Here is a 57,671-nt window from a genome sequence, read left to right on the forward strand (position 1 = left end):
CCGATCAGAAGATCTTTTTTCGGATGCGGCACCGTCACCTTGCCCTGCTTCGATGGGTGCTTGAACTGGTGATGCGAACCAACTGTGTTCACCAGGAACCAGCCGTCGGCCTTCAGGAGCTTCATGAGGTGTGCGCTGTTCGTTTGTGTAATTGTACACAACAGTTCTAACGAAATCATCAGGCACGGCCGCGCCATTACGGCCATTACGGCCGATACGGCCGTGCGGTTGGGCGCCTTCTTTGGCGTTGCTCCGCAAAGCTGGATGCACCTTCAGACGCACTACGACACGGAGATGGCGCACGGGCGGTCATGACCCCGTGCCGTCCTGGTCGTGACATCCGCACGCAACCCCATGCGCATGCTCGTGCCGATCATCCCACGCGGAGCCGAGAATGATCTCGCAGAAGTTGAGGCGCTTGTAGGTCGGATTGCGCAGCGCGAGCACGTCGGCTTTCACGTTTCCGAACGTGGTCTCCGGCTTCTTGACCGTGCCGCGCGTGAACGCGTCGATGATGTCGTTCTTGAATGTCTCGACGCGCGGATGCGCGGCAACCACCTGAGTGCGCTGCGCTTCCGTGAACGCGTCGTATGCGAGTCCGAGCACATCCATTTCGACGCCTGCCGTCACTAAAGCGACAACGGGCTTCATGTGCTTCGGGATGCCAGGCGTCGTATGCAAGGCAATGGAAGTCCATACCTGCTCGATGTCGTATTCGCTCACGCCGTATTGCTTGAGAAAGTCCCGCGCCGCGTTCGCGCCATCGACTTCGAACCGTTCGGTCGCGCTGCTATAGGCCTCGACCAGTCCCACGTCATGGAACATCGCTCCGATATAAAGCAGCTCTGGATCATATTTGAGACCTTCGCGTTCGCCCGTCAACGCGCCGAATAGAAAGACGCGCCGCGAGTGGTGATAGAGCAAGTCGGGCTCCGTATCGCGAACGAATTCGGTGGCCGCGCGGGCCATGGCGCTATCGGGGATCTTGATGCCTGCGATCGTCGTGCTCACGGTTAGGACTCCTTGAGGATGCCGGAGCGCTCGTGGCTTTTTGCGCATTTTGATATGCTGCTTGGCCAAGCGTCCGTAGGTTGTCGGTGAAATCGAGTATTGGCGAAGCACAGCCGAGCGGCAACGCAAGACAACCATCGAACCCTGCCAAGCGCACGACGATTGCTGCCATCGGGCAGCATTGCCCGATGCAGCCTTCGAGCGTAAAAGGAACGCCCGTTTCGACGAGAAAGGCAACGAGAATGAAGTCCGTAGCGGTCGCCATATTCCCAGGCGTACAAGCGCTCGATGTCGCCGGCCCAATCGATGTCTTTTCCGAGGCCAACCGCTTTCTCGCGCCGGCCGATCGTTACCAGGTGACGCTCGTCGCTGCGACGCAGGATGCGCTACGCGCGTCGAACGGCATGACGCTCGTGCCCGATGCGACGTTCGAAGCGACGTTCGATGATATGTCGAGCGGAACGCTGAAGGACGCATCGACCCGCCGCCCGGGGCCTTTCGACCTCGCACTGGTGGCGGGCGGGCCGGCGCTGCCCGACGGGCCACCCGATCCGCCGCTATCGGAGTGGCTCAACACAGTGGCGTCGCAGTGCGAGCGCTACGGCTCGATTTGCACTGGGGCATTTGCATTGGGGCACGCCGGGCTGCTCGACGACCGTCAAGTCACGACTCACTGGCAGCACGCTCGAGAGCTCGCTCAACGATTTCCGCGCGCGCGAGTCGACTTCGACAGCATCTATCTCCGTGATGAGCGACTCGTCACGTCAGCCGGTGTCACGGCCGGCATCGATCTCTCACTCGCGCTCGTCGCCGAGGACCACGGCGCGAGGACGGCGCTCGCGGTCGCGAAACGTCTTGTCGTGTTCGCCCAGCGACAAGGCGGGCAATCGCAATTCAGCCCTTATCTGACGGCGCCCGCCGATGAGACTTCACCGATCGCCAAGGTCCAGGCTCATGTGATGGCGCACATTCACGATAAGTTCACGGTGCGTCAGCTCGCAGCGGTCGCCGGCATGAGCGAGCGGAACTTCGCACGCGTTTTCGTGCAGGAAACCAAGCTCACGCCGCATGAGTTCATCGAACGCGCGCGCCTCGATGCGGCGCGGCAGTTGCTCGAGGGCGGCGACGCGCCGCTCAAGGTGGTTGCGTGGGAGAGCGGGTTCGGGATCGCGGACCGCATGCGGGCCGTGTTTGCAAAGCAGCTCGGGGTCACGCCGCTGCAATATCGTGAGCGGTTTCGGCGCAAGCCTTCGATTGAGCGCTGATGCTGGCGATCGGCATGCGCGTCGACACCTTCGCGTCAAGCCACGGCTCGCGCGTCACGGGTCGCATCACCAAAGGTGGCGTTTGTCGTAGCGCGGCGGGATGCGGGATAATCGCGACTTGCCCTCACTTTGCTCTTGATTCATGAACGACCGTCCAACAAGCCGCCTGAACGAAATCGAATGGCGGTGGAAGCCGTTTTCCGAACTAAGCGGCGCCGACGTCTACGAGATGCTGGAGGCGCGCAGCAAGGTCTTCGTCGTCGAGCAGAACTGCGTTTATGGCGATATCGACGGGATCGACAAAGACGCATGGCATCTTTTCGCTTTCATGCCGATTGAAGGCCAGTCGACGCTTGCGGGCTATCTGCGCGTTCTGCTACCCGACGAGACGCACCCTGATGTCCGTATCGGCCGCGTGCTGACCACGGCGGAGTTTCGCGGCATCGGGCTCGGCAACGCAATGCTCGAGCAGGCGCTGAAGCATATCGCGTCGCAATGGCCGAACGCGGCGATCAGCCTTCATGCGCAAGCTCATCTGCAGCCGTTTTATGGCGCATTCGGCTTTCGACCGACATCCGATATTCACGACGAGGACGGTATTCCTCACGTCTGGATGCGCTCGGCCTGACGCGTGCCCGCTCAAACGTCGCTCGCATCGCGCGTGCGTGCCAACGAGACCGACGTGAACTGGCTGCGCCAACTCAAAGCCGACTCGCCTCACCGCCTTCCGTGCGATTCGGCGAACTCACCGGCAGCTCCCGAGGGGCCGGTTGTGGGCGCTGACCGAGCGATGCACGCTCCTCACGCAATCGCGCACGGGCCGAAAGCCGCATCCAATGGCGCAGCGCGACCAAGGCGCCGATGACGCTCATCATCGAACCCGGGATCCAGATCAACAGTCCGCCGATTTGTTGATCGCGAATCGGGCTGATCCAGGTGAACGCACGGCCGCATATCGAGTAAATGGGATATAGCTCGCGCGGCGTGAAGAAGATCAGCGCACCCAGCACGATCTGCGGCGGGATCGCTGCGATGACCATCATGATGCGTCGGCCCGGAGCGAGCCGCGCCGGCGGGGCGGGGCGCGGGTCGAGCACCAGCCACCAGAAGAGCAGGCCGTCGATCGCCATGCTCCAGTTCATGACGCGATAAAGCCGCCAATCGAGCATCGCCTTGAAGTGGATCGGCGAGAGTAGCCAGAAATAGATGAGCCCGACGAACAGCACGACGGCGACGACGGGATGAAAGATCACGTCGAACGCGATGCGCATCGGCTTCGTCCGCGTGGCCCGCTTGAGAAAGCGTTGTCGCCAGTTGAACGGAATGCCGGCCCTGAGCGCGGCACCCGGGTACGACCAGGCGATGAAGAACGGACCAAGGTGGTGCAGCACGAGATGCTGCAGGCGATGCATGAAGAACTCGTGCTCGAAGTAATAATCGAGCCGGGTGTGCAGCACGACGTAGAGCGCCACGAGCCCAAACCAGAATGAGGCCTGCCGCAGCGGCGATACGCGCGCATGCCGCACGCCGCGAACGAAGAGGATCGCGGCGCCGACAATCGCGATGACGACGGTGGGCGACGGCTCCCAAGGTTCGAGCCAGACGAGCAGATCCATCTCTATCGCCCGATCGGCTTACTGGGCCGCGCCAGGGCTCTTGACTTTGAACGGCGTCTCGAGCTCGGTGCCGTCGGAGAACTGCAGCTTGAGCCGGACGGTATCGCCCGGGGCGACCTTGTGACGTGCTTGCTCGAGCATGAAGTGATAGCCGCCCGGTGCGATCTTGAGCGCTCCGTGTGCGGGTACCGTTGCCTTGTCGACCATTTGCATTTGCGAGGTCGATCCGTTGGACACGGTTTCGTGCAGCATGACGCTGCCGTAGTCAGGGCTCGAGGCGGCGGTGAGGTCGACGGGTTTGTCGCCGGGATTCGTGATCGTCACGTAGCCGGCGGCAGGCAGGTTGTTCGGTAGCCAGCGCACCCAGCCGTTCTCCGCGGTCAGGCGCGAAGCGCCAGCCGCATGCGCGGCCGCCGCGAAAACGAGCGTGATGGCGCAGCCGGCGGCCGCGAGTACGGTACGGTGAGCGATCGCTTGCGGTTTCATCGTCATTTTGATCGGGCAGGAGCACGGTCCTTAGGCTGGTGGAAAACGAATTCCTCGGCAATGGTCTTGAGAATCACGATGTTGTCGTATCGATGACGCGGCGTAGATCGTGCGCAATCGCGTCCGGCGTATCGCTGCTTGTCGCTAGGAGTCGAGCGCGGCCTTGGGCGTCGAAGATGTAGACAGCCGAGCTGTGCGTCACCTCGTAATTGCCATTTGGATCGCGCTTTTCCATCTGATAGGCCACGCGATAGCGGCGCGCCAGGGATTCAATCTGCCGATCGGTGCCCGTCAGGCCCCGTGCATGCTTGGCGTCGAATGCGTCGACGTACGCGTGCAGGGCCTGCGGCGTATCGCGCGCCGGATCGACGGAGATGAACAGAATCCGCACATGCTGTGCCTCGTTGTCGCCGAGCTTGGCGAGCACCTGCATCAGGCGCGCCATCGTCTCCGGGCATACGTCGGGGCAATGCGTGTAGCCGAAATAGACGAGCGTCGTCTCGCCTTTGAAGGTGGATGCGTCCACCGGCTTGCCGTCGTCGTCCGTCAGCGAGAACTTCAGGTCAGGCAGGTGGCCCGTCACGTTGGTCAATTGCCACGGTGGGCCGCTCGGCGAACAGCCGGCAGCGAGCGCCGCGCAGGCGAGCGCGGCGGCAAGGCGCTTGGCAGAGCGGATCGCGATGCCTGGCGAGCCAAGCGGCGAGGTGGCGGAAGAAAGAACGTACGGTTTGCCTGACGGCGAACGCACTCGAAGACGTAGCGACATCCGTATCTCGAAGAGGGGCAGCGGCGCCCGTAGGTCGTCTCCTCAGGAGGCGGCGAGCGTGGCGTTTCGCTTCGGCCGCGGCAAGCTCGGCGTCCTGGCACGGCGGCAGCGACTATAGCGCAAAAGCGGCCGCGCCGCAGGCGAGCGCACGGTTTAGGCCCTAAGGAGAGACAATTTGACGCAGAAAAAGTGCAAGATAGCTGTTCGTCCGCACCTTGCCGCCGCCCGGCCGCCGTTCCTCGAAATCGGCCGCAATGCGCGGTAAGATGCGCAAACCTTACCGGCTCGAACGGCGGCGGACGCCGAGTGAGCCGTTACACGAAGAACGCTGATGCAATCGTTACCGGCTTTTTTGTCTCCGAGCGAGACTGCATTTTTCTTCGATTTCGACGGCACGCTCGTCGAGATCGCGCCGACGCCCGACGGCGTGCTCGTACCGCCTGCGATGGTCGAATCGCTCGCCGAATTGCGGCGCTTGTCCAAGGGGGCGGTGGCCGTGGTCTCGGGGCGCGGCCTCGATAGCATCGACGCTTTTCTCGGCATGACCGATTTGCCCGCGGCCGGGCTGCATGGCGCCGAGCGGCGCGACGCGAACGGCGACGTCGTCCGTCTCGGCTTCGACGACGACCGGCTGCTGCGCATGGAGCGCGAGCTGGCCGACGTCATCAAGGCCAACCCGGGCACGCTGCTCGAAATCAAGGGGGCCTCGCTGGCGCTCCACTATCGCAATGCGCCGCTCGTCGAGCCCATCGCTCGAGAGGCGACGAAACGCCTCGTCGAGCGGCATGCCGACGCGTTCGTGCTGCAGCCGGGCAAGATGGTCTATGAGATCAAGCCGAAGAACGTCGACAAAGGCCGCGCGATCGCGGCGTTTCTCGACGAGCCTCCATTTGCCGGACGCATGCCGGTTTTCGCGGGCGACGATCTCACGGACGAGAAGGGCTTCGCCGTCGTCAATGCGCGGGGCGGTCTGTCGATCAAGGTCGGCGCGGGCGAAACGGCCGCGCGGGCGCGGATCGAGTCTGTCGGCGCTTTCCACGCATGGCTCGCGTCATTGGTCGCAACCGCAAAAAAACATACATGAGCCGCCTGATAATCGTTTCGAACCGCGTCGCGCCGATTTCCGAAGGCGGCCCGGCCGCGGGCGGTCTTGCGGTGGGCGTCTACGACGCGCTGAAGGAAACCGGTGGCATGTGGTTCGGTTGGAGCGGCGATGTGCTTTCGTCGGGCCAGCCGCATATGCAGGTGGTCGAGCGCGGCCCGGTGACGTTCGCCACCATCGGCCTCGTGCGCCGTGACTACGACCAGTACTATCGCGGTTTTTCGAACGCCACGCTTTGGCCAGCGTTTCACTATCGGCCCGACCTGGTCCAGTACGATCGTCATGACTTCGAGGGGTACTGCCGCGTGAACGCCTGGCTCGCGCAGCAGCTCGTGCCGCTTCTGCAGGCCGATGACGTCATCTGGGTCCATGACTATCACTTGATCCCGTTCGCCGAGGCATTGCGGGCGGCCGGCGTGAAGAATCGGATCGGCTTCTTTCTTCACATCCCTTTCCCCGCCGCGCAAGTGCTGCTGTCGGTGCCGCCGCATCGCGAGCTCGTCAAGGCGCTTTGCTCGTTCGATCTGCTCGGTTTTCAGACGCAGCGCGATCTGCGCGCGTTCAGCGAGTACATCCTCAGCGAAGCGGGCGGCGAAGTCGAGCCCAGCCTCGCGCCCGCGCCAACAACGGTGCGCGCGTTCGGCCGATCCCTGCGCGCGGCCGCCTATCCGATCGGTGTTTATCCCGACGAAATCGCGCAACTGGCGAAAGCGGGCACGCGCGGCAAGCCGGTACGGACGATGAAGGCGACGCTGCACGACCGCAAGCTCATCATGAGCGTGGACCGGCTCGACTACTCGAAGGGGCTCGTCGAGCGCTTTCGCGCGTTCGAGCGCCTGCTCGACCGCTCGCCCGCCTGCCGGAACCAAGTGTCGTTCGTGCAGATCGCCCCGCCCACGCGGGCCGACATGCACGCCTATCAGGACATTCGGTTGAGACTCGAAGCGGAGTCAGGACGGATCAACGGTCGGTTCGCCGAGCTCGACTGGACGCCGATCCGCTACATCCATCGCCAGTACGAGCGCTCCGTGCTGGCCGCGCTGTTCCGCCAGTCGCATGTCGGCTATGTGACTCCGCTGCGCGACGGAATGAATCTGGTCGCGAAGGAATATGTATCGGCGCAGGATCCGGACGACCCTGGCGTGCTCGTGCTGTCTTGCTTCGCCGGTGCGGCGGAGGAGCTGTCGGGCGCGCTGATCGTCAATCCGATCGATATCGACGGCATGGCCGACGCGCTCGGGGAGGCGCTCGCCATGCCGCTCGCGGAGCGCCGCGCGCGCTATCGCGACATGATCGCGCAACTGCGCGAGAACAACGTCTCGGTGTGGCGCGACAATTTCATGCGGGATCTGCGCGCCGCCGGCGAAAAGCGGCGGACGGTCAAGACCAGGTCGACACGCGGCGCGATTGCCGCGTGACGCCGTAGGTCACTGCGAAACGAACGACGGGTCCGACTGCGCTCAGGCGACCCGTTCGTCGACCTTGTGCCCGCCCGGATGCGGCAGCGCGCTCTTGCCGTGCTGCTTTGCCAGCAGATCACGGTAGATCCCGGGACGGTTGCGAAGCGCCTCGGGCGTGCCGTCGTCGATGACTTTGCCGGCGCTCATGACGATGATGCGATCGAAGTTCTGCAGTGTGGAAAGCCGGTGCGCGATCGCAATGACGGTGCGGCCTACCATCAACCTGTCGAGCGCCTGCTGGATCGCCTCTTCCGAGGCGCTGTCGAGCGCGGAGGTCGCCTCGTCGAGCAGCAGGATCGGTGCGTTCTTCAGGATCGCCCGGGCGATGGCGATCCGTTGCCGCTGGCCGCCCGAAAGCTTGACGCCGCGATCGCCGACGATCGTGTCGAATCCCTCGGGCATTGCCTCGATGAAGTCCGTGCAACGCGCTTCGCGCGCGGCGGCATAGACTTCGTCGCGGCTCGCCTCAGGCCGGCCGTAGGCGATGTTCTCGTAGACGGTGCGGTGAAAGAGGGCGATGTCTTGCGGCACCAGCGCGATGGTATGACGCAGGCTGTCTTGCGTGACCGAGCCGATATCCTGGCCGTCGATCTTGATCGAGCCGCCCTGCGCGTCATAAAAGCGCTGCAGCAGCGCAAGCACGGTCGATTTGCCGGCGCCGGACTTGCCGACGAGCCCGACGCGTTGACCGGCCTCGATCTGCAAGTCGAAGTGATCGAGAATCGGGCGCCGCCGCGGATAGGCGAACGTGACCTTCTCGAACTCGACGCGCCCGCCCTTGGCCATGAGTTCCGTGGCGTTCTCGCGATCAGGCATGCCGTGCGGTTCGAGCAGCGTCTTGACCGCCTCGGCGAGCCGCGCGACGTGCTGCGTCACGTCGACGAGCGCCACGGCGAGATCGCGCGTGCCGTGCAGGATCGTAAAGCCGAGCGAGCTGACGAGCACGATGTCGCCCGAAGTCGCCCGTCCCTGGTTCCAGAGCCAGAGCGCCCAGCCGAGCAGCCCGGCCGACAGCAGCGCGGTGATGGCGGCGTGCAGAAGACGCAGCCGCTCGAGGTAGAGCAGACTTTGCTGGCGCGCGTCCATTTCCGCCTTGACCGTCGCGCCGAACCGGCGTTGCTCGCGAAAGGTCATGCCGAACGCGCGCACGAGGCTCATGTTGCTGATGACATCGACGAGCTCGCCGTCGACGGCCGCCGCTTTCGACGCAAAGTTCTGGTGTTTCGAGGAGCCTCGACCGGCGAGCCGGTACAGCACGAGGGCCAGTATTGCCGAGCACAACAGCAGGCAACCGGCCATGACAGGGTTGACGGTGATCGTCATGACGATCGCGCCGATCACGGCGATGCATGGCGGCAGGACGTTCCATGCCATCGTGTTCTCGGACGTGTAGACCGCATTCGACGTCGCCGTGATGCGGCTCGCGAGCGTACCGGGCTGGCGTTCGGCGAAGTAGGTCGGCGCGTGGCCGCTCAGGTATTGGAAGAGGTCGCGGCGCAGATCGCCCGTGACGTTGACGAACGCATGCGCGGCGACCCAGCCGCCGACGCGCCAGAGCAAATTGTCGGCGGCGATCAGGCCGACGAGGATGGCGAAGGCGGCCCAGAGCGGCCCAGGATGGTTGCGCCCCATGCCGAGCACGTCGATGAGGTGCTTGATGGCGTATTGCGACGCGAGCGCGCAGCCGACCGCCGCGAACACGCTCGCGAGCACGATGGTGTGCGCGACCGGGTGGCGTCGGATGTAGCTCAGCAAAAAGGCGAGCGGCCGGTTCGCGTAGCTCGAAAGCTTGGCGTTGCGGGCGTTACGCTCGGCGACGGTCAGGTGTTCCAAGGGTTCGTGCGGTGAACGCAAAACAGAATGAGTCATGAAAAAGGATAGTCTGCGGATCGCGCACCGCGAGCCAATATCGAGATAGTTTGGCAGCCGCCATTGTAAACGTCCGCGTAATCCTGCCTAGCTTCACGGGTTGCATTGCAATGGGCGTTGGATGCAAACAACGGGCCTTGGCGGCGCCCGCGCCGCGCTGAGCCGGCCGCTAAGCGCGGTATGCGGTTCTAACCGAGAAACCGGCGCAATGTGGAAACGGGTTCGGGTTACAATAGCAAATTCGTCTGAACGCCCACGGGCGTTGGCGCGCGGAGCGTTCCCAGGGAGCGCGATCGCCGGTTCGGCCAACGACGCGCTTTCGATCGGCTCTGCCGGTAACAGTGGTGCGGTGAACACACAGAGCAAGAACGAGTGGTAACAGCGAGCCAGTCTAGGCGAGCCGCGCAATAACGAGATCGACAGAGTGTTACTCGCTTGTAACAACGTAAATTTTCTGAAAGGCTGTACGCCGCAGCATCGCGGGGGACCGATAATCGCCTCCGGGTTTGCCCTTAGACCTCTCTGCCGGGGCGGTCAACGAATGTTCCGGAAATGCGTTTACGAGAGCACTGCGACCAATGCAGAGAAAGGGTGTTCCGAATGAAGCGAACCACCGCGGAGCTTTTCGGGAAAGACGCGCAAGGCGGTCACCACCTTCGGGCCTGGTTCTTGCGCTTTGGCGGGCGATTCGCTTTTCTAAAACAGTAGTCCTCTTTGCCTGAATTTTTATTAGGAGTTCATCACTATGCGGATCGCTCAAATCGCTCCTTTGCATGAGGCGGTTCCACCGAAACTTTACGGCGGGACGGAACGCGTGGTGTCGTACTTGACCGAAGCCCTGGTCGAACTCGGGCACGATGTGACGCTGTTTGCGAGCGGCGATTCCAAGACGTCGGCCAAGCTGGAGGCGTTCTGGCCTCAAGCGCTGCGACTCGATCCGTCGATTCGCGACACGATGGCGCCGCACATGCTGCTCCTCGAAGAAGTGCGCCGCCGCGCGGACGAGTTCGACATTCTGCATTTCCATATCGATTACTACCCGTTCTCGCTGTTCTCGCGCCAGCCCACGCCGCATCTGACGACGCTGCACGGCCGGCTCGATCTGCCCGAGCTGCAGCCGATCTTCAACACGTTCAACGAAGTGCCGGTCGTCTCGATCTCGGATAACCAGCGCACGCCGCTGCCGCAGGCCAACTTCCTGACGACGGTCCACCACGGGCTGCCGGAAAACCTGCTGACGCCGCGTACCGACGTCAAGCCGAGCTATCTTGCCTTCCTCGGCCGGATTTCGCCCGAGAAGCGCGTGGACACGGCCATCCGGATCGCCGAGAAAGCCGGCATGCCGATCAAGATCGCGGCAAAGCTCGACAAGGCCGATCGCGCTTACTATGAGGAGCAGATCAAGCCGCTGTTTGCCTTGCCGCACGTCGAGTACATCGGCGAAATCAGCGAATCGGAGAAGGCCGAGTTCCTCGGCGGCGCCCACGCCCTGCTGTTCCCGATCGATTGGCCGGAGCCGTTTGGCCTCGTCATGATCGAATCGATGGCCTGCGGCACGCCCGTCATCGCGTTCAAGCGCGGCTCGGTGCCCGAAGTCATTGAAAACGGCGTGTCGGGATTCGTCGTCGAGGACGAGCTTTCGGCGGTCGCGGCCGTCAATCGGCTGCACACGCTGCCGCGTGAAACGGTCCGCAACGCATTCGAAGCGCGCTTCACGTCGAAGGTGATGGCGAAGAACTACCTGGCCGCTTACGAGAACCTGCTGCACCGCAAGCGCCGCGCCGTACTGCGCGAAGTCGCCGCCGGCTAAGCACGCGCCGCCCGCCGACTGGCGGGCTGCGAGTGGCGAGCCGCATCGAAACGCCCCGTCTGCCTGCACGGCAGTCGGGGCGTTTCGATTTGCCGGTGTCGAAAACCGCATACCGATCGCCGCATCGAGTCACACGAACTCCATATAATGGCAGGCTGACGCGGCCGCGTACGACACGGCAGCGCGTCGATATCCAGGAGCACGACTTGACGAGAGCCCAACCCACGCCAGAGGCGCCGGCACCCGGCGCCGGCACGATGTTCGCGTTGCGCGCGATCGGTCTCGTGCTTCTCGCGCGCTGGCTCTACTCGATGTCGGAGATGGGCTACGGTGCGTCTTTCTCGGCGATGACTTCGTCACCGTGGGCGTCGATCAATGCCGTCCTGATCTTTCTGTTGATGGTGTTGCCCGGCGCGCAGGCGCGCGCCGACCGCCCGTTCCATCCGTTGCCGCAATGGCTGCGCCAGGCACTGCGGTTCTTCGCTTTTCTCGGGCTGCTCTTCGCGCTCTGGTCGATCGGCGTTTTCGTCTGGGCCGCCGGAGGCCGCCGCACCGTTCATGCGATCGCCGAGACGAATGGATGGCTCGTCGTCGCGCCGGCGCTTTATGCGGCGGTCTTATGGATTTGTCGCCCGCGCGCGCTTTGGCGCACGAACATCGCCGCACGGCGCTTCGCGATCGGACGCTACGCGGTTGCACTGGATCCGGCGACGCGCACGGTCGTCGTTTGGGTCGAGAGCCGCAAGCTGGGACAGTATGATGCGCGCGAGCTGTCGGTGAATTGGCCCGCGGCGGAGGCGCTCGAGCGCGAGGCTTTGATGCCGCAAGCGGCCGGGCATCCGGGCGCGCAGGTGTCGGCGCCCGACGTCGACTCATCGCGTTCGGTCGCGGCGTCGCCGGAGCCCGTCGATTCGCCGCGTTCCGCCAGCGCCGCGTCGCCGCGGCCCGGCGTCGGTCCGCGTGGGCCCGGCGCGGCGGCGCACGGCCCGCGCACGACCGGGCGGGCACGTCGTTCGCGCGTCGAGCTATTATGGGATTCGCCTGCCGCCGCCGGCCATAATCGGGAAACCGTGTTCCGCGTTGCGCTGACGACGGAGGGCGATCGTGCCGCCGCCCGGGCGCTGGACGCGACGCTGCGGCGGGGAAGTCATCTTTAGGAGGGCGCTCTGAGGGGAGTACCGTTGGGGACTCCCCAAGAAGCACTCCCGACGAGTGCGTCCCGGGGGAAGCTCTGCGGACGCTCGACTTGTTGCCATGAAAAAGTTGCAAATCGGTCTTGCGCGGGCCTACGACCCTCCGGGGGACGACCAGGGAGCCCGCTATCTCGTCGATCGCGTCTGGCCGCGCGGTGTGACCAAGGAAGCGTTGCACATCGAGCAATGGCTGCGCGACGTCGGCCCCACCACGGCGTTGCGTCGCTGGTTCGGCCACGATCCCGAACGCTGGAATGAGTTCACCCAACGCTATCGGGCCGAGCTCGACGCCAACGCCGAGGCTTGGCAACCGCTCGCCGATGCCGCGAAACATGGCCGGATTACGCTCGTCTACGGCGCGCGTGATCCGGAGCACAACCAGGCCGTCGTGCTGCGAGATTACCTCTTCGAGAAGCTCTCGGCGCGCTGACCTTCGCCTCGTCGAGCCGTTTTCGTTTTCCCCATCTCACCTCATTTGATGTCCGATCCCGATTCATCGCAATTGTCCTCGTTGCTGTTCGAAATTCGCGCCTGCCGCGCGTGCGAACCGCATCTACCGTTGGGTCCGCGCCCCGTGCTGCAGGCGGGACGGTCCGCGCGCGTCCTCGTGGTGGGGCAGGCACCGGGTGCGCGCGTCCATGAGACGGGCATACCTTGGGACGACCGCAGCGGCGAGAGGCTGCGTGAATGGATGGGCATAGGCCCGGAGATCTTCTACGACGAAGAACGCATCGCCCTTCTGCCGATGGGCTATTGCTACCCAGGGCGCGGAAAGTCGGGCGATCTGCCGCCGCGTCCCGAATGCGCCCAGCGCTGGCTTCAGCGGGTACTGGCCGAATTGCCCCGGATCGAACTGACGCTGCTCGTCGGCGCCTATGCGCAGCGTCATTTTCTTGCGGGCGAGCGGCGCGCGACGCTGACCGAAACGGTCTCGGCCTGGCGGGACTATGGCGAGAAGCGCATGCCGATGCCGCATCCGTCCGGCCGCAACCAGGGCTGGTTCAAGCATCATCCTTGGTTCGAGCGCGAGTTGTTGCCGGTTTTGCGCTCACGCGTCGCCACGGTGCTCCGTCTGGCGCGCTGAAAACAAACAGCTCCCGCTCACCGAATGTCAGCAGCGCGCCATTAGCCGCATCGGCCGACCAATCGATGCGGTGAATGCGGGCGCGGACTCGCTCCCGAAATAAACGACGAAACGTCGAGTCGCGATGCGGCGCGCCCGTTCGCGCGGGACTATCATTGCAGCCCTGATGCGCCGTTTTATCTCAAAAATGGCGCGCGAGCCGCTTGGCCGAGCGTACCGAAGCGCCCGGCCGTACTAGCCGTAGAAGAGGAAAACCCATGACTTCCGGAGTGATCCGCATCCGCGGAGCTCGCCAGCACAATCTCAAAAATATCGACCTCGACCTGCGCACCGGCGAGATGGCCGTCGTGACGGGGCCGTCGGGCTCGGGCAAATCGAGCCTCGTTTTCGATACGCTCTATGCCGAAGGGCAGCGCCGTTATGTCGAGACGTTCAGCGCCTACGCGCGCCAGTTCCTCGACCGGATGGACAGGCCGCAGGTCGATCGCGTGGACGGCGTGCCGCCCGCAATCGCCATCGACCAGACGAACCCCGTGCGAAGCTCGCGTTCGACGGTCGGCACGATGACGGAGCTCAACGATCACCTGAAGCTGCTTTACGCGCGCGCCGCGCAGCTTTTCGACAAGCAGACCGCCGAGCCCGTGCGTCACGACACGCCCGAAACGATCTACGCGGAGCTCGCGGCGCGCACGGCCCAGGGCGACCCGCGCCTCGTCGTCACATTTCCTGTCGAGCTGCCGGAGAACGCGAGCGCCGACGAGATCGGCGAATGGCTTTCGGCGAGCGGCTATACGCGCGTGCAAGCCGAGCGCGAGCAGCGCTCGGCGACCGGAGTGCGCAAAGTGCTCGATGTCGTGGCCGACCGGTTCCGGTTGCAGCGCACGGAGAAGGTGCGCGTCGTCGAAGCGATCGAAGCGTCGCTGAAACGGGGCTCGGGGCGCGTCAACGTCTACGTCCTTCCCGAAACGCCCGCAATGTCCGACTTGCCCGCAACGCCCGGCGTCGCGGATCCTGGCTCCGAGCAAGCAGCCGAGCCGCGAATCTGGCGCTTCTCGACTGGCCTGCATTGCCCCGACAGCGATCTCCGTTATGCGGACCCGCAGCCGGGCCTGTTCTCGTTCAACTCCGCCTATGGCGCCTGCGATGCGTGCCGCGGCTTCGGCCGCGTGATCGGCGTCGACCTCGGGCTCGTGATTCCCGATGCGCGCAAGACGCTCGCGGGCGGCGCGATTAAGCCGATGCAGACGCCTGCCTGGAAGGAGTGCCAGGACGACCTGATGCGCTATGCGGCTCGCGCACGTGTACGGGCCGGCGTGCCCTGGTCGGAACTCACGGAGGCCGAGCGGGACTGGGTGATCAACGGCTCGCCCGATTGGGATGGGGACTGGCAACGGCAATGGTATGGCGTGCGCCGCTTCTTCGGCTACCTCGAGTCGAAGGCGTACAAGATGCATATCCGCGTGCTGCTGTCGAAGTATCGCAGCTATACGCCGTGCGAGACCTGCGGCGGTGCGCGGCTGAAGACGGAGTCGCTGCTCTGGCGCCTCGGCACGAATGAAAACGCCGACGCGGTGCTGGCGCCCGCATCGCGCTTCATGCCGCGCGGCGTGGCCTGGACGCGCGCGCAGCTCGAAGCGCTGCCGGGCTTGACCGTGCACGACCTGATGCTGTTGCCGATCGAGCGGATCCGCCAGTTCTTCGACGCGCTGACCCTGCCTAGCGCGCTGCTCGACGACGCATTGAAGCTCTTGATCGCCGAGGTGCGTACGCGCCTCAGATATTTGTGCGACGTGGGGCTCGGCTATCTGACGCTCGATCGTCAGAGCCGCACGCTTTCGGGCGGGGAAGTGCAGCGGATCAATCTGACGACGGCGCTCGGCACGTCGCTGACGAAGACGCTGTTCGTGCTCGACGAGCCGAGCATCGGACTGCATCCGCGCGACTTGAATCGAATTGTCGAGGCGATGCGCCGCTTGCGCGATGCGGGCAATACGCTCGTCGTCGTAGAGCACGATCCTTCGGTCATGCTCGCAGCCGATCGCCTGATCGACATGGGGCCGGGCCCCGGCGAACGCGGCGGGACGATCGTCTATGACGGCACGCCCGCCGATATTCGCACGGCACCGACATTGACGGGCGACTACCTCGGCGGCCGCAAGCACGTCGCCGATGCGACGCATTGGGCCGCGCGCCCCGTCGATGCGACGACGCCTCGCCTCTTGCTCGATGGCGCGAGCGAGCACAACTTGCGCGACGTGACGGTGGACATACCGCTTGCGCGACTCGTTTGCGTGACGGGCGTATCGGGCTCGGGCAAATCGACGCTGATCCAGGACGTGCTCTATCCGGCGCTCGCGCGCCAGCTCGGACAGGCGACCGAGACGCCGGGTGCGCACCGCGGCCTCGTCGGCGCGGACCTGATCGAGGACGCCGTCTTCGTCGATCAGTCGCCGATCGGCAAAACGGCGCGCTCGAACCCGGCGAGCTACGTCGGCGCATTCGACGAAATCCGTAAGCTGTTCGCCAAGGCGCCGCTCGCGCAGCAGCGAGGCTACACGGCCGGCACGTTCAGTTTCAATAGCGGCGACGGGCGCTGCCCGACCTGCGGCGGCTCGGGCTTCGAGCACATCGAGATGCAGTTCCTCTCGGATGTCTACCTGCGCTGCCCCGACTGCGACGGGCGCCGCTATCGCGCGGAGGTGCTGGAGGTCACGATCGAGCGCGGCAATCCGGCGCGCGCGCTGTCGGTTGCCGACGTGCTCGAACTGACGGTCAGCGAAGCGGTCGCGCTTTTTGCCGGCGATGCCGACGTGCTGCGCGTGCTGCAGCCGATCGTCGACGTGGGGCTCGAATACGTGAAGCTTGGGCAGCCCGTGCCGACGTTATCGGGCGGCGAGGCACAACGGCTCAAGCTCGCGGGTTTCCTGGCCGAAACGTCCGTGAAACCGGGCAATGGCGGACGCGCACGCGCGCCGGGCGGGCGGCTTTTCATGTTCGACGAGCCGACGACGGGTCTGCACTTCGACGATATCGCGAAGCTCATGCGCGCGTTCGGCAAGCTCCTCGCGCGCGGGCATTCGCTGCTCGTGATCGAGCATAACCTCGATGTCGTGCGGGCCGCCGATTGGATCGTCGATCTCGGCCCCGAAGGCGGCGATGGCGGCGGGCGGATCGTCGTTGCCGGCACCGTCGACGAGGTGAAGGCATGCGTCGCCTCGCATACCGGCCAGGCGCTGCTTCAATACGACGAGGCGCTCGGCGCGGCCGCGCGGACGTCCCGCGAGCCGGATGCGGGCGTGCCCCTTCAGTCGGCACTGACGGCTGCGCGCGCACGGCGCGCAATCGAAGGCGAGGACGCCATTCGCATCGTCAATGCGCGCGAGCACAACCTCAAAGCGCTCGATGTCGACATTCCGCACGGCAAATTCAGCGTCGTGACGGGCGTCTCTGGCTCGGGCAAGTCGACGTTGGCTTTCGATATTCTCTTTCACGAAGGGCAGCGCCGTTACCTCGAATCGCTCAATGCGTACGCGCGCTCGATCGTGCAGCCGGCGGGGCGGCCCGAAGTGGATGCCGTCTACGGCATTCCCCCGACGGTGGCGATCGAGCAGCGCCTTTCCCGCGGCGGCAGAAAGAGCACGGTCGCGACGACCTCCGAAGTCTGGCACTTCCTGCGCCTGCTCTACGTGAAGCTCGGCGTGCAGCACTGCGTGCACGATGGCGCCGCCGTGACGCCGCAAAGCGTCGAGTCGATCGCGGCGCAATTGTTGCGCGACTATGCTGGCCAGCACGTTGGATTCCTCGCGCCGCTCGTCGTCAACCGCAAGGGCGTCTATACCGATCTCGCGAAGTGGGCGAAGGCGCGCGGACATACCCATTTGCGCGTGGACGGCGAATTCATCCCCGTCGATCCGTGGCCGCGGCTCGAACGGTTTCGCGAGCACACTATCGAACTGCCCGTCGCCGATCTCGTCATTTCCGCCGATCGCGAAGCCGAATTGCGCCATGCGCTGGACCAGGCGCTCGAAATCGGCAAGGGCGTCATGCATCTGCTCGCGCCGCTCGACGGCCTTGCCGAAACGCTGGCGGATGGCCGCCCGCATAGCCATGTCGGCGCGCTGCAGGTACTGTCGGTGAAGCGCGCGTGCCCCGTGTGCGGCACGAGCTATCCCGAGCTCGATCCGCGCATGTTCTCGTACAACAGCAAGCACGGCTGGTGCGAGAGCTGCGTCGGCACGGGCCTCAAACTGACGCGCGAGCAGCGCGCCGCCTTCGACGACACGACCTTCGCCGACGACGGCCGCGGCCGCGAGCAGACACTGCCGGCCGACGAGTTCGAGCCCGAAGATGTCGGCGAAACGCCGTGTCCCGAGTGCGACGGCACGCGGCTCAACGCCGTGGCGCGCGCGGTCACGTTCGACGGACGCGCGATCGTCGACGTGGGCCGTTTGACGGTGGCCGAGACACGCCGCTGGATCGACGCGCTGGAGCTTGGCGGGCGCGATGCGCAGATCGCGCGCGATGTCGTAAGCGAGATCGCCAGCCGCCTGCGTTTCCTGGAGGAGGTCGGGCTCGGCTATCTGAGCCTCGATCGCGCGGCGCCGAGTCTATCGGGCGGAGAGGCTCAGCGGATTCGCCTTGCCGCGCAGCTCGGCAGCAATCTGCAGGGCGTCTGCTACGTGCTCGACGAGCCGACGATCGGCTTGCATCCGCGCGATAACCGCATCCTCCTCGACGCATTGCGCCAGCTCGGCGACAAGGGCAACACGCTCGTCGTCGTCGAGCATGACGAAGACACGATTCGCCGCGCCGATCACATCATCGATATCGGCCCGGGCGCCGGCAAGCGCGGAGGGCGCCTCGTGGCCGAGGGCGGCGTCACTGTGCTCGCCGCGCAGTCCGACTCGGTGACGGGGCGGTTCCTCGCGCGGCCCATTGTGCATCCGCTGCAGCCGCGCAGACCGGTGCGGCCAGCGGCCAGCAGTACCGCAATGAAGGCGACCGGGAATGGAAGCCGCCGCAACGGAGCCGCAGCGAAGCCGACTGCCGGCGCGGCCGATGGGCTCGCCGTGCCCGAGCAATGGATGACGGTCCACGGTGCCCATTTGCATAACCTGCGCGATGTGACAGTCGACATCCCCCTCGCGCGGCTCGTCGCCGTCACGGGCGTGTCGGGTTCGGGCAAATCGACGCTCGCGCGCGATGTGCTGATGACGAATCTGCTCGACGCGGTTGGCCGCTCGGTGATGTCGTCGCCGGCCACGCGCCGTGCGCGCCGCAATGCGCAGGGGAGCGCTGCGCAAACGGGTCAGCCGGCGCAGCCGGCCCGCCGCTCGGGATGGCAAGCGCGCGCCTCTTCGGCACCGCTCGTCGTCGAGCATCGTTGGCAGGGCTGCCGGTCGATTTCCGGATGGGAGGCGATCGACCGCGTGCTCGAGGTCGATCAAACGCCGATCGGCAAGACGCCGCGCTCGTGCCCGGCGACCTATATCGGCGTCTGGGACACGATCCGCAAGCTTTTCGCCGATACGCTCGAGGCCCGGGCGCGAGGCTACGCGGCATCGCGCTTTTCGTTCAACACGGGCGAAGGCCGCTGTCCGGCATGCGAAGGGCAGGGCGTGCGCACGATCGGCATGAGCTTCCTGCCGGACGTGAAAGTGCCGTGCGACGTTTGCCACGGTCAGCGCTTCAACCCCGAGACGCTCGCCGTCACTTGGCGAGGGAAGAATATCGGTGACGTGCTGACGATGGAGATCGACGAGGCCGTCCAGTTCTTTGCGTCGATGCCGAGTGTCGCGCATCCGCTGCAGCTGATGAAGGATGTCGGGCTCGGTTATTTGACGCTGGGCCAGCCGTCGCCGACGCTCTCGGGCGGCGAGGCACAGCGCATCAAGCTCGTCACCGAGCTCGCGAAGGTGCGCGACGATGTGACGAGGCGCGGGCAGAAAGCGCCGCACACGCTCTATGTGCTCGACGAGCCGACGGTAGGTCTTCATATGGCCGATGTCGCGCGCCTCATCCGCGTGCTGCACAGGCTCGTCGATGCGGGGCATAGCGTGGTTGTCATCGAGCACGACCTCGATGTGATCGCCGAGGCGGATTGGATCATCGACCTCGGGCCCGAAGGCGGGGCGGGCGGCGGGACTGTCGTCGCGGCTGCAGACCCCGAGGCGCTCGTCGAAGTGCCGGAAAGCCATACCGGCGCGGCGCTCGCGCCCGTGCTCGCGCGCACCGAGCGGGCGGACGAGCCGATGCACGTGGCGTAGTGCGCGGGTATCCAACAGGTCATGCGGGATGTATGTTGCGGAGGGTCCTCAAGTTTCGGGCAGCGCGCCTTGGTCGCTGATGATGATTCACGCGCCGACACCTCTCTCGAGCCTGTTCATTGCATGACCGGCATTGTCAGTCAACTCGAAAGTGTAGCGTACCGGAGCACGGCCTAACTCAGTAAGGAAGACGCACGTGTAGTCGAACCGGCCCGATGCAATGCTCGTTTTCACCTTTGCACCATCCAGCACGTCATGGTGCAGTTCGGCATCGTCAGCGTCGAAGAAACGTAGCGTAGCCGTAGCGGCAGCCGACAAATCGCCCAGTTCGCGTTCCGACACGCAGACGTGGATTTCCGTCGAACGACGCAACGAGGCTAGCCACGCCTCGTCATTGTCGGCTGACCCGCCGCCGATAGGAGGGCGTTGCCCCGCAAGCACGGCTTTGTGGATCGCACGATGTTCGTAGCTGATGCCCACGAACCTTTCGTATTGATCGAGACTGCGAGCGGTGCCGAACCCGTAGGGACCGAGATCGATACCGTCGTCCGATTTAGCACCGCCGACCCGGAAGAGAGAGCGATGTCGGTGCCAGGATCGATCGTTATAGTCGCACCAGTCGAACTCGATGGCACCGCTCAACTTCGCATCGCGCGTATGATCGTCCCAGATCTTCGACCGCTGACCCGGGCCATATTGATGCCACGCAACGACTCGATGCGGATGATAGAAGTCGTAGCCGTGCGTATAGGCGCGCACGGCGATGGAATTCTCCTCACCATGATGGAAGTACTGCGGGTCATGTTGAACCTCGACGGCGAACGATCCGTCCGCGAATGCAAAGTGAGCGCTGTAAAAACAGCCCGGGACGGGATGCGCAAACTCCGACTCGCCAACGTAAAAAGACGAGAAATTCACGATACCTTCCTGGTCGAGCTTGGCAAAGCTCATTACCGTGGGCGACATGACCCGGCTTGCGGGATCGTGATTGGGATCGAACGGCGGAAGATAAGCGGTCAGTACCGGTTTTGGGCTCCGTTCGCGCAAGGACTCCAACATTTCGACCAGAACATCGTCCCACCGCTCGACGAAGCGATGGTGCGAATCCAGTTGCAGCGTGTACTTCTCGCCGCGATAGTGCTGCTGGATGACGTTTCGCGCCCAACAGACGCCTTTCGACTTCATGTGCGGTACGTCGATCAACTCGATAACCGCATTGCGGTACGCCAATTTGAGCACACTGTACTCAGAACTCGATGAAGTACTGCGCACTGTAAAGTCTTGACCCAGGAAGCCGTCCAACGTTTCGTCACTTCCGTGCTGCCAACAAACGACTACGCGGAGCGCGTCGGGCCGCGCTGCGTTGGCCACCAGATCGGCCAACGTCGGTATCAATTGCGGATCGCGATAACTTGCAACTTGCACAAAGATCGACCTTGACATGCGATGCTCCTTCCACTGCGCGGGGCGCCCGATTCGTTGGCCATATCCGAGTCTCGATCATGCCCATAAACCTGTTTTGGCTTACCTATCAGTTTTGATAGCCTTTGGCGAAATCGCCGCCGCTTAAAATCGGCCTGCTCGCGTCTTCGTTGTTGCAGCCTTCACCGTGGCCGCCATCGAGATGTTCGAGCGTGGCGACCGCTGCGCCGGCCTCTAGGACCGCGGGGCCGCTCGCGCGGCCGGCCGATGCTGGCTCGCGCGCCGTCGGCGCGCTCGTGACGCGGCCGATCCATACGAGCGCAAGCGCTGCAATCGATACGGAGAGCCAGCCGTTCGTCCCATAGCCGAGCACGTGCCCAGCCGTGTCCGTCGATAGCAGCAGACCGCCGATCCAGGCACCGCAGCCCGTGCCGAGTGCCTGCACGGCACCGTTAGCGCTCAGGAAGGCGCCGCGCTCGGTGGGCTCCGGCACGGTCGTGAGAATGGCTTGCATCGGAATCATGCGACCCGATCCAATCACCATGAAAAGCGCGAAGAACGGCACCATGATGGCGAACGGCACGGCGGGCAGATGGGTCATGACGAGCATGGGCACCATCGCGAGCACGCCGAAGATCCTGAAGACGAGCCGGTGACCGATGCGATCCGCGAGTCTGCCGACGGCGCGCGATGTGAAGAACGTCGCCGCACCGCCGGCCATGTAAAGCCACGATATCTGACCCGGCGGCACGCCATGGTTCGCCACCAGCATCGGCGAGATGAACGGGATCACGAGCATGTGCGCGAGCATCATCAAAAACGTGAGCGTGAACGCTTTGATGTGGCGGGTGCGCGAGAGCATGCGCCAGAGAGCGGGAAGCGCTTCGGACACAGCCGGCGGGCGCACTTGCAAGTGCTCGGCGAGCGACGGCACGATGGCAGCGGCGATACAGCCGATCGAGGCACTGAGCGCCGCGAGCAGCCAGAACGGCGCGGCCCAGCCGTGATGCGCGCCGAGCAGGACGCCGGCCGGCACACCGGCGATGGCCGCCAGCGAAAAGGAAGTCATGATGACACCGGTGGCGGCGCCGCGCCGCGCGACGGGTACCACGTCGGCGACGATCGCCATCACACCTGCGCCCAGGACGCCGCCCGTGATGCCGGCGAACGCGCGGCTCACGAGCAACAGCGGGTAACTCGTTGCCATCGCACAGGCCAGGTTCGAAAGCGCGAAAAGCGCATAGACCGTCAGCAACAGCCGGCGCCGGTCGAAGCGATCGATGTAGGTCGCGGCGAAGAGGCCAGACAGCCCCGAGCACCACGAGTAAGCGGAGACGGCGGCCGCGAATGCGGCCGGGGCGATCCGGAATGCCGACATGATCTGTGGGCCGAGCGGCATCATCACCATGAAGTCCATGATGATCGTGAACTGGACCAGGGCCAGCACCCAGATCAAACGCCGCTCGCGGGCGGGAAGCAGTGCATACATTCGTTGGCGTCCTTATTTCGGCGTTGGCCGATTCACTGCGAAAATTCGGCCGCATGCGCTTGCGCATCCGGCCGCGTGCGGCAAAGTGCCGATCAGTCAGGTGCTTTCTCTCCGGCGGGCCCGCGCGCATTGCCTTCGATTTCGGCGGCGGCCCGCAACAGGATTTCGGCGATGCGCCGCTGTTCGGCTTCGTCCGCATCAGCGTGGCGAATGACAGCTAGCTTCAACGCATAGCGCGCCTGTACGAGCTTGGGATGCCAGCGGCCGCCTTCGCCGCCGAAGCCTCCCTCATCGGCCTCGGCCGAGGCGGCATACGCGCGCCGCATCGATTCCATCTTGCTCGCCACGAAGCTGAGCTTCGCAAGGATCAAATCGACCTGATCGCGATGCTTGTCGAGGTACTCGCGGCCGGCCTCGGCGATCTCGTATCGCTTGCGATTGCCTTCCTGTTGGACCGTGACATACGCGAGCTCTTCGAGATAAGTGAGGGCCGGGTACACCATGCCCGGGCTCGGCGCATAAAAACCGTTCGAACGCGCTTCGAGCGCCTTGATGAGCTCGTAGCCGTGACGCGGCTCCTCGGCGATCAGCGCGAGCAGCATCAACTGCAGATCCTCGCCCGTGAATTTGCGACCGCGCGTGAAACCCTCGTCGTCGCCGAAGCCGTGTTCGCCGCGCCCGCCCCAAAACGCTCCGCCGCCGCCGTGGCGATGACGATGCCGGCCGATGGCGTAGCGCAGGCCGTGGCGCCACCAGGCCTCCTCGAACGCGGTACCCGCGCGCCCCTCGTGAAATGCGCGATGCAGGCGATGAAAGAAATGCTCGCGAGCGCGAGCGGGGAATTCGCCGATGCCGCCGAACTCGGCGAAGTCCGTGTAACGGTCAGGATGACCATGCCTCATGGAGGCCTCCTTGATGGCAGATTGTGTATCTAAAGATACATATCTAAAGATATACGGTCAAGCAATTTATGCGATGGCCTCGCCGCGTGCCAGCGAAGTCCGATCCGGTCCGCGACGTTGAGTACCCTCGTCAAGACCGTCGATGACAACAGGGCGCGAATGCGAGGGACAGCCGTAGTACGTCGTGGCAAATAAGCTGGCACACCCTGGAATGCTCGTTGCGCGCGCCGAGCGTGCGACTTTGTTCGCGACGTCTTCGTTTCACAGTCTCAGCGACCAGGAGAGGGTCCCATGTTCATCCACAACAAGCGTTTGCAGTACACCGTTCGCGTCGGTTCGACGAATCCCGGGCTCGCCAATCTGCTGCTCGAGCAGTTCGGCGGACCTCAGGGCGAGTTGGCGGCGGCAATCCGATATTTCACGCAGGCGATCAGTGAGGAAGATCCCGGGAGAAAGGACATGCTGCTCGACATTGCGACCGAGGAGCTTAGCCACCTCGAAGTGATCGGATCGCTCGTATCGATGCTGAATCGCGGTGCCAAGGGCGAGATGGCCGAGGCGGTCGACGGCCAGGCCGAGCTGTACCGCAAGCTGCACGGCGCCGGTAACGACAGCCATGTGACGCAGGTGCTTTACGGCGCCGGCTCGCCGTTGACGAATTCGGCCGGCGTGCCGTGGACGGCGGCCTATATCGATACCATCGGCGAGCCGACGGCGGATTTGCGCTCGAATATCGCCGCCGAGGCGCGCGCCAAGATCATCTATGAGCGCCTCATCAACGTTTCGGACGACGCGGGTGTCCGCGACGCGCTAGGTTTTCTGATGACGCGCGAAGTGTCGCATCAGAAGTCGTTCGAAAAGGCGCTCTATGCGATCGTCGGCAATTTCCCCCCGGGCAAGCTCGAGCCGGATCCGCGCTTTGCCAGCACGTATTTCAAGATGTCGCAAGGCGAACCGCCGGAACGGGGCCCGTGGAACGAGGGACGTGGCCTGGAGCTGGTAGAAGATCCGCCCACGGCTGTCGATGGCGGCGATGGCCATGCCACCTCACAGCTGAATGCTTCGGAAAGGGCGGCGCTCGATGCGATGAAACTCCGATTGAAATCGGACCGGACGAAGGATCCCGAGACGGGGGCAGAGCTCGGATCCGTCGCGCCGGGGCAGGATGGGTTGCGGGAATGATCGGTACTAAGCTTCCAGGTCGATGCCCTTCGTGTCCGGTGTCGTCAGGATCGCGAAGATCGCGAGCAGCGCATAGACCATGACGAACAGCCCGATATAGATATATGCACGGTGAATGCCGACGCCGCGAAGGATGAGACCCGCGATGATCGGAATCAATCCGCCGCCATAGACTTGCGAAACCTGGTAGCCGGCGCTGGCACCCGACGCGCGATAGCGCGTCGGGAAGTTCTCCGTGTAGAACGCCGGAATGGCGCCGTAGCCGAACCCGAAGACGAAGCCGAAACCGATCACCTCGGCGAGCACGGCGAGCCAGAAGTTGGCCGTATTGATCAGATAGAAGTAGGGAATCGCCCAGACAAGCAGCACGATGGCCGACGTCAGCAGGATCACGCGTCGGCTCAGCACGTCGGCGAGCAACGAGCCGATGATCATGAAGACAAGCATCGAGGCCGCGGCGATGAGGCCGATGCTCTCGGCCTCCGTACCCGCGAAGCCGACCGCCTTCATGTAGCTCGTGCCGAACACGAAGCTGAGAAAGAATGCGCCGCCGAACATTGCGTTGACGAGCGAAGTGCGCAGGATGCGAAACGGCATCTCGCTCCAGACACGCGCGGCCGGGCTTTTCAGCAAAGTCTCCTCGGACCTGAAGCGTTCGAACACGAAACTGTCCATCGTGCGCGTGCGGATCACGATGCCGACGATCGCGACGGCGAAGCCCACATAGAAGAATATCCGCCAGCCCCAGTCCGTGAATTGCGCGGGGGTCATCAGCGAGCGAACGAAGATGACCGAGCCGAAGCCGAGCAACAGGCCGATGGGGATCGCAAAGCCGACCCAGGCGCCCCAGAATGCGCGGCGCTTCGAGTTCGCAGCTTGCTCGACGACCCATGTCGATGCCGTTCCAAACTCGGCGCCGAAGCTGATGCCCTGGGCGAGCCGGAAGATGATGAGCAAGATGGGCGCGGCGGCGCCGATCGTGTCGTAGGTCGGCGTGAGCCCGATGAAGAGCGTGCTGACGCCCATCAGCAACAGCGCATAGACCATCGCGTCCTTGCGACCGTAACGGTCCGCGATGTTGCCGAAGATGAAGGCGCCGACGGGCCGGATGACGATGCCGATGCCATAGACGGCGATGGCGGCGGCGACTGCCGCGAGGCTCGGCAGCTTGAAAAAAACGCCGCCCCAGACCGTTGCCGCGATGATGCCGGTGACGAGAAAGTCGTACTGCTCGATGATCGACCCGATGATGCTCGCGACCGCAACTTTTATGACCTGTTGCTGCGAAGGCTTGTCAGCTATCGTTGTCACGCTTGTCTCCTCGTTGAAGATTCCGTTCACCCCATTGTGGCGACGACAAGTGCCGGACCTCGCCCTCAGTCCGCCGCCGCGATCAGTCTTCCGTCAGCCCCGTTCGGTTCGGCTCCCGTCGCTCGATGGCCCATTTCAGCAGCGCCGCGGCGCGCAGTGGGCCATGCGCAAACTTGCCGTAGGGCAGCGTCAGGAAAAACGAAAGTACGGCCCCGAGATGCACTGCTAGCAGAATAGGCATGGACGGCGTTGCGCGCCAGACCTCGAGCGCGAGTCCGCTCGCCGCGATGAGCAGCAGTAGCGCCATGAAACCGCGATCCATCGGTTTTTGCTGGGGATCGCCCGCGAACGGATGGCGACGGACATTCAGCCGCCAGAGTCCGACGACGCCGATGACGAGCGCGATACCGCCTATCGTGCCAACGAGCGTGGGCACGCTGGTGTAGGCGTAGGGCGCTTCGAGGCGCAGCAGATAGTGATAGAGCGTGGCGATACAGGTCGACAGAAAGCAGAGCAAGAAGCCGTAAAACGTCAGCTGATGAAAGCGCCGCCGTGAGAGCGTGAACGCATCGTCCTCGTTGTTGCAGCCTTCACCGTGGCCGCCATCGAGATACTTGAGCGTCGCAACCGCTCCGCCGGCCTCGAGGACCGCAGGGCCGCTCGCGTGGCCGGCCGATGTTTCGCGCCAGAAGCGCCGCACGCCGAGTGCCAGCGCGACGAGCGCGTAGACAAACGGCGGGGCGAAGAAGGCGACCATGAGCGAGTGCGAAAACACCACATAGAAGTTGCCGCCGGGCGCCGACATCCATAGTGTGCCTCTGAGCGCCAGCGCGAGGATGAGGAAGAGCGCCAGGCCGCCCGCGAGCGCAAGCGACAAGGCGAGACCGTTACGCTCGTAAAGCGCACCGAGCGCGCGCGGCCACGCATAGTGCCGATAGGTATTCATCCGTACGCGAGCCATCGCGTTCGGCACATTGACGGCGAACTCGTGCGGCGGCGCGTATTGGCATGCATGCAGACAGGCGCCGCAGTTGTGGCAGAGATTCGCGAGATAGTGGACATCGGCCGTGCCGAATTCTAGCCGCCGCGTCATGGCCGGGAACACAGCGCAGAAGCCTTCGCAATACCGGCACGCATTGCAGATTTGCATGATGCGGGCGGCTTCGGCGTTTGCGTCGGCGTCGTGGGCCGAGTGCGTCGCCCTGTCGGACCAGGTCCGGGCGCTTTCGATCAATGTATCAAGCTGCTGCATCGAGACTTTCCTGGCTTGCGGAGACGGCGGCGTTCGCGCCGGCAATACGGCCGAAGGCCGTACCTATGCTCATGCCGACACCGGCTGTGTATCCCCGGCCGAGCACGTTGCCTGCCATCATTTCGCCGGCGACGAAGAGATTCCGGCTGCGTTCGCCCGCGAAGCGCACTGCCGCTGTTTCATCCGTTTTCAGGCCGAGATAGGTGAACGTGACGCCCGGGCGCAGCGCGTAGCCCAAAAAGGGCGGAGTATCGAGCGGTCTTGCCCAATGCGTCTTCGGGGGCTCGAGGCCCTCCGTGCGACAATCGTCGAGTTGCGCATGATCGAACGTGCCGGGACGGCATGCCGCGTTATATGCTTCGATCGTCTTCACGAACTCTGCCTCCGGCAGGCCCAGTGCGCGCGCCAGTTCGGGCAGCGTATTCGCGCGGGTTCCGGGAAAAACGGGCGGCATAAATCGGCCGATCGCTTTCGCGTCGATGATCGAATACGCGATTTGCGCGGGCTGCTGGGCGACGAGCCGCCCCCAGATCGCATAGCGCTTCGGCCAGAAGTCCTCGCCCTCGTTATAAAAGCGGCGGGCATCGCGATTCACCACTACGCCGAGCGAAACGCAATCGATGCGCGTGCAGATGCCTCCGTCATAGAGCGGGGCGCGTGCGTCGATCGCGACCATGTGTGCCTGCGTTGGGTCGCCGATGCAGTCCGCGCCGGCCTCGATCATGAAACGCAGCAGCGTGCCCCGGTTGAAGCGTGTGCCGCGGATGATGAAGTTATCGGCCGGGTATTCGCCGCGCTCGTTCTGGCCCCAGGCTTCGCGCAGCCATTCCCGGTTCGATTCGAAGCCACCCGCGGCGAGTACGCAGGTTCGTGCGACGATGCGCTCGTCTCCGACGTAGGCGGCGACGAAACGGCTGCCGTCGAGTTCGATTTGTTCGACCGGCGCGTCGTAGCGGATTTGCACGCCGAGGTTCTCGGCGCTCCGGTAATAGGCGTTGACAAGCGCTTTGCCGCCACCCTTGAAAAAGGCGTTCGTACGGGCCGTATGCAGTGCGCCCGAGAGCGACGGTTGAAAGCGCACGCCGTGGCTGCGCATCCAGGGCCGGCACGTGGCCGAGGCCCGGATGACGAGGCGCGCGAGCGCTTCGTCGGTCTGGCCACCCGTCACCTTGAGCAGGTCTTGCCAGAACTCTTCTTCGGGGTAGGCATCGACGAGCACGTCCTGAGGCTCGTCATGCATGCAGCGCAGGTTGCGCGTGTGTTGCGTGTTGCCCCCGCGCCATTCGCGCGGCGACGCTTCGAGCAGCAGGACGGAAGCGCCGCGCTCGCGCGCCATCAAGGCCGCGCATAGGGCGGCGTTGCCGCCGCCGATAACGAGAACGTCGATCAATTTCGCCTCGGGTGTCGCTTTCATCTGTCGTTCATCGCCGCGCTTGTCCTGGCGGGCCCTTGGCCGAGCGCCATGTCGCGACGAAACCCAGCCAGTCTCGGTCAGAGCGAGCGGCTACGTCAATTGCAATAAAAGCAACGATTGATAGAATTGGCGCATCAATGGGCGCGGTGCAGCGCTCGGCTTCGTGACTGCGGATTTCCGATGAACATCAACTTTGACCTGAACGATCTCATTGCATTCCGCGCGATCGTCGAATGCGGAAGCTTTCGCAAGGCGGCAGAGGCCGTGCATTTATCGCAACCGGCGTATAGCCGACGTATCGATAAACTCGAGCGAGCGCTCGGCGTCCGCCTGCTCGAGCGCACGACGCGGCGCGTCAAGCTGACGGCGGTCGGGCGCGAGTTCGAGCGCAAGGTCAGGGCGGTGCTGGACGATCTCGATCACGCGGTGCTCGGCATCCGCGGCGACGCAGCGACGCGCGTGGAGCGGGTGACGGTGGCTTGCGTACCGTCGGCGGTGCATTATCACGTGTCGAACGCGTTGCAGCGCTTCCGGGAAAAGCATCCGCGCGTGCAGGTCGCAGTCTTCGACGCGAAGGCGAATGAGGTCCGTTCGGCGGTCGCGCAGGGCGACGCCGATTTCGGCTTTACGTTCGTGAGCGCCGAGGACGACGACGTCGATTTTCTTCCTCTGATCAAAGAGCCCTTCGTGCTCGCATGCCAACGCGATCATCCATTCGCGAAGCTCGAGAAGGTGTCTTGGTCGCAGGTGGTTTCTACGGCGACTCCGTTCATTGCGGTAGCGCGCACGTCCGATAATCGGCTCATCGTCGATCGCGCGCTCGTCGGCGTCGCGGCACGTCCTCCGATTGCCTATGAAGTGCAAAGCGGGACGGCGGCGTTGGGCCTGGTCGAGGCCGGCTTGGGAGTGGCCGCACTGCCTGCCATGGCGATGCCGGGACCCGAGCATTCGGTACTGGTCGGCGTGCCGCTTATCGAGCCGAGCGTGTCGCGCACGATGGGGTTGATTCGACGACGCAATCGGGCGCTTTCGGGAACCGCGCAGTGGCTGTTTGATTTATTTACACGGTCTTGTGTCTCGTGACGCCTAGATGAACGTGCCGCTGCGGATCGCGCATTGCTGTAGCGTTTGGCGGGCATAGTATCCGCTGGTGCATCAGCCGGTTTTGCGCTTTTTTTGCTTTTTCCTTTTCGCTATTGCTGAACCTCCCCTGAAATGTCGCCTTCCAGCAGGTCGCGCACAAAATCACCGAAAGGAACGAAAGTGAACTGTCCTTGATACAGCCTCCCGAGATATGAGACAGCGCTAATCTCGGGAGGTCATCCTACGCCAGAATTTAGATATCTTGGACATTACGGCCGGTAGTACAGCACCCCCCAATATTTGGACTTCCAAGCGACAATAAACGTTGCAGAATGTCCTGCTGGGAGGGTCAGGTTTGACGAACCCCCCCATTGGGGATCATAGGTCGTTATGTTGTCTCCAGAGGCCGCGTTGACCGTAACACTTCCGGTAGAATTGTTGACAATGGTTATCGTTATCTTTTGTGGTGCGCTCCCAGGCGCGGTTTTCATCTCTGGAAGATTGATCGTGAATCCAGGCCACCACACAAGGAAGCAGGTATCAAAGGTTGCGTTGATCGTTGTCTCTCCTGTTGTCGGAGAGTCGCCGGGTACGTTAAAGGTCATGGTTTCACCGGAGGCTCCACCTGCCGGTCCAGGAGGCCCCTGAATTCCCTGCGGACCTTGTGGACCCGGAGCGCCAGGGGAGCCTGGACTGCCCGGAGATCCCTGCTGTCCCGCTGGGCCGGGATTACCCGGCGAGCCCGGTGCACCTGGATTACCCGGCTGTCCCGCTGGTCCCGTATGACCCGGCGAGCCCGGTGCACCTGGAGTACCCGACGCACCTGGGGGGCCACTGGGGCCCGCATCGCCTTTTGGCCCCGGAGCGCCGGGGGCTCCTGCGGGTCCCGGAGGTCCTGCGGGTCCCGCAGGTCCCGAAAGTCCCTGCGGTCCCGGAGGTCCCGGAGGTCCCGGAGGTCCCACGGGGCGACCTTTTTCGCTCGGTTGCAATGTGGCAGCGTCAGACATTTGCGTGCTCCTCATATCAAGTACTGCTAATTAGCCCCCCCAAGACCGGGAGCGACGAAAAAAGATGCCAAACGTTTGGCAAAACAGAATCTGATACCTGCCGAACTTGGGCTGATAGAAATATTTATTGAAAGTGCTGAGCTTGATTATTATGGGCGATTCCATTGCGAGGGGATTTCAATCTGCTCGATAAATGGTCAGGCATCGGTCGCCATATCGGTTGCGCGATTTACAGGCGAAACTTCAGGTTAACGCTCCTCCTGAGTCAGACGATAGACCATGCTTCGCTTTTTATGCCTGACAAGAATGATAGGGTTCGGGGTTTCGTCCTCGCCGTGCCGTGCACGATGCCATTCCCATTACTGGGAGAATGGGGTCTACTCACACGAACTGGGGGCCTGAGATCCAGGCAACAAGCGATCGCCTCGTTCCCTTGGTGACCGGCTTGACGCGGTGCATGACCCAGGACGAAAACGCGTTGACGTCGCCTGGCGACTTCGTCGCGTGCGATGTCGAAATACCTTGAAATTCCAGTTCTCCGCCTTCGTACTCTTCGGGACTGGACAATAAGACCACCAGAGATAATTTTCTCGGCGCGGCAGTATTGATTCCCATATCGACGTGCCAATCGTACTTCCCGGGTCGATCCTCAGAACCTCTGTAGACGGTGTATTGAAATTGCTCGATGAATCCCGATAAAGCAAACCCGAAATAGCGCGCGTTCAAATCGGCTGCATAGTATGCGAGCTTTTCATATAGCCAATCGGACTCGGGCGTGCGAGCGATCCAGCCGACATCCGTACGCCGGATGCCTTCGTCTACCTCCACGGCAGCGTCATTAAATACGGTAGCGGGCTGGCTGGGGACCGCCTCCCCAAGCTCGACGATTTTATTGAGATCCTCTTTCGTGAATGCGCCGCGCCATGTAGCGTAGCTTTGATCCCGGATCGGCGGGCCCGGGGGCATCGGCAGGTACGAGCTCATCTAAGCACCTCGAAGGGGAAGATAGACGGTGACTCACCTTTGGCCGCATAGCGATGTATTACTCTGCCGGTGCCTGGGTCTCTTCACCCAGCCTCGCGTGATGGCGCAAGCGCTTCCTTGGTGGGGTAATCCATGGCAGAGCACGAATTTTCGATGGGCGGGTGTAGTCGATTAAAGCCTACCCGAAGCGTTCGCCGAGCAGCTTGGTAAAACAGCTAGTGCACATCCTTTCGCGCGCGCGCTATGTGTCTCGTACCCTGAGGGAGTGGCGGCTTGCACATTGCCGTCGTCGGGTGATGAGCCGGGGTCGGGCTTGGTATCCGTATTCGATAGTTGCCGATGTGGGCTCGCCGCGACGGCGGGACGCTCGAATACCAGGAGAGCCTCGTCATTGCGGCACAACCCATTGGATGCGCAGCAACGTGGCCGACGACGAGCCGGCCTTGATGCGCGACGACCAAGCGGGCGCGCTCATGAGTTGTCTTTTGCACGTTTGCGCCACCGCGTCGAAATACCGTGCTCGCGCAGTAGCTTGTGCAGACGCCAGTTTTCCGCAAACAGCACCACAATCAGCACTGTTGTCGAGACGGAAAAGTATGAGTCGCCGAGATAGTGAAGGGTCGCCCACGCGACGCCGGCCAGGACGACCGACGTTAGTAGGAGCAACGCACGATCAATTAACCACGATTTCATGTCTTTGGCGTGCCGATACATTGATTCTTCAAAATCATCCATCATTGCTTAGTCGCTGCGACGGCACGAGCCATCGAGCCGTACATGCGGCGATTTGGCAACGACGTGCTCACGATTTCGGGATGTCGAAGCAACAGAATAAGCATGGGTTGGGATGGCGCGAAGGTCGCGCCAAACATGCAGCATTCCATATCTGTGCCAAGTCCGTCTTTGCACGGCCATGCTGCGCCTTGGGCAACGCGTTAAGCACGTTGCTGATCTTGTGAAACCAGCAGCGCTGTTATCAGCACGTGCACATCGACGAGCGAGGCGACGGCGCGCACGACCTTCTGCGTGCCTGCGTGAGCAATTGAGTGGCCTCAATATACTTTTCACGGCTGACCTCGCACCGCAATCGCGACCAGCGCACGATCGTCAGTCCTTGTGACGCCGCTTGAGCGGGCGGTAATGCTCGCTGTCGTAGGCGGTCGTGACGGTATAGCCGTCGCGCTTGCGGATCTTCAGGAAGAACAACACGGGCGACACCCCCGGCTCACCGCCGCACGCCTCGGTATGGTTCTCGCGTACGCGAACGAGAAAGTAGCGGCCCTTGTCTGCCGAATCGAACAGCAAGCACTCCGTCTTGTCGTTCGACAAGCCATAGTCGCGCGTGACGGCGGCTGCCTTGGTGGCCGCGTCGCTGTCGGTGACAATGGCCGGCCCAGCGGCCCATGCATGGCAGCTTGCAAGGAATGCAGCTGCGGCAATCGCGCGGCGCATCATCGCTTGGCCTGCTTCGTGTCGTACTGGTCGAGCTTGTGCGCCCGAATGATGGCGTTGAGCTTGGCCGAATAGCTAGGATCCGTCGCATAGCCATTGCGCGCAAGCGCGACGGCGAATTGTGAACTGGCGGTGTGGAGGAAGCATGTCCGAAAGCGCGGGTTGTTGCGCAACATCTTCGCGTAGTCATCGGCCGCTTCTTCGTAGCTGCCGTAAGCGCGAAATGCATCGTTGATCTTGATGGCCTTTCCGTTGATTACTTCGTGCGTGGTGAATGTTGTGCTGTCCCCGGACGGCGCTTGCCCTTTCACGCCGAAATAGGCATTGGCGACCACCGAGCGGCCCCAATTGCTTTCAAGCGCGGATTGCGCGAGTACGATGCCGGCTGGCACCTGATATTTGCGCTGGATGGACTGTGCCGCTGCTAAATGCTCGTCAATGAAGGCCCGCACGTAGGCCGGGGCTTCATGATGCTTCGGGGCGTGGTGCGGCTTCGCGTGATGATGATGCGTGGACAGTTGCGGCATAGCGGCTTCCTAGAGGCGCTTACGCTGATTCATTCATCAGGAGATAGCAGAGAGTGCCACAGCGCCGGTGGTGCAAGCAAGGGTATGCCGACACCGGCCAATGCCGGCTGGCCACGTCAACTGTCAACGTTGGCAGGTTTTGTTGCGCATAGGGGGCGAGCGGAGTTCGCGCGGGCGCTGAGCAAGCGGCCCGCTCATGATTTGTCTTCTGTACGTTTGCGCCACCGCGTCGAAATACCGTGCTCGCGCAGTAGCTTGTGCAGACGCCAGTTCTCCGCAAAGAGCACCACAATCAGCACTGTTGTCGAGACGGAAAAATATGAGTCACCGAGATAGTGAATGGTTGCCCACGCGACGCCGGCCAGGAGGACCGACGTTAGTAGGAGCGACGCACGATCAATTAGCCACGATTTCATGTCTTTGGCGTGCCGGTACATTGATTCTTCAAAGTCATCCATCATTGCTGAGTCGCTGCGACGGCACGAGCCATCGAGCCGTACATGCGGCGATTCCGCAACGACGTGCTCATGATTTCGGGATGTTAAGCAACAGAACAAGCATGGGTTGCGATAGCGCGAAGGTTGCGCCAAGCATTGCACCATGCATCTGCGCTTGCGTCACCGGGCCAAAGCCTGTGTTTTGTCCGTTCCGACGACCAAGCTACCGATCGCCCCGCCAACGTAGAACGCGAGACGCGGGACGCGTGAGGGACTCGAAAGCGTTCGCGCGATGGCTTTGGGAAGCATTGCGGCAAAGAAAAACGGCCTAGATCAGATGATCTAAGCCGTCGTTTCTTCCGGGAAAAACCACCGAATTGTCCTGGTGGGTAGTACTGGGATCGAACCAGTGACCCCTGCCGTGTGAAGGCAGTGCTCTACCGCTGAGCTAACCACCCGAAGAGCCACGGATTATGACAGACCTGTCGTGGCCCGGCAAGCGCTTTTTAAGCGGCTTGCGCAACCGCGGAAGCCCCGCCGGCTTCGGAAGAAGCAAGGGCAGGGGGCTCACGCCGCCAGACGCTCGTCCCCTTCATGGCCTTATCGATATCGTCGAGCACAGCTTGGTGCGCACTAAGCTCATCGGCATCGGCAGCGACCACCGGCAACGACATCGATTCGAACGACACCATCGGCCGCGCCGAAACCACATCGCTCTGGCTCGATGGCTCCCCGAGCATATCGATGACGAGGCTTTCCTGCCCGCGCGTCATCGCGAGATAGACCTCGGCCAACAATTCCGCGTCGAGCAACGCGCCATGCAGTGTGCGATGCGCGTTGCTTACGCCGAACCGGTCGCAAAGCGCATCGAGCGAGTTCCGCTTGCCGGGGAACATCGTCTTCGCCTGCACGAGCGTGTCGATGCAGCTTGCATAGTGCTCCCGGAACGACGGCAGCCCCAGCAGCGAAAACTCGACCTCGAGAAACCCGAGGTCGAACGGCGCGTTGTGAATGATGAGCTCCGCGCCTTGCAGATAGTCGCGCAGTTCGTCGACGATCTCCGCGAACTTGGGCTTGTCGCTCAGGAACTCGGTCGTGAGCCCGTGCACCGCAAGCGCGCCCGGATCGCTGTCGCGCTCGGGGTTGATATAGAAGTGCAGATTGTTGCCGGTGAGCCGCCGATTCACGATTTCGACGCCGCCGATTTCGATGATGCGGTCGCCGGTGCGGGCATTGAGGCCTGTTGTTTCAGTGTCCAGGACAATCTGGCGCATATTCTTGTTACTCGCTTGAAGACGATGTCGAATGTCGAAGAAAGCGTAAAACGGAAAACGCTGCGCTCAGCCTTGTTCCGCCAGCGCGTTGACGCCACGGTTGGCGAGCGCGTCGGCGCGCTCGTTCTCGGGATGCCCCGCATGCCCCTTGACCCAGCGCCATTCGATCTGATGAATCGACGCGAGATCGTCGAGCCGCCGCCAGAGATCCGCATTCTTCACGGGTGTGCGCGCCGCCGTCATCCAATTCTTCTTCTTCCAGCCGTGAATCCACTCGCTGATGCCTTTCTGCACATACTGCGAATCGGTATGGACCACGACATTGCAGGGTCGCTTCAGCGCCTCGAGCGCGGCGATCACGGCCATGAGCTCCATTCGATTGTTGGTCGTGGACGGCTCGCCGCCAAAAAGCTCTTTTTCCTGCGTGCCAAAGCGCAACAGCGCGCCCCATCCGCCGGGGCCCGGGTTGCCTTTGCACGCGCCGTCCGTAAAGATTTCGATGAACTCGGTCGTCACTTCAAATACTCGGGTTGTGTGTCTTATGGGTGGCGGCGGGCGTAAGACCTGTGGCGAGCACCGGCTTTTTGACCTTGACTGGGCCAACTAGCCGCATGCCGCGCACGCGCTTGACGGCCGTGACCATGTAGACCGCGCCGAAAATCGGCCACCACCGATCGCCGGCCTGCTCCATGAACGCAAAACGCGAAAGCCATGTTTCGCCGTCGAGGGGCGGACGATAGCAGCCGAAGCGTCCGCGTTCAAGCTCGAAACCGAGCAGCTTGATCCAGTCCTTGATTCGCGTGAAGGCAATCAGATCGTGCGCGGCCGGCACGAACGGGCGTCCCGTCATCTTGCCGACCGATTGGCGCGCGCCCCAAAGGCTCAACGAATTGAACCCGAGGATGATGAGCTGCCCCTCCGGCATCAGCACGCGCTCGGCTTCGCGCAGCAGCCGGTGCGGATCGCGCGTGAATTCGAGCGTGTGCGGCATCACGATCAGATCGACGCTTTGCGCCTCGAACGGCAGATCGAGCAGATCGCACCAGACCGTCGTCCTGCCGTCGGGCGCATGGCGATCGCTAGGTACGGGCGATGAGCTCGGCGCACCGGGCAAGGGCGCGGGCGCGGAGCCCGGCAACTCGGGTCCGGCGACATGCGGCGAGCGCGCAGGCGGATAAGTGTAGGGCGCACTCGCCCCGCTCGCCGAATCGAGCACGAGGCCGCGACATGGCATGCGGTTCTCGCGCAGCGCATCGAGCCGCGGCAGCCCGAGCTGGAGCGCGTGATACCCGAACACGTTGAAGACGACGCGGTCTAGTTGCGCCTGCTCCCACTCGAGTACATAGCGCCCGGGCGGAGAATCGGTCCAGGCGGGCCAGTCTATAATCGGTCGATCAGACATCGGTTGACAAAGTCGCCTATGAAAACGCTCGAATACGTGCCGGTGCCGGCGTTTGCGGACAACTACATCTGGCTCGTGTCCGACGGCCGTGATGCGGTCGCGGTCGACCCGGGCGAAGCCGCCCCCGTTCGCGCCTATCTGGCAAAACGAGGCTGGCGACTGAGCGCTATTCTACTCACGCACCACCATGCCGACCACGTCGGCGGAGTGGCCGACTTGTGCCGCGATGCGTCAATTGCTCCTATCCCGGTTTACGGGCCCGCCGCCGAAGCGATCGCCGAAGTGACGCATTCAGTCTCGGGCGGCGATCACGTGAGGATCGAGGCACCCGCGCTCGAACTGACAGTGCTCGACGTGCCGGGCCATACGCGCGGACACATCGCTTACTTTCAAGCCGGCCGCGGCGAACATGCCCCTCATGTCTTTTGCGGGGACACGCTTTTTGCTTGCGGATGCGGTCGTCTCTTCGAGGGCACCCCCTCGCAAATGCTCGCATCGTTGGATGCGCTCGCCGCGCTGCCCGGCGAGACGCAGGTCCATTGCGCGCACGAGTACACGTTGTCGAACATCCAATTTGCGCTCGCCTGCGAACCGGGCAATGCCGAGCTCGCCGCCTGGCGTGACGAAGCCGCCGCCCGGCGTGCTCGCAACGAGCCGACGCTGCCGACGACGATCGCTCACGAGCGCGCCGTCAATCCGTTCCTGCGCGCGGACAGCCCCGAGATCCGCCGCACGCTCGCGGACGAACTGCATGAGGAGGTCGCGGATCGCCTCGCCTCGTTCACGCTGATGCGGGAGTGGAAGAACCGCTTTCGCTAAGGGCGCAGGGCATCTATTCTTTTCTTGCACGCTTTGCGAAGCGGGGCGCCGGACTGTGCGCCACCGCCCGCGCCGGGCCGCGAAAATGTGTGCCAAGCCCCGGATTTGACAAGCTTTTTTACGATTTTTGGTTGACGTCTGCGGCGGGCTTTCGTACTATCGCTCGCAATTTGCAGCTTTGGAAGCCGAGACGTTCATGCGATTGATCCTAAGTGCGCTATTGGTCTTGATGCTCGCCGCCTGTGCGAGTCAAGGCCCTGCGACGAACCCCTCCACCGACGCTTCCAACTCGCAAACCCCCACCGATACTCTGCGCACCGCTACCGCGAAACAAACGATCGACGTAGACAACAGCTCGGTCGAGCAACTTACCACGCAGGACACCGATCTTTGGGCACGCATTCGGCGCGGCTTTCAAATTCCTGATTTGCAGGGCGACCTCGTCGATGCGCAGGTCAGCTGGTACGCGCAGCGTCCCGATTACGTCCAGCGCATGACGGACCGCTCGCAGAAGTATCTCTATTACATCGTCGAGGAGCTCGAGTCGCGCAATATGCCGACGGAGCTTGCGCTCCTGCCGTTCATCGAGTCGGCGTACAACCCGCAGGCGCTGTCGGTCGCAAAGGCGGCCGGCATGTGGCAGTTCGTGCCGGACACGGGCCGCACCTTCAATCTCAAGCAGAACATGTGGCAGGACGAGCGGCGCGACGTGCTCGCCTCGACGGAGGCGGCGCTCGACTATCTGTCGCGCCTGCATGACATGTTCGGCGACTGGTACTTGGCGCTCGCGGCTTACAACTGGGGTGAAGGAAACGTTCAGCGCGCCATCGCGCGTAACCAGGCGGCCGGCTTGCCGACGGACTACGCGAGCCTGCGCATGCCGAACGAGACGCGTAATTACGTGCCGAAGCTGCAAGCCGTGAAGAACATCGTGATGAATCCCCAGGTCTATGGGCTTTCGTTGCCGTCGATTCCGAACCATCCCTATTTCGTCTCCGTGACGACGTCGCGCGATATCGACGTCGAGGTGGCGGCCAAGCTCGCCAACCTGTCGCTCGACGAATTCCGCGCGCTCAACCCATCGTTCAAGAAGCCCGTCATTCTCGGCGCGACGCAGCCGCAAATCCTGCTTCCGTTCGACAATGCGAGCGCCTTCGAGCGCAATCTGAAGTCGTACGACGGACAACTGTCGTCGTGGACCACCTATACGGTGACGGAGCGCACGCGTCCGGCCGCGCTCGCCGAAAAGCTCGGTGTCGATCCGGACATGCTTGTGTCCGTCAACAAGATTCCGGCGCACATGCGCCTGAAGCCGGGCTCGACGCTGCTCGTGCCGCGCGGCGATGACGACGACGAGGACATCAGCGCGGATGTCGCGGAAAGCGCCGTGCTCGCGATGGAGCCCGACGTTCCCGACACGCGCAAGATGCTGATCCGCATTCGCCGCAAGCAGTCGTTCGCCGCCGTCGCTGACCGGTACCACGTTTCGATCGCGCAGTTGAAGGCGTGGAACAAGACGCGGCGCGACACGGCGTTGCCGGGGCAACTCATCGTGCTGCACGTGCCGGTGGGCAAGCCCGTGCCGGCCGAGCCGGGCCCGCAGAGAATCGCGACGACGATTCCGGCCGACACCCACGTCGAAAAAGTCGAGGCTCGCCCGGCGAGCACCAAGGCGTCCGCCAAGACGCCCGCGAAATCCGTGGCGAAGGCGGGTTCGCGCCACGAGAAAGCGGTGGCGAGCAAGAGCCGCGGCGGGGCCGCCAAGGCAAAAGTCGCGGCTGCGGCTGCGGCTGCGGCTCCGGCGGCCGGCAAGGGCGCTTCCGTGAAGAAAACCGCAGCGCCGCAAAAGGCGGCGGACTCGTCCAAGCCGGCTCGCAAGACGGCCAAAGCCGCGCAAGGCGGCGAAAAGGTCGCGGCCGAGTCTTCGAGGAGCAAGCAACAGTAAGCGGCAGGAGTTCGGCTTCGCTTCGTGCTTGGCTCAGTTTTAGGCAGCGCTTCGGCTTCGTTTTATACTGGCTGCTGGCACGCTGCTCGGCGGGCAGGGCCGGACTCACCGGCAAGCCGGCAACGAGCGAGCTGCCGCACTCCGCATGCCGATTGTAGGGAAGGGGCTTTCAGGCTATAATTCGAAAGTTTTGCATATTCAACCCGCACCCTAGCGCCTACCTCTCCCATCCCGTTCATCCGCCGCTCGATGCGCCGTTTGGTGTTGCCAGTGCCGGCATCGCGACCACCGCGACCGTGCCCGTGGACCGTAAGTCCCGCAAACCGAACGATGCGAAGCGGAACGTCGAGCGCCGCTTCGGTCGAGCGCGACAGCCACGTGGCGGATGACAGGTCGGCAACAGGGTGTTCCCCAAGGAGCTTCCCGTGTTGCCGTCTTTTCCTCCCGCTCTGCTAGCACTTGCCGACGGCACGGTCTTTCGCGGCTACTCGATCGGCGCCGCCGGCCATACGATCGGCGAGGTCGTGTTCAACACAGCGATCACGGGCTATCAGGAAATCCTGACCGACCCGAGCTACGCGCGTCAGATCGTGACGCTCACCTATCCGCACATCGGCAACGTCGGTGCCAACGGCGAGGATGTCGAGTCGACGAAGGTCCATGCGGCCGGCCTCGTCATCCGCGATCTGCCCGTGCGCGCATCGAACTTCCGCAGCGAGCGCACGCTCGTCGAATATCTGCGTGACGAGAATGTCGTCGCCATCGCCGGCATCGACACGCGGCGTCTCACGCGCATTTTGCGAGACAAGGGCGCGCAAAACGGCTGCGTGCTGGCGGGCAGCGACGATGAGGCGCGCGCCATCGAGCTCGCGCGCTCGTTCCCCGGCCTGGCCGGGATGGATCTCGCGAAGGTCGTCTCGACGACGAAGCCCTACGAATGGACGCAGACCGAATGGCGACTCGGCAGCGGCTTCGGCGCGCAGCGCGCGCCGCGCTATCGCGTCGTCGCGTTCGACTACGGCGTCAAGCACAACATCCTGCGCATGCTCGCCGAGCGCGGCTGCCACGTGACCGTGCTGCCCGCTCAGGCGAGCGCGGCCGAGGCGCTGGCACTCAATCCTGACGGGATTTTCCTCTCGAACGGTCCCGGCGATCCGGAGCCGTGCGACTACGCGATCGCCGCGACGAAGGAGTTCATCGAGCGCGGCGTTCCGACTTTCGGCATCTGCCTCGGCCACCAGATCATGGGGCTCGCGATCGGCGCGAAGACGATGAAGATGAAGACGGGCCATCACGGCGCGAATCATCCCGTGAAGGACTTGGCCGACGGGCGCGTCGTGATCACGTCGCAAAACCATGGCTTCGCCGTCGATACCGAGACGCTGCCGGCCAATGCGCGCGTGACCCACGTGTCGCTCTTCGACGGCACGCTGCAGGGTTTCGAATTGACCGACAAGCCGGCGTTCTGCTTCCAGGGCCATCCGGAAGCATCGCCGGGCCCGCACGACATCGGGTATCTGTTCGACCGCTTTACCGCGCTGATGGACGCGAAGCGGAACAGCGCGGCCGCGTGAGCGCGATGCGTGAGGCGACGTGCGTGGCCGGGCTACCCGTCGCGAGAGCAGAGAACCCAGGAATCCAATAGCGAGAGCGTTATGCCCAAGCGGACAGACATCAAAAGCATTCTCATCATCGGCGCGGGGCCGATCATCATCGGACAGGCGTGCGAATTCGACTACTCGGGCGCACAGGCATGCAAGGCGTTGCGCGAGGAAGGCTACAAAGTCATCCTCGTCAACAGCAATCCGGCCACGATCATGACCGACCCGAACACGGCGGACGTGACCTATATCGAGCCGATCACCTGGGAGGTGGTCGAGCGCATCATCGAAAAGGAGCGCCCCGACGCAATCCTGCCGACGATGGGCGGGCAGACGGCGCTCAACTGCGCGCTCGATCTGCATCATCACGGCGTGCTCGCCGAGTATGGCGTTGAACTCATCGGCGCGTCGCCCGAAGCGATCGACAAGGCGGAAGACCGCCAGAAGTTCAAGGATGCGATGACGAAGATCGGGCTTGGCTCGGCGAAATCGGGCGTCGCGCATTCGATGGACGAGGCGCTGAAGGTACAGGCCGACATCGCGGCGCAAACGGGCGGCCTCGGCTATCCCGTCGTCATTCGGCCTTCGTTCACGCTCGGCGGCTCCGGCGGCGGCATTGCATACAACCGTCAGGAGTTCGAGGAAATCTGCCGGCGCGGGCTCGACCTGTCGCCGACGCACGAGCTTCTGATCGAAGAGTCGCTGCTCGGCTGGAAAGAGTACGAAATGGAGGTCGTGCGCGATCGCCAAGACAACTGCATCATCGTCTGCTCGATCGAGAACCTCGACCCGATGGGCATCCACACGGGCGATTCGATCACCATCGCGCCCGCGCAGACGCTCACCGACAAGGAATATCAGCTGCTGCGCAATGCGTCGCTCGCGGTGCTGCGCGAAATCGGCGTCGACACGGGTGGCTCGAACGTTCAGTTCGCCATCAACCCGCAAGACGGCCGCGTCATCGTGATCGAGATGAATCCGCGCGTCTCGCGCTCGTCTGCGCTCGCATCGAAAGCGACGGGCTTTCCGATCGCGAAGGTGGCGGCGAAGCTCGCCGTCGGCTACACGCTCGACGAGCTCAAGAACGAGATCACGGGCGGTCAGACGCCAGCCTCGTTCGAGCCGACGATCGACTATGTCGTGACCAAAGTGCCGCGCTTCGCGTTCGAAAAATTCCGCGAAGCGGACTCCCATCTGACGACGCAGATGAAATCGGTCGGCGAGGTGATGGCGATCGGCCGCACGTTCCAGGAGTCGTTCCAGAAGGCACTGCGCGGCCTCGAAGTCGGCGTCGACGGCCTCGACGAAAAGACGACGAACCACGACGAGATCGTGCGCGAGATCGGCGAGCCGGGACCCGACCGCATCTGGTATGTCGGCGACGCATTCCGCATCGGCATGACGGTCGACGAGGTGTTTGAAGAGACCGCGATCGACCCTTGGTTCCTGGCGCAGATCGAGGAAATCGTACGCAAGGAGAAAGCGCTCGCGGGCCGCTCGCTCGCAAGCCTGACGAAAGACGAGCTGCGCTTCTTGAAGCAAAGCGGCTTTTCGGATCGCCGTCTTGCGAAACTGCTCGGCGCGGCGCCGGCCGACGTGCGGCGCCGCCGCATCGAGCTCGACGTGCGTCCCGTGTACAAGCGGGTCGATACCTGCGCAGCCGAATTCGCGACGAAAACGGCCTACATGTACTCGACCTATGAGGAGGAGTGCGAAGCACAACCCACCTCGAACAAGAAGATCATGGTGCTCGGCGGCGGGCCGAACCGGATCGGGCAGGGCATCGAGTTCGACTACTGCTGTGTCCATGCCGCGCTCGCGATGCGCGAAGATGGCTACGAGACCATCATGGTCAATTGCAACCCCGAGACGGTGTCGACGGACTACGACACATCCGATCGCCTTTACTTCGAGCCGCTGACGCTCGAAGACGTGCTCGAAATCGTCGACAAGGAAAAACCGCTCGGCGTGATCGTCCAGTACGGCGGTCAGACGCCGCTCAAGCTCGCGCTCGACCTGGAGGCGAACGGCGTGCCGATCATCGGCACGTCGCCCGACATGATCGACGCGGCCGAGGATCGCGAACGCTTCCAGAAGCTCTTGAAGGAGCTGCAACTGCGCCAGCCGCCCAACCGGACGGCGCGCACCGAGGACGAAGCGCTCGCGCTCGCCGACGAAATCGGCTATCCGCTCGTCGTGCGGCCGTCCTACGTGCTCGGTGGACGCGCAATGGAGATCGTGCACGAGCCGCGCGATCTCGAGCGTTACATGCGCGAGGCCGTGAAGGTTTCGAACGATTCCCCCGTTCTGCTCGACCGTTTCCTCAACGATGCGATCGAATGTGACGTCGACTGCATTTCCGACGGCAAGGCGGTTTTCATCGGCGGCGTGATGGAACACATCGAGCAGGCCGGCGTTCACTCTGGCGATTCGGCGTGCTCGCTGCCGCCTTACTCGCTCTCCCCGGAGACCGTAGGCGAGTTGAAGCGTCAGACGGCGGCGATGGCGCGTGCCCTGAGCGTCGTCGGCCTCATGAACGTGCAGTTTGCGATCCAGCAGGCGAGAGCGGCCGACGGGTCGATCGAGGACATCATCTACGTGCTCGAGGTGAATCCGCGCGCCTCGCGCACGGTGCCGTACGTGTCGAAGGCAACGGGCCTTGCGCTGGCGAAGATCGCCGCGCGGACGATGGTCGGGCAGACGCTCGAGCAGCAGGGCGTGACGAAGGAAGTCGAGCCGCCGTACTTCAGCGTGAAAGAAGCCGTGTTCCCGTTCGTCAAATTCCCGGCGGTGGACCCGGTGCTCGGCCCCGAGATGCGCTCGACGGGCGAAGTGATGGGCGTCGGCAAGACGTTTGGCGAGGCGCTCTTCAAGTCGCAGCTCGCCGCCGGCTCGCGCCTGCCCGAATCGGGCACGGTATTGCTCACGGTCATGGATGCGGACAAGGCGAAGGCGGTCGAAGTCGCGCGCATGCTGCACGAGCTGGGCTACCCGCTCGTGGCGACGAAGGGGACGGCCGCGGCGATCGCGGCGGCGGGCGTGCCGGTCAAGGTCGTCAACAAGGTCAAGGATGGCCGGCCGCATATCGTCGACATGATCAAGAACGGCGACATCGCGCTCGTCTTCACGACCGTCGACGAAACGCGGGCGGCCATCGCCGATTCGCGGTCCATCCGCATGAGCGCGCAGGCGAACAAGGTCACTTACTACACGACGATGTCGGGCGCGCGCGCGGCCGTCGAAGGCCTGCGCTATCTGAAAAACCTCGAGGTCTACGATTTACAAGGGCTACACGCTCGCCTAAACTAGTCCTTCGATTACTCATATGAGCGGGGTCGAATCAGGGCCCCCGATGCCGCGGTTAAGCGGCGTCCCCTCCGGTGGCGATTGGCGCCTGACGGGATGCACTTAACCGCGGTGCTTTTTTATTGCCGTTTTTTGCTTACTGATCTGTCTATGAGCACCATTCCACTGACGAAGCGGGGCGCCGATCAATTGCGCGACGAATTGCAGCGGCTGAAGTCGGTCGAGCGTCCGTCGGTCATCCATTCGATCGCCGAGGCGCGCGCGCAAGGAGACCTGTCCGAAAACGCCGAATACGATGCGGCCAAGGAAAAACAGGGATTCATCGAAGGACGAATCGCCGAAATCGAGTCGAAGCTCGCCGCTGCGCAGGTGATCGACCCGGCGTTGCTCGACGCCGATGGGCGAGTCGTTTTCGGCTCCACCGTGCAGCTCGAAGACCTCGATTCGGGCGATATCGTGACGTACCAGATCGTCGGCGACGATGAGGCCGACATCGACCATGGGCTGATTTCGATCAGCTCGCCGATCGCGCGCGCGCTGATCGGCAAGTCCGACGGCGACGTCGCCCAAGTGCAGGCGCCCGGCGGCGTCCGCGAGTACGAAATCATTTCGGTCCGTTACGTCTGACGAGCGCCCGAGGTGTCCGTCGCTCCCTATCGCATTTTCAGGCTGCTCATCGTGATTTGGGTCGGCAGTCTGCTCACGATCGGCTATGCCGCCGCGCCGACGCTGTTTGCGACGCTCGATCGTATTGCCGCCGGCACGGTCGCGGCCAAGCTGTTCCGGATCGAGGCGTTCGTCGGCGTGTTCTGCGGCGTATTGTCGCTGGCGCTCGGCAATCTGCTCGTTCGCCGCGGCGCAACGGGCTACCGCCCACTGCGCTGGCTGCTGGCGGCGATGCTCGCCTGCGTACTCATCGGCTACTTCTCGCTGCAGCCGTTCATGGAGGCCATGAGGCACGCGGCGCTCGGTGCCGGCGTCGACGTGGGACATTCGGCCTACGCGGCGCGTTTCGGGCTGCTGCACGGCGTTTCGACCGTCATCTACCTCATCGAAAGCCTGCTGGGTCTCGTGCTCGTCTGGAAGCTGCCGGCCGGCGAGCCGCCGGCCATGGCGAGCGTTACTTGACCGACTGGTGCTGACGCTTCGCGCTGGTTTGGCGTTTTTTGGCTCGCTTGATTGTTCCGCCCGCGGTGACACGCTCGTTGCCCCGCACGAGAACCGTCTGCGGCTTCGGGCGCCGTGTCGGGTTGTCGCTTTGCTTGACCACTTTGACGAGGCGCGGCGCCGCGCCGCGCGTGGTTTTCGTGGCGTCTTGGGCCTCTTTGGCTCGGGCCGCCTCGCCGGCGCTCGGCATGGCCGTCGGGCGCTTCGCGCGGCTCGTGCCGGCTTGTTGCGCTTTTTGTGCGCCGCGTTCGGCCACGGCGGCCGGTCTCCAGACGACGAGCAGCTTGCCGATATGCTGAATCGGCGCGGCGCCGAGCTCGTCGCAGATGTGCTCATAGATGGCAGTCCGTGCTTCGCGTTCGTCGCCGAACACGCGGATCTTGATGAGCTGATGGGCGGCGAGGTGGACCTTGATTTCGGCCAACACAGCCTCGGTCAGCCCCTCGGCCCCGATCAATACGACCGGCTTGAGCGCGTGCGCCTGAGCGCGCAGTTCAGCGCGTTGCGCGGGAGAAACTTTGAGGGCTGGCATAGGGAAAATTGGGGAGATCGGCAAGTCGGCTAAAATGTGGGCGGCGGCACACGCTCCGCGAAGAGCGTCCATGCCGAGCCGGCAAAACGCGTATTATCCGCCAAAAGCCCCCCGCCGCGACGCCGTACGCAGTAACTCTTTCTTTGATGGCAAAAAACCGCTTCAACCAGTCGTGGCTGCACGACCATATCAACGATCCTTACGTCAAGCTTGCGCAGCGCGAGGGCTATCGCGCCCGCGCAGCCTACAAACTCAAGGAAATCGACGAGCAGGACAAGCTGATTCGCCCGGGCCAGATCATCGTCGATCTCGGCGCCGCCCCCGGCAGCTGGAGCCAGTACGTGCGCAACAAGCTGGCCCAGGGCGTGCGTCGCGATGTAGTGCGCGAGGGCGGGATCGACGGCACGATCATCGCGCTCGACATGTTGCCGATGGAGCCGATCGCCGATGTCCACTTCATCCAGGGCGATTTTCGCGAGGACAGCGTCCTTGCCGAGCTGGAAGAGGTGGTGGCGGGGCGCCGCGTGGACCTTGTAATTTCGGACATGGCGCCCAATCTCTCGGGTGTGGCCGTGGCTGACGCCGCCCGGATCGAGCATGTTTGCGACCTCGCGCTCGAATTCGCGCAGCATCATCTGAAGCCCGAAGGGGCGTTGCTCGTCAAATGCTTTCACGGCAGCGGGTATAGTCAGATCGTCGAGAAATTCAAGCGTCAGTTCAAAACGGTCGCCGCGCGCAAGCCCAAGGCCTCGCGCGACAAATCGTCGGAGACTTTCATCCTGGGCAAGATTTTGAAACATACCGAGTGAGCGAAGCGGCCCCATGTCGCCGCCCCGCGGGGGATTCCCAGGGGGAATTGCCCGGGACACCGCGACGGGCTCGGCCTGCCGACGAGGAGTGACCCCCGTTCTTTTCTCGCGAAATGTGTAACAAGCGCGCAAAAATTGCCTTGACGCGCACAAAAACGGCTATTTTCGCGGTAGAGAAACGTTATGGCAGGGGTCTACGGACTGGATTAGAATGCATTGGTGGCGCCGCAAGGCAAATGTAGGCGCGCCCGTCATAGTGAAGGAGTGGTGCTTTGAACAACAATATGTTTTCGAAGGCAGCAGTGTGGCTCGTGATCGCACTGGTGCTGTTCACGGTGTTCAAGCAGTTCGACAAGCCCCGTGTGCAAGAAGGCGTCTCGTATTCGCAGTTCATGACGGACGCGAAGGACGGCAAGATCAAGAGTGTCGTCGTTCAGGGGCGGAACCTCACGGTCACTCCCGCAGACGGTCAGAAATATCAGATCGTATCGCCGGGTGACATCTGGATGGTCGGCGATCTGATGAAGTACGGCGTTCAGGTGAGCGGCAAGGCCGATGAAGAACCGAGCCCGATCGTCTCCGCGCTCTATTACCTGGGGCCGACGATACTGATCATCGGCTTCTGGTTCTACATGATGAGGCAGATGCAGGGGGGCGGCAAAGGCGGCGCGTTCTCGTTCGGGAAATCGCGTGCGCGTCTCATCGACGAGAACAACAACGCAATCAATTTCACCGATGTAGCCGGTTGTGACGAAGCGAAGGAGGAGGTCTCCGAGCTCGTCGACTTCCTGCGCGATCCGCAAAAATTCCAGAAGCTCGGCGGCCGCATTCCGCGCGGCGTGCTGCTCGTCGGCCCGCCGGGGACCGGTAAGACGCTGCTCGCCCGCGCCATTGCCGGCGAGGCGAAAGTGCCGTTCTTCAGCATTTCGGGCTCCGACTTCGTCGAGATGTTCGTCGGCGTCGGTGCCGCGCGCGTGCGCGACATGTTCGAGCAGGCGAAAAAACATGCGCCTTGCATCGTATTCATCGACGAAATCGACGCGGTCGGCCGCCATCGCGGCGCCGGCATGGGCGGCGGCAACGACGAGCGCGAGCAGACGCTGAACCAGATGCTCGTCGAGATGGACGGCTTCGAAGCGAATTCAGGCGTCATCGTGATCGCGGCGACGAACCGCTCGGACGTGCTCGACAAGGCGCTGCTGCGCCCGGGCCGTTTCGACCGTCAGGTCTACGTCGGTCTGCCCGATATTCGCGGTCGCGAGCAGATCATGAAGGTCCACCTGCGCAAGGTGCCGATCGCCAACGACGTCGACGCGGCTGTCATCGCGCGCGGCACGCCGGGCTTTTCGGGTGCCGATCTCGCGAACCTCGTCAACGAGGCGGCGCTGTTCGCGGCGCGGCGCGGCAAGCGCATCGTGGAGATGCAGGACTTCGAAGACGCGAAGGACAAGATCTTCATGGGGCCGGAGCGCAAGTCGGCCGTCATCCGTGAAGAAGCGAAGCGCGCGACCGCCTATCACGAAGCGGGCCACGCGGTGGTGGCGAAGTTGCTGCCGAAGTCGGACCCGGTCCACAAGGTCACGATCATTCCGCGCGGTCGCGCACTGGGCGTCACCTGGCAGCTGCCCGAGCATGACAACGAGACTTACTCGAAGGATTACCTGCTCGACCGTCTGGCGATCCTGTTCGGCGGACGCGTTGCCGAGGAGTTGTTCCTGAACCTCATCAGCACCGGTGCGTCGGACGACTTCAACAAGGCGACCCAGACGGCGCGCGCGATGGTCACGCGATTCGGCATGACCGACGCGCTCGGGCCGATGGTCTACGCCGACGACGACAACGACGCGTCTCCGTTCGGCCGGGGCTTCACGCGCGCGATCTCCGAGGCGACGCAGCAGAAGGTGGACTCCGAGATTCGCCGGGTGCTCGACGAGCAGTACAAGCTCGCTCGGCGCCTGCTCGAGGAGAACCGCGACAAGGTCGAAGCGATGACGGCGGCGCTGATGGAGTGGGAGACGATCGATGCCGATCAGATCAACGACATCATGGCCGGGCGGGCGCCTCGCTCGCCGAAAAGCGTAGCGCCGGACGCATCGTCGTCGGGCGGCAGCGGCAGTCCCGGCCCCGAGGTGAAGCCGGGCAGCGCGACCGCACCGGCGTAAGGTCGGCGGCGACAAGATGACGGGCCGGTGCGACGCTTCGCACCGGCCCGTTTTTGTTGATGATGCGGTGCGGGCGTGAGGCCGCTTCGCGTATCTCTTTCTTCTCCGATGTACGTGTCCAGTTCCGATCTTTCCCCACGCTCCATCCCTGAGCCGTTGCAGTGCGGGCGTCATACGCTGACGTTCGAACGCCCGTTGGTGATGGGCATTCTCAATGTCACGCCCGACTCGTTTTCCGACGGCGGCCGATATGCCGCGCGCGACGATGCGCTGCGCCAGGCCGAGACCATGGTGCGTGAAGGCGCCGACATGCTCGACATCGGTGGCGAATCGACGCGCCCCGGCGCTCCCCCCGTTTCGCTCGAGGAGGAACTCGCGCGCGTCATCCCCATCGTCGAGGCGCTCCGTGACGCGGGCGTGCCGCTCTCCGTCGATACCTACAAGCCCGAGGTGATGCGTGCCGCGCTCGCGGCGGGCGCCGACCTCATCAACGACGTCTGGGGTTTCCGTCGGCCCGGTGCGATCGACGCCGTGCGCGACAGTCAGTGCGGACTTTGCGTCATGCATATGCTCGGCGAGCCGCAGACGATGCAGCGCGGTAAGCCGGAATATGACGACGTCGTCGCCGATGTCCGGGCGTTTCTGACCGAGCGTGTCGAAACGCTGGCGCGTCAAGGGGTGGGGCGCAATCGGATCAGCGTCGATCCCGGATTCGGCTTCGGCAAATCGACGATCGAGCACAACTATGCGCTGCTTGCGCATCTCGCGGAGACGGCGCCGCGCGTGCCGGCCGGCGTCGCGCCCTATCCGATCCTCGCGGGGATGTCGCGCAAATCGATGTTTGGCAAGGTGACGGGGCGTGCTACGCCGCGAGAAAACGTGGCCGCGAGCATCGCGGGTGCCGTTTTAGCGGCCGAGCGGGGCGCCGCGATCATTCGCGTACACGACGTGGCAGAGACCGTCGATGCGCTGAAGGTCTGGAAAGCGGTCCGCGACGCGATCTGAGACGCGTCGCGGACGGAAGGGAAGCCTCTTCCGAGCGGAAGAGCGTGAGATCAAAGAACGAACGAGGAAAAAAGACAATGGCACGACGTTATTTCGGTACCGATGGGGTTCGCGGCAAAGTCGGCGAGGCGCCTATCACGCCGGAGTTCGTGTTGCGGCTGGGTTATGCGGCAGGCAAGGTGCTGGCCGGCGCGGATCGCTGGGCGAAGGCCGGCTCGCGCCCGACAGTGCTGATCGGCAAAGACACGCGCGTCTCGGGCTATATGCTAGAAGCGGCGCTCGAAGCCGGTTTCTCGGCGGCCGGCGTGGACGTGATGCTGGCCGGACCGATGCCGACGCCCGGCGTCGCCTATCTGACGCGCGCGCTGCGGCTCGCGGCGGGCGTCGTCATCAGCGCTTCACACAATCCGTACTACGACAACGGCATCAAGTTTTTCAGCGCCGACGGCAATAAATTGCCCGACGACGTCGAGCTGCTGATCGAACAGCAGCTTGAGACGCCGCTCGAATGCGCGCCGTCCGAGCGACTCGGCAAGGCTCGGCGGCTCGACGATGCAGCAGGGCGTTACATCGAGTTCTGCAAAAGCACGTTTCCCGCGGCGTTCGATCTGCATGGGCTCAAGCTCGTCGTCGATTGCGCTCACGGGGCGGCTTACCATATCGCTCCGCACGTCTTTCACGAGCTCGGCGCCGATGTCATCTCGATCGGTGTCGCGCCGAACGGATTCAACATCAACGACGGCGTTGGCGCGACGGCGCCGGAGGCGCTCGAGCGGGCGGTGCAGGCGAACCACGCCGATCTCGGTATCGCGCTCGACGGGGATGCCGACCGGCTCCAGATCGTCGATGCCTCCGGGCGCCTCTACAACGGCGACGAGTTGTTGTACGTGCTCGTCAAGGACCGCATCGCGACTGACGGGAAGGTGCCGGGGGCCGTCGGCACGCTGATGACCAACATGGCCGTCGAGGTTGCGCTCGAGGGGGAAGGCGTCGAATTCGTGCGCGCGCCGGTCGGCGACCGCTACGTCCTCGAACATTTGCGCGAGCGCGGCTGGCAGCTCGGGGCGGAAGGCTCGGGCCACATTCTGTCGCTCGACCGTCACTCGACGGGCGACGGGATCGTCTCGGGATTGCTCGTGCTCGCCGCGATCAAGCGCAGCGGATCGACGCTCGCCGAACTGCTCAAGGATGTGACACTGTTTCCGCAGCAGCTCATCAACGTGCGGATGCGCCCCGGCGCGGACTGGAAGCACAGTGAAGCGATTGCACAGGCCGTGGCCGAGGCAGAGCGGACCCTTGACGGCAACGGGAGGGTGCTGATCCGCGCGTCGGGTACTGAGCCGGTGTTGCGCGTGATGGTCGAGGCGCGGCACAGCGAGCACGCCGTTCGCTGCGCGCGGGAAATTGCGCGCGTCGTCGAGCAGGAAACCGCTTGACGATCGGGCCGTCGCCTCCGACCCTTTGTCATATTCGGATCTGTTTGTTTGCACCGCAATTGCGCGTAAAGTCGTCTTACTTATCGGCAAGTTATACGAATTTCTTCTAAAATCAATCGATTGCGCGCTTTCGCGGTCAACTTTCTGTCATATGACTGTCACAATAACGCCCTAATCTTCGCGGTGTCGAAACCACTCGACCACACCACTGGGGGTTATTCCATGAAATTGATGCAGACTGCGTTCGCCGGCGTGACCGCGGCGCTTCTCGCGATCTCCGCGCAAGCCGCTGACATCACTGGCGCGGGCAGCACGTTCGCCGCACCGCTTTACACCAAGTGGGCTGATGCCTACGCAAAGTCGGGCGGCGGCAAGATCAACTATCAAGGTATCGGTTCGTCTGGCGGCATCAAGCAGATCGAAGCGAAGACGGTCGATTTCGCAGGCTCGGACATGCCGCTCAAGGATGACGAGCTCGCCAAGCAGGGTCTCTTTCAGTTCCCGACGGTCGTCGGCGGCGTCGTGCCGGCGATCAACCTGCCGGGCATCAAGGCGGGCGAGCTCACGCTGTCGGGCCCGGTCCTTGCCGACATCTATCTGAACAAAATCACCAAGTGGAACGACCCCCAGATCGCCGCGCTGAATCCGGGCGTCAAGCTGCCTGACACGGCGATCGCCGTGGTGCGCCGCGCGGACGGCTCGGGTACGTCGTTCATCTGGACGAACTACCTCTCGAAGGTCAGCGACGAGTGGAAGACGAAGGTCGGCGAAGGCACGACGGTCAACTGGCCGACGGGTACCGGCGGCAAGGGTAACGACGGCGTCGCGGCCTTCGTGCAGCGTTTGCCGGGTGCAATTGGCTATGTCGAGTGGGCCTACGTGAAGCAAAATCACATGGTCTACACGAAGATGAAGAACGAGGCGGGCACGGTCGTCACGCCGGATACGGACACGTTCAAGGCGGCTGCGGCAAGCGCCGACTGGAAGAAGTCGTTCTACCAGATCCTGACGAACGAGCCGGGCAAGAATGCGTGGCCGATCGTCGGCGCGACGTTCGTCCTGCTGCATAAGACGCAGGACAAGCCCGCGCAAGGCGCGGAGACGCTCAAGTTCTTCGGCTGGAGCTTCAAGAACGGCGGCGACGCCGTGACGAGCCTCGATTACATCCCGTTGCCGGAATCGGTGACGTCGGAAATCGAGACGCAGTGGAAGTCGAACGTGAAGGACGCCTCGGGCAAGTCGGTGGCTGAGTAAGCTAACGGGTAGTGGATCGACCCGGCAAGGCGCTGTCGCCTTGCCGGGTATCGTCATCGGATGCGCGACTCGAGCGCATCAACAGGAAACGGGATACATGTCCGACATCCAACTCAATTCGATGACGCCCCCGGGTGGCGAACGCGCGCAGCGTGCGCCGAGCCGCGTCGGCGACTTCATCTTCGAAAACATTGCCTGGTTATCGGCGATCGTTACATTGCTGCTGCTCGGCGGCATCATCGTTTCACTGATCGTCGCTTCGCTGCCGACGATCCACAAGTTCGGACTTGCTTTTCTCTGGACCTCGGACTGGGATCCGCCCAGCGACGTCTACGGCGCGCTCGTTCCCGTCTATGGGACGCTCGCGACCTCGATCATTGCACTCATCATCGCGGTGCCCGTCAGCTTCGGCATCGCGCTCTTCCTGACGGAACTTTCGCCGGCCTGGCTGCGCCGTCCGCTCGGCATCGCCATCGAGCTTCTTGCCGCGATCCCTTCGATCGTCTACGGCATGTGGGGCCTGCTCGTCTTTTCGCCGATCTTCGCGCAATTCATCGAAGCGCCCCTCGGCAAAGTGCTCGGCCCTATCCCGGTGCTCGGCGCGCTGTTCCAGGGGCCGCCGATCGGCATCGGCATTCTCTGCGCCGGTGTCATCCTGGCCATCATGATCATTCCGTACATCGCATCGGTGATGCGTGACGTTTTCGAGGTCACGCCCGTGCTGCTCAAGGAGTCGGCCTACGGGATCGGCTGCACGACCTGGGAAGTCATGTGGAAGATCGTGCTGCCGTTCACGAAGACCGGCGTCATCGGCGGGATCATGCTCGGCCTCGGGCGTGCGCTCGGCGAGACGATGGCCGTCACATTCGTGATCGGCAATACGAACCTGCTCAACAACGTGTCGCTTTTTTCGCCCGGCAACAGCATCACGTCCGCGCTTGCGAACGAATTCGCCGAGGCGGGGCCGGGTCTGCATACGTCCGCGCTGATGGAGCTCGGTCTGATCCTCTTTGTCATCACGTTCATCGTGCTGGCGATTTCAAAACTGATGTTGCAGCGCCTCGAGAAAAACGAGGGGGCCAAATGAACCAACCCGCTCGTCAGATGCCGGGCACGGCAAGCCCCGAAGTTCTGCAGGCGACGCGCGACCGGCTGCAGCGTCGCCGTCGCCGCGTCAACGCGTTTGCCCTGACGCTTTCCCTCGCCGCGATGGCGTTCGGGCTGCTTTGGCTCGTCTGGATCCTCTATACGACATTGACGCTCGGCGTCGGCGGCTTGTCGGTCCAGCTCTTCACGCAATCGACGCCGCCCCCCAACACCGACGGTGGCGGTCTCGCCAACGCGATCGTCGGCAGCCTGATGCTTGTCGGCGTCGCGACGGTCGTGGGCACGCCGATCGGTGTGCTGGCCGGCGTCTATCTGGCCGAGTACGGTCAGAAGGGATGGCTGGCACGCGTGACGCGCTTCATCAATGACATCCTGTTGTCGGCGCCGTCGATCGTCGTGGGCCTGTTCGTCTATGCGCTCGTCGTCGCTCAGATGGGGCACTTTTCGGGCTGGGCCGGTGCGATCTCGCTTGCGCTGCTCGAGATTCCGATCGTGATTCGCACGACCGAGAATATGCTGCGGCTCGTGCCCAATGCGCTGCGCGAAGCAGCGTTCGCGCTCGGTGTGCCGAAGTGGCGAATGATCTCCTCGGTCACGCTGAAGGCGTCGATGGCCGGCGTCGTGACGGGTGTGCTGCTCGCGGTCGCGCGGATCGCCGGTGAGACGGCCCCGCTGCTTTTCACCGCGCTGTCGAATCAGTTCTTTTCGCTCGACATGGGGCAGCCGGTTGCGAACCTGCCCGTCACGATCTTCAAGTTCGCAATGAGTCCGTTCGCGCAGTGGCAATCGCTCGCGTGGGCGGGCGTCTTCATCATTACGCTCGGCGTGCTCGGATTGAATATCCTGGCGCGCGCGATGTTCGGCAAGAAGTAACCGCGGAGCGAAACTATGAATATGGCTGAGAGTCACCTCAAGCATTCGATCGAACGTCCGGCAGCCCCGGCCGGTTTCGATCCCGCACAAGACGGATCGGCGCTCGCTCCCGTCAGGCCCAAGATCGAAATTCGCAACTTGAATTTCTATTACGGCAAGTACCACGCCCTCAAGAATATCAACATGCAGATTCCCGAGGGGAAGGTGACGGCGTTCATCGGCCCGTCGGGCTGCGGCAAGTCCACGCTGCTGCGCACGTTCAACAAGATGTTCGCGCTCTACCCCGAGCAACGCGCCGTGGGCGAGATCATGATGGACGGCGAGAACCTTCTCACCTCGAAGCGCGACATCTCGCTGTTGCGGGCGCGCGTTGGGATGGTGTTCCAGAAGCCGACGCCATTTCCGATGTCGATCTACGACAACATCGCGTTCGGCGTGAAAATGTTCGAATCGCTCTCACGCTCGGAGATGGACGACCGTGTGGAATGGGCGCTGACGAAGGCCGCGCTGTGGACCGAAGTGAAGGACAAGCTCGGCCAAAGCGGCTACGGCCTCTCGGGCGGTCAGCAGCAGCGTCTTTGCATTGCGCGCGGGATTGCGATCCGTCCTGAAGTGCTGTTGCTCGACGAGCCGTGCTCGGCGCTCGATCCGATCTCGACGGGGCGCGTCGAAGAGCTGATCGCCGAGCTCAAGAACGAGTATACGGTCGTCATCGTTACTCACAACATGCAGCAGGCCGCGCGCTGTTCCGATTACACCGGATACATGTACCTCGGCGAACTGATCGAGTTCGGCGATACGGAAAAAATCTTCATCAAGCCGGTCCGCAAGGAAACCGAGGATTACATCACCGGCCGCTTCGGCTGATGAACAGAGTAGGAGGCAAACATGTCCGATAAGCACCTCTCCAGTCAGTTCGATGCCGATCTGAATCTGATCTCGTCGAAAGTGCTCGAAATGGGTGGCCTCGTCGAGGCGCAGATCACGCGCGCCATGGAGGCGCTCAACACGTTGGACGCGGCGATCGCCGATCAGGTGATCTCGGAGGAAGACACGGTCAACCAGATGGAAGTGGCGATCGACGAGGAGTGCAGCAACATCATCGCGCGCCGCCAGCCGGCCGCTCGCGATCTGCGCCTTCTGCTCGCGATCTCGAAGACGATCACGAACCTCGAGCGCGCGGGCGACGAGGCCGAGAAGATCGCCAAGCGCGTGAAGCGCGTCATGGAAGACGGCGCCGCGCGCACGTTGAACATCGCCGAGATCAAGATTTCGGGCGACATGGCCGTGTCGATCCTGCGCCGCGCGCTCGATGCGTTCGCACGCCTCGATACGGCTGCCGCCGCTCAGATCGTGCGCGACGACAAGGCGATCGACGAGGAGTTTCGCGCATTCGTCCGTAAGCTCGTGACATACATGATGGAAGATCCACGCACGATCTCCGCCGGGCTCGAGTTTCTCACCATCGCCAAGGCAATCGAGCGGATCGGCGACCACGCGAAGAACATCGCCGAATTCATTATCTACATCGTGAAGGGCACGGACGTGCGCCACAAATCGCGCGACGCGCTCGAGCGCGAAGCGCTTAGTTAACGTGTCAAGAGGTGACGATGCCGAGCAGCATTCTGATCATCGAAGATGAGCCCGCTATCTCCGAACTGATCTCGATCAACTTGCAGCACGCAGGCCATTGCCCGATTCGCGCTTACAACGCGGAGCAGGCGCAGTCGCTGATCAGCGACGTGCTACCCGATCTCATCCTGCTCGACTGGATGCTGCCCGGCAAGTCTGGTATCGCGTTCGCGCGAGATTTGCGCAACAACGAACGCACGAAGCATATTCCGATCATCATGCTCACGGCGCGGGGTGACGAGCAGGACAAGGTGCTCGGCCTCGAAATCGGCGCCGACGACTATGTCACGAAGCCCTTCTCGCCGAAGGAGCTGATGGCGCGCATCAAGGCCGTGCTGCGCCGCCGGGCGCCTCAGCTCACGGAGGACGTCGTCGCCATCAACGGCCTCAAGCTCGATCCGGCGACGCATCGTGTCGCGGCTCATGCGGACGGCAACGAGATCAAGCTCGATCTCGGACCGACCGAGTTCCGGCTGCTGCATTTCTTCATGACGCACCCGGAGCGCGTGCACAGTCGCACGCAATTGCTCGATCAGGTTTGGGGCGATCACGTCTTTGTCGAGGAGCGCACGGTCGATGTCCATATCAAGCGCCTGCGTGCCGCGCTGAAGCCGGCCGGGTGCGATGCTATGATCGAGACGGTGCGCGGCAGCGGATATCGGCTGGCCAAGACCGCCTGATCTCCAGGCCCGCAAGTTCCCTACCTTGTCTTCGCCGTGGAAAAACGTGGTGGCATAAACATCATCTGGGCGCGCTCGATCGTCTCGCTCGTGCTGCTGGCGCTCGTTTGTGCCGCCATCGCAGCATTCGCGGGCGTCAAGGCCGCGCTCGTCTTCGGCGCCATCGCGCTTGTCGCGCAGAGCCTTTTCTCGACCTATCACACCGAACGCCTCTGGCAGCTGCTCGATGCGCCCGTGTACGGGCAGGTTCCCAGCGCGCCGGGTGTGTGGGGCGAGA

The 57,671-nt window shown here is 63.4% G+C and carries 49 protein-coding genes, 1 tRNA gene and 1 pseudogene (2 of these 51 cut by a window edge); 29 read left to right on the plus strand and 22 right to left on the minus strand.

All coding sequences use genetic code 11. The annotated features are described in order from the left end of the window. A protein-coding gene (locus AB4Y31_RS03910) for a type II toxin-antitoxin system HicA family toxin (protein ID WP_368672789.1) crosses the window boundary here: on the minus strand, window positions 1–125 show its 5' portion. 46 nt of this gene lie to the left of the window's left edge; the window shows 125 of its 171 coding nt (coding positions 1–125); the start codon lies at window positions 123–125; the stop codon falls past the left edge of the window. A gap of 43 nt (window positions 126–168) precedes the next feature. Between AB4Y31_RS03910 and AB4Y31_RS03915 the strand changes: the two are divergent. Next, window positions 169–315, plus strand: a pseudogene (locus tag AB4Y31_RS03915) (transcriptional regulator); the annotation flags it as partial. On the opposite strand, the gene AB4Y31_RS03920 reads toward AB4Y31_RS03915, so the two are convergent. Beyond that, on the minus strand, window positions 310–1,011 hold the full coding sequence (locus AB4Y31_RS03920) for an HD domain-containing protein (RefSeq protein WP_368672790.1): 702 nt from the start codon (window positions 1,009–1,011) through the stop codon (window positions 310–312). The pseudogene AB4Y31_RS03915 and the gene AB4Y31_RS03920 sit on opposite strands and share 6 nt — an antisense overlap. A gap of 242 nt (window positions 1,012–1,253) precedes the next feature. On the opposite strand from AB4Y31_RS03920, the gene AB4Y31_RS03925 reads away from it, so the two are divergent. Together AB4Y31_RS03925 and AB4Y31_RS03930 are read left to right on the plus strand one after the other, a co-directional pair. Beyond that, the gene (locus AB4Y31_RS03925) at window positions 1,254–2,276 is read left to right on the plus strand and encodes a GlxA family transcriptional regulator (RefSeq protein ID WP_368672791.1); all 1,023 of its coding nucleotides are present in this window, start codon (window positions 1,254–1,256) and stop codon (window positions 2,274–2,276) included. A 142-nt stretch (window positions 2,277–2,418) separates the two neighbouring features. Further along, window positions 2,419–2,904 carry a GNAT family N-acetyltransferase gene (locus AB4Y31_RS03930; protein ID WP_368672792.1) on the plus strand — a complete coding sequence of 162 codons (486 nt, stop codon included), beginning with the start codon at window positions 2,419–2,421 and terminating at the stop codon, window positions 2,902–2,904. Between the two features lie 73 nt (window positions 2,905–2,977). On the opposite strand, the gene AB4Y31_RS03935 is transcribed toward AB4Y31_RS03930, so the two are convergent. From AB4Y31_RS03935 to AB4Y31_RS03945, 3 genes are all read right to left on the minus strand, one after another. Next, complete coding sequence (locus tag AB4Y31_RS03935) at window positions 2,978–3,892, minus strand: cytochrome c oxidase assembly protein (protein ID WP_368672793.1); 915 nt, start codon at window positions 3,890–3,892, stop codon at window positions 2,978–2,980. Window positions 3,893–3,910: 18 nt separating this feature from the next. Then, on the minus strand, window positions 3,911–4,384 hold the full coding sequence (locus tag AB4Y31_RS03940; RefSeq protein ID WP_368672794.1) for a copper chaperone PCu(A)C: 474 nt from the start codon (window positions 4,382–4,384) through the stop codon (window positions 3,911–3,913). Between the two features lie 67 nt (window positions 4,385–4,451). Then, window positions 4,452–5,144, minus strand: coding sequence for an SCO family protein (locus tag AB4Y31_RS03945; RefSeq protein WP_368672795.1), 693 nt, complete (start codon window positions 5,142–5,144; stop codon window positions 4,452–4,454). A 331-nt stretch (window positions 5,145–5,475) separates the two neighbouring features. Between AB4Y31_RS03945 and otsB the strand changes: the two genes are divergently transcribed. Both otsB and otsA read left to right on the plus strand, forming a co-directional pair. Further along, complete coding sequence (gene otsB / locus AB4Y31_RS03950) at window positions 5,476–6,228, plus strand: trehalose-phosphatase (RefSeq protein WP_368672796.1); 753 nt, start codon at window positions 5,476–5,478, stop codon at window positions 6,226–6,228. Continuing rightward, window positions 6,225–7,664, plus strand: coding sequence for an alpha,alpha-trehalose-phosphate synthase (UDP-forming) (gene otsA, locus AB4Y31_RS03955; protein WP_368672797.1), 1,440 nt, complete (start codon window positions 6,225–6,227; stop codon window positions 7,662–7,664). The genes otsB and otsA overlap by 4 nt, the downstream gene beginning before the upstream one ends. Before the next feature lie 42 nt (window positions 7,665–7,706). Here otsA and AB4Y31_RS03960 read toward each other — a convergent pair whose 3' ends face one another. After that, a complete protein-coding gene (locus AB4Y31_RS03960) occupies window positions 7,707–9,575 on the minus strand; it encodes an ABC transporter ATP-binding protein (RefSeq protein WP_368672798.1) in 1,869 nt (622 codons plus the stop codon). Window positions 9,576–10,320: 745 nt separating this feature from the next. Here AB4Y31_RS03960 and AB4Y31_RS03965 point away from each other — a divergent pair. The 5 genes from AB4Y31_RS03965 to uvrA all read left to right on the plus strand — a co-directional run bounded on the left by AB4Y31_RS03965 (window position 10,321) and on the right by uvrA (window position 19,928). After that, a complete protein-coding gene (locus AB4Y31_RS03965) occupies window positions 10,321–11,385 on the plus strand; it encodes a glycosyltransferase family 4 protein (RefSeq protein WP_368672799.1) in 1,065 nt (354 codons plus the stop codon). A 206-nt stretch (window positions 11,386–11,591) separates the two neighbouring features. Further along, a complete protein-coding gene (locus AB4Y31_RS03970) occupies window positions 11,592–12,542 on the plus strand; it encodes a hypothetical protein (protein WP_368672800.1) in 951 nt (316 codons plus the stop codon). A gap of 97 nt (window positions 12,543–12,639) precedes the next feature. Beyond that, window positions 12,640–13,008, plus strand: a complete 369-nt coding sequence (locus AB4Y31_RS03975) for a DUF488 domain-containing protein (protein WP_368672801.1) — start codon at window positions 12,640–12,642, stop codon at window positions 13,006–13,008. A 48-nt stretch (window positions 13,009–13,056) separates the two neighbouring features. Then, complete coding sequence (locus AB4Y31_RS03980; protein ID WP_368672802.1) at window positions 13,057–13,662, plus strand: uracil-DNA glycosylase family protein; 606 nt, start codon at window positions 13,057–13,059, stop codon at window positions 13,660–13,662. 257 nt (window positions 13,663–13,919) lie between these two features. Further along, window positions 13,920–19,928, plus strand: a complete 6,009-nt coding sequence (gene uvrA / locus AB4Y31_RS03985; protein WP_368672803.1) for an excinuclease ABC subunit UvrA — start codon at window positions 13,920–13,922, stop codon at window positions 19,926–19,928. Window positions 19,929–20,015: 87 nt separating this feature from the next. On the opposite strand, the gene AB4Y31_RS03990 is transcribed toward uvrA, so the two are convergent. The 3 genes from AB4Y31_RS03990 to AB4Y31_RS04000 all read right to left on the minus strand — a co-directional run bounded on the left by AB4Y31_RS03990 (window position 20,016) and on the right by AB4Y31_RS04000 (window position 23,741). Beyond that, window positions 20,016–21,371, minus strand: a complete 1,356-nt coding sequence (locus AB4Y31_RS03990) for a GlcNAc-transferase family protein (RefSeq protein ID WP_368672804.1) — start codon at window positions 21,369–21,371, stop codon at window positions 20,016–20,018. Between the two features lie 88 nt (window positions 21,372–21,459). Continuing rightward, window positions 21,460–22,839 (minus strand): MFS transporter, encoded by a 1,380-nt coding sequence (locus AB4Y31_RS03995; protein WP_368672805.1) that lies wholly within the window; start codon window positions 22,837–22,839, stop codon window positions 21,460–21,462. A gap of 92 nt (window positions 22,840–22,931) precedes the next feature. Continuing rightward, on the minus strand, window positions 22,932–23,741 hold the full coding sequence (locus tag AB4Y31_RS04000; RefSeq protein ID WP_368672806.1) for a PadR family transcriptional regulator: 810 nt from the start codon (window positions 23,739–23,741) through the stop codon (window positions 22,932–22,934). Window positions 23,742–24,032: 291 nt separating this feature from the next. On the opposite strand from AB4Y31_RS04000, the gene AB4Y31_RS04005 reads away from it, so the two are divergent. After that, window positions 24,033–24,923, plus strand: coding sequence for a manganese catalase family protein (locus AB4Y31_RS04005; RefSeq protein WP_368672807.1), 891 nt, complete (start codon window positions 24,033–24,035; stop codon window positions 24,921–24,923). 6 nt (window positions 24,924–24,929) lie between these two features. Here the strand turns inward: AB4Y31_RS04005 and AB4Y31_RS04010 are convergent, their stop codons facing one another. The 3 genes from AB4Y31_RS04010 to tcuA form a co-directional block, all read right to left on the minus strand. Next, window positions 24,930–26,234, minus strand: a complete 1,305-nt coding sequence (locus AB4Y31_RS04010) for an MFS transporter (protein WP_368672808.1) — start codon at window positions 26,232–26,234, stop codon at window positions 24,930–24,932. 82 nt (window positions 26,235–26,316) lie between these two features. Next, entirely contained in the window at window positions 26,317–27,486 is a 1,170-nt protein-coding gene (tcuB, locus tag AB4Y31_RS04015; protein ID WP_368672809.1) for a tricarballylate utilization 4Fe-4S protein TcuB, read from the minus strand. Then, window positions 27,473–28,876 (minus strand): FAD-dependent tricarballylate dehydrogenase TcuA, encoded by a 1,404-nt coding sequence (tcuA, locus tag AB4Y31_RS04020; RefSeq protein ID WP_368673443.1) that lies wholly within the window; start codon window positions 28,874–28,876, stop codon window positions 27,473–27,475. Before tcuA ends, tcuB begins: the two co-directional genes overlap by 14 nt. Window positions 28,877–29,080: 204 nt before the next feature. Between tcuA and AB4Y31_RS04025 the strand changes: the two genes are divergently transcribed. Then, window positions 29,081–29,983, plus strand: coding sequence for a LysR family transcriptional regulator (locus AB4Y31_RS04025; protein ID WP_368672810.1), 903 nt, complete (start codon window positions 29,081–29,083; stop codon window positions 29,981–29,983). Between the two features lie 1,388 nt (window positions 29,984–31,371). Here the strand turns inward: AB4Y31_RS04025 and AB4Y31_RS04030 are convergent. From AB4Y31_RS04030 to AB4Y31_RS04070, 9 genes are all read right to left on the minus strand, one after another. Next, window positions 31,372–31,974, minus strand: a complete 603-nt coding sequence (locus AB4Y31_RS04030) for a 2OG-Fe(II) oxygenase (protein WP_368672811.1) — start codon at window positions 31,972–31,974, stop codon at window positions 31,372–31,374. Between the two features lie 471 nt (window positions 31,975–32,445). Beyond that, window positions 32,446–32,712: a hypothetical protein gene (locus AB4Y31_RS04035; RefSeq protein WP_368672812.1), complete on the minus strand. Its 267-nt coding sequence runs from the start codon at window positions 32,710–32,712 to the stop codon at window positions 32,446–32,448. 369 nt (window positions 32,713–33,081) lie between these two features. Further along, window positions 33,082–33,429, minus strand: coding sequence for a hypothetical protein (locus AB4Y31_RS04040; protein WP_368672813.1), 348 nt, complete (start codon window positions 33,427–33,429; stop codon window positions 33,082–33,084). Then, the gene (locus AB4Y31_RS04045) at window positions 33,426–33,953 is read right to left on the minus strand and encodes a glycoside hydrolase family 73 protein (RefSeq protein WP_368672814.1); all 528 of its coding nucleotides are present in this window, start codon (window positions 33,951–33,953) and stop codon (window positions 33,426–33,428) included. Before AB4Y31_RS04045 ends, AB4Y31_RS04040 begins: the two co-directional genes overlap by 4 nt. 194 nt (window positions 33,954–34,147) lie before the next feature. Beyond that, the gene (locus AB4Y31_RS04050) at window positions 34,148–34,414 is read right to left on the minus strand and encodes a hypothetical protein (RefSeq protein WP_368672815.1); all 267 of its coding nucleotides are present in this window, start codon (window positions 34,412–34,414) and stop codon (window positions 34,148–34,150) included. 359 nt (window positions 34,415–34,773) lie between these two features. Beyond that, window positions 34,774–34,848: transfer RNA gene (locus AB4Y31_RS04055), tRNA-Val, on the minus strand. Between the two features lie 48 nt (window positions 34,849–34,896). Further along, the gene (gene dnaQ, locus AB4Y31_RS04060; protein ID WP_368672816.1) at window positions 34,897–35,664 is read right to left on the minus strand and encodes a DNA polymerase III subunit epsilon; all 768 of its coding nucleotides are present in this window, start codon (window positions 35,662–35,664) and stop codon (window positions 34,897–34,899) included. A 66-nt stretch (window positions 35,665–35,730) separates the two neighbouring features. Next, entirely contained in the window at window positions 35,731–36,180 is a 450-nt protein-coding gene (gene rnhA / locus AB4Y31_RS04065) for a ribonuclease HI (protein WP_368672817.1), read from the minus strand. Between the two features lies 1 nt (window position 36,181). After that, window positions 36,182–37,066, minus strand: a complete 885-nt coding sequence (locus AB4Y31_RS04070; RefSeq protein WP_368672818.1) for a class I SAM-dependent methyltransferase — start codon at window positions 37,064–37,066, stop codon at window positions 36,182–36,184. A gap of 18 nt (window positions 37,067–37,084) precedes the next feature. On the opposite strand from AB4Y31_RS04070, the gene gloB reads away from it, so the two are divergent. The 6 genes from gloB (at window position 37,085) to AB4Y31_RS04100 (ending at window position 45,865) form a co-directional block, all read left to right on the plus strand. Then, window positions 37,085–37,885, plus strand: coding sequence for a hydroxyacylglutathione hydrolase (gloB, locus tag AB4Y31_RS04075; protein WP_368672819.1), 801 nt, complete (start codon window positions 37,085–37,087; stop codon window positions 37,883–37,885). 196 nt (window positions 37,886–38,081) lie between these two features. Next, window positions 38,082–39,830, plus strand: a complete 1,749-nt coding sequence (locus tag AB4Y31_RS04080; protein WP_368672820.1) for a transglycosylase SLT domain-containing protein — start codon at window positions 38,082–38,084, stop codon at window positions 39,828–39,830. A gap of 425 nt (window positions 39,831–40,255) precedes the next feature. Beyond that, complete coding sequence (gene carA / locus AB4Y31_RS04085; RefSeq protein ID WP_368672821.1) at window positions 40,256–41,404, plus strand: glutamine-hydrolyzing carbamoyl-phosphate synthase small subunit; 1,149 nt, start codon at window positions 40,256–40,258, stop codon at window positions 41,402–41,404. Between the two features lie 81 nt (window positions 41,405–41,485). Further along, the gene (carB, locus tag AB4Y31_RS04090; protein ID WP_368672822.1) at window positions 41,486–44,740 is read left to right on the plus strand and encodes a carbamoyl-phosphate synthase large subunit; all 3,255 of its coding nucleotides are present in this window, start codon (window positions 41,486–41,488) and stop codon (window positions 44,738–44,740) included. Window positions 44,741–44,887: 147 nt separating this feature from the next. Beyond that, complete coding sequence (gene greA / locus AB4Y31_RS04095; protein WP_018440732.1) at window positions 44,888–45,364, plus strand: transcription elongation factor GreA; 477 nt, start codon at window positions 44,888–44,890, stop codon at window positions 45,362–45,364. A 12-nt stretch (window positions 45,365–45,376) separates the two neighbouring features. Continuing rightward, window positions 45,377–45,865, plus strand: coding sequence for a DUF4149 domain-containing protein (locus AB4Y31_RS04100; protein WP_368672823.1), 489 nt, complete (start codon window positions 45,377–45,379; stop codon window positions 45,863–45,865). Here AB4Y31_RS04100 and AB4Y31_RS04105 read toward each other — a convergent pair. Then, window positions 45,858–46,436: a YhbY family RNA-binding protein gene (locus AB4Y31_RS04105; RefSeq protein ID WP_368672824.1), complete on the minus strand. Its 579-nt coding sequence runs from the start codon at window positions 46,434–46,436 to the stop codon at window positions 45,858–45,860. The genes AB4Y31_RS04100 and AB4Y31_RS04105 overlap by 8 nt on opposite strands. 146 nt (window positions 46,437–46,582) lie before the next feature. On the opposite strand from AB4Y31_RS04105, the gene AB4Y31_RS04110 reads away from it, so the two are divergent. The 11 genes from AB4Y31_RS04110 to phoR all read left to right on the plus strand — a co-directional run. After that, on the plus strand, window positions 46,583–47,245 hold the full coding sequence (locus tag AB4Y31_RS04110) for an RlmE family RNA methyltransferase (protein WP_368672825.1): 663 nt from the start codon (window positions 46,583–46,585) through the stop codon (window positions 47,243–47,245). A gap of 272 nt (window positions 47,246–47,517) precedes the next feature. Next, the gene (gene ftsH, locus AB4Y31_RS04115) at window positions 47,518–49,407 is read left to right on the plus strand and encodes an ATP-dependent zinc metalloprotease FtsH (RefSeq protein WP_026229675.1); all 1,890 of its coding nucleotides are present in this window, start codon (window positions 47,518–47,520) and stop codon (window positions 49,405–49,407) included. A gap of 114 nt (window positions 49,408–49,521) precedes the next feature. Further along, on the plus strand, window positions 49,522–50,412 hold the full coding sequence (gene folP / locus AB4Y31_RS04120) for a dihydropteroate synthase (protein ID WP_368672826.1): 891 nt from the start codon (window positions 49,522–49,524) through the stop codon (window positions 50,410–50,412). Between the two features lie 77 nt (window positions 50,413–50,489). After that, window positions 50,490–51,848 (plus strand): phosphoglucosamine mutase, encoded by a 1,359-nt coding sequence (gene glmM, locus AB4Y31_RS04125; protein WP_368672827.1) that lies wholly within the window; start codon window positions 50,490–50,492, stop codon window positions 51,846–51,848. Window positions 51,849–52,070: 222 nt separating this feature from the next. Next, a complete protein-coding gene (gene pstS, locus AB4Y31_RS04130; RefSeq protein WP_018440725.1) occupies window positions 52,071–53,102 on the plus strand; it encodes a phosphate ABC transporter substrate-binding protein PstS in 1,032 nt (343 codons plus the stop codon). Between the two features lie 97 nt (window positions 53,103–53,199). Next, entirely contained in the window at window positions 53,200–54,189 is a 990-nt protein-coding gene (pstC, locus tag AB4Y31_RS04135; RefSeq protein ID WP_018440724.1) for a phosphate ABC transporter permease PstC, read from the plus strand. Next, window positions 54,186–55,082 carry a phosphate ABC transporter permease PstA gene (gene pstA / locus AB4Y31_RS04140; RefSeq protein ID WP_368672828.1) on the plus strand — a complete coding sequence of 299 codons (897 nt, stop codon included), beginning with the start codon at window positions 54,186–54,188 and terminating at the stop codon, window positions 55,080–55,082. The genes pstC and pstA overlap by 4 nt, the downstream gene beginning before the upstream one ends. Before the next feature lie 15 nt (window positions 55,083–55,097). After that, window positions 55,098–55,949: a phosphate ABC transporter ATP-binding protein PstB gene (pstB, locus tag AB4Y31_RS04145; RefSeq protein WP_368672829.1), complete on the plus strand. Its 852-nt coding sequence runs from the start codon at window positions 55,098–55,100 to the stop codon at window positions 55,947–55,949. Window positions 55,950–55,970: 21 nt separating this feature from the next. Continuing rightward, a complete protein-coding gene (gene phoU / locus AB4Y31_RS04150) occupies window positions 55,971–56,675 on the plus strand; it encodes a phosphate signaling complex protein PhoU (RefSeq protein WP_018440721.1) in 705 nt (234 codons plus the stop codon). A 17-nt stretch (window positions 56,676–56,692) separates the two neighbouring features. Further along, window positions 56,693–57,394, plus strand: coding sequence for a phosphate regulon transcriptional regulator PhoB (gene phoB, locus AB4Y31_RS04155; RefSeq protein WP_026229673.1), 702 nt, complete (start codon window positions 56,693–56,695; stop codon window positions 57,392–57,394). 54 nt (window positions 57,395–57,448) lie between these two features. Beyond that, on the plus strand, window positions 57,449–57,671 hold the 5' end (the start) of the coding sequence (phoR, locus tag AB4Y31_RS04160) for a phosphate regulon sensor histidine kinase PhoR (RefSeq protein WP_368673444.1). Its footprint extends 1,091 nt past the window's final position; only the first 223 of its 1,314 coding nucleotides appear in the window; its start codon is at window positions 57,449–57,451; its stop codon lies off the right edge, out of view.

The organism is Trinickia sp. EG282A (assembly GCF_040965455.1).
Lineage (GTDB): Bacteria > Pseudomonadota > Gammaproteobacteria > Burkholderiales > Burkholderiaceae > Trinickia > Trinickia symbiotica.

Excerpts from the sequence above, each read along its gene's own strand:
- AB4Y31_RS04045 (WP_368672814.1), bottom strand. The coding sequence starts at position 33,953 with ATGCCGCAACTGTCCACGCATCATCATCACGCGAAGCCGCACCACGCC.
- carB (WP_368672822.1), top strand. The coding sequence starts at position 41,486 with ATGCCCAAGCGGACAGACATCAAAAGCATTCTCATCATCGGCGCGGGG.
- AB4Y31_RS03960 (WP_368672798.1), bottom strand. The coding sequence starts at position 9,575 with ATGACTCATTCTGTTTTGCGTTCACCGCACGAACCCTTGGAACACCTG.
- AB4Y31_RS04050 (WP_368672815.1), bottom strand. The coding sequence starts at position 34,414 with ATGATGGATGACTTTGAAGAATCAATGTACCGGCACGCCAAAGACATG.
- AB4Y31_RS03940 (WP_368672794.1), bottom strand. The coding sequence starts at position 4,384 with ATGACGATGAAACCGCAAGCGATCGCTCACCGTACCGTACTCGCGGCC.
- AB4Y31_RS03925 (WP_368672791.1), top strand. The coding sequence starts at position 1,254 with ATGAAGTCCGTAGCGGTCGCCATATTCCCAGGCGTACAAGCGCTCGAT.
- AB4Y31_RS03975 (WP_368672801.1), top strand. The coding sequence starts at position 12,640 with ATGAAAAAGTTGCAAATCGGTCTTGCGCGGGCCTACGACCCTCCGGGG.
- greA (WP_018440732.1), top strand. The coding sequence starts at position 44,888 with ATGAGCACCATTCCACTGACGAAGCGGGGCGCCGATCAATTGCGCGAC.
- AB4Y31_RS04000 (WP_368672806.1), bottom strand. The coding sequence starts at position 23,741 with ATGAGGCATGGTCATCCTGACCGTTACACGGACTTCGCCGAGTTCGGC.
- AB4Y31_RS03945 (WP_368672795.1), bottom strand. The coding sequence starts at position 5,144 with ATGTCGCTACGTCTTCGAGTGCGTTCGCCGTCAGGCAAACCGTACGTT.
- uvrA (WP_368672803.1), top strand. The coding sequence starts at position 13,920 with ATGACTTCCGGAGTGATCCGCATCCGCGGAGCTCGCCAGCACAATCTC.
- pstC (WP_018440724.1), top strand. The coding sequence starts at position 53,200 with ATGTCCGACATCCAACTCAATTCGATGACGCCCCCGGGTGGCGAACGC.
- AB4Y31_RS03990 (WP_368672804.1), bottom strand. The coding sequence starts at position 21,371 with ATGTCAAGGTCGATCTTTGTGCAAGTTGCAAGTTATCGCGATCCGCAA.
- tcuB (WP_368672809.1), bottom strand. The coding sequence starts at position 27,486 with ATGCAGCAGCTTGATACATTGATCGAAAGCGCCCGGACCTGGTCCGAC.
- AB4Y31_RS04110 (WP_368672825.1), top strand. The coding sequence starts at position 46,583 with ATGGCAAAAAACCGCTTCAACCAGTCGTGGCTGCACGACCATATCAAC.
- pstS (WP_018440725.1), top strand. The coding sequence starts at position 52,071 with ATGAAATTGATGCAGACTGCGTTCGCCGGCGTGACCGCGGCGCTTCTC.
- dnaQ (WP_368672816.1), bottom strand. The coding sequence starts at position 35,664 with ATGCGCCAGATTGTCCTGGACACTGAAACAACAGGCCTCAATGCCCGC.
- AB4Y31_RS04025 (WP_368672810.1), top strand. The coding sequence starts at position 29,081 with ATGAACATCAACTTTGACCTGAACGATCTCATTGCATTCCGCGCGATC.
- AB4Y31_RS04035 (WP_368672812.1), bottom strand. The coding sequence starts at position 32,712 with ATGATGGATGATTTTGAAGAATCAATGTATCGGCACGCCAAAGACATG.
- AB4Y31_RS04105 (WP_368672824.1), bottom strand. The coding sequence starts at position 46,436 with ATGCCAGCCCTCAAAGTTTCTCCCGCGCAACGCGCTGAACTGCGCGCT.
- AB4Y31_RS04005 (WP_368672807.1), top strand. The coding sequence starts at position 24,033 with ATGTTCATCCACAACAAGCGTTTGCAGTACACCGTTCGCGTCGGTTCG.
- AB4Y31_RS03965 (WP_368672799.1), top strand. The coding sequence starts at position 10,321 with ATGCGGATCGCTCAAATCGCTCCTTTGCATGAGGCGGTTCCACCGAAA.
- pstA (WP_368672828.1), top strand. The coding sequence starts at position 54,186 with ATGAACCAACCCGCTCGTCAGATGCCGGGCACGGCAAGCCCCGAAGTT.
- phoU (WP_018440721.1), top strand. The coding sequence starts at position 55,971 with ATGTCCGATAAGCACCTCTCCAGTCAGTTCGATGCCGATCTGAATCTG.
- pstB (WP_368672829.1), top strand. The coding sequence starts at position 55,098 with ATGAATATGGCTGAGAGTCACCTCAAGCATTCGATCGAACGTCCGGCA.
- AB4Y31_RS04070 (WP_368672818.1), bottom strand. The coding sequence starts at position 37,066 with ATGTCTGATCGACCGATTATAGACTGGCCCGCCTGGACCGATTCTCCG.
- phoB (WP_026229673.1), top strand. The coding sequence starts at position 56,693 with ATGCCGAGCAGCATTCTGATCATCGAAGATGAGCCCGCTATCTCCGAA.
- glmM (WP_368672827.1), top strand. The coding sequence starts at position 50,490 with ATGGCACGACGTTATTTCGGTACCGATGGGGTTCGCGGCAAAGTCGGC.
- AB4Y31_RS04030 (WP_368672811.1), bottom strand. The coding sequence starts at position 31,974 with ATGAGCTCGTACCTGCCGATGCCCCCGGGCCCGCCGATCCGGGATCAA.
- AB4Y31_RS03930 (WP_368672792.1), top strand. The coding sequence starts at position 2,419 with ATGAACGACCGTCCAACAAGCCGCCTGAACGAAATCGAATGGCGGTGG.
- otsB (WP_368672796.1), top strand. The coding sequence starts at position 5,476 with ATGCAATCGTTACCGGCTTTTTTGTCTCCGAGCGAGACTGCATTTTTC.
- AB4Y31_RS04040 (WP_368672813.1), bottom strand. The coding sequence starts at position 33,429 with ATGATGCGCCGCGCGATTGCCGCAGCTGCATTCCTTGCAAGCTGCCAT.
- AB4Y31_RS03995 (WP_368672805.1), bottom strand. The coding sequence starts at position 22,839 with ATGTATGCACTGCTTCCCGCCCGCGAGCGGCGTTTGATCTGGGTGCTG.
- AB4Y31_RS04080 (WP_368672820.1), top strand. The coding sequence starts at position 38,082 with ATGCGATTGATCCTAAGTGCGCTATTGGTCTTGATGCTCGCCGCCTGT.
- gloB (WP_368672819.1), top strand. The coding sequence starts at position 37,085 with ATGAAAACGCTCGAATACGTGCCGGTGCCGGCGTTTGCGGACAACTAC.
- AB4Y31_RS03935 (WP_368672793.1), bottom strand. The coding sequence starts at position 3,892 with ATGGATCTGCTCGTCTGGCTCGAACCTTGGGAGCCGTCGCCCACCGTC.
- otsA (WP_368672797.1), top strand. The coding sequence starts at position 6,225 with ATGAGCCGCCTGATAATCGTTTCGAACCGCGTCGCGCCGATTTCCGAA.
- AB4Y31_RS03980 (WP_368672802.1), top strand. The coding sequence starts at position 13,057 with ATGTCCGATCCCGATTCATCGCAATTGTCCTCGTTGCTGTTCGAAATT.